This window comes from Pseudomonas sp. 2hn, from assembly GCF_019646095.1.
Classification (GTDB): domain Bacteria; phylum Pseudomonadota; class Gammaproteobacteria; order Pseudomonadales; family Pseudomonadaceae; genus Aquipseudomonas; species Aquipseudomonas peradeniyensis.
Genome location: NZ_CP081016.1, coordinates 57,672 through 112,322, shown reverse-complemented (window position 1 = coordinate 112,322; position 54,651 = coordinate 57,672). Strand labels below are relative to the sequence as shown.

The window sequence follows — 54,651 nt, the reverse complement described above, 5'->3', positions numbered from 1 at the left end:
CTGTCCTCGCCGATCTCGACGTCGCCGATGACCACCGCCGAGCGGTCGACGAAGGCCCGTGCTCCCACTTTCGGCGTGTGTTGCTGGAAGGTCCGGAGGGCCATGATAGTGTTCCTCTGCAATGCCGATAGGCAGGCTGCCTGCTGCGGTCGGCGTCGATTGTAATTAAGATGGTCCCGTGTTTCTCCTGCCAAGGTACCCGAACCGTGAGTGCGAACAACCCGCTGCTGCAGTCCCATGATCTGCCGCCCTTCTCGGCAATCCGCGCCGAGCATGTGCTGCCGGCGATCGAGCAGATCCTCGCCGACAACCGCAAGGCCATCGCCGAGATCCTCGAAAAGCAGGGCAAGAACCCGACCTGGGCCGGCCTGGTGCTGGCGATGGACGAACTCAACGACCGCCTGGGCGCCGCCTGGAGCCCGGTCAGCCACCTCAATGCGGTGTGCAACAGCCAGGAACTGCGCGAGGCCTACGAGTCATGCCTGCCGGCCCTGAGCGCCTATTCCACCGAACTGGGCCAGAACCGTGCCCTGTTCGAAGCCTATGAAGCCCTGGCCGCCAGCCCCGAAGCCGCCGGCTTCGACGTGGCGCAAAAGACCATCATCGACCACGCCCTGCGCGACTTCCGCCTGTCGGGCATCGACCTGCCGACCGACAAGCAGCAGCGCTACGCCGAAGTGCAGAGCAAGCTCAGCGAGCTGGGCAGCCGCTTCTCCAACCAGTTGCTCGACGCCACCCAGGCCTGGACCAAGCACGTCACCGACGAGGCCGCCCTCGCCGGCCTGACCGATTCGGCCAAGGCGCAGATGGCCGCCGCCGCCCAGGCCAAGGGCCTCGACGGCTGGCTGATCACCCTGGAATTCCCCAGCTACTACGCGGTGATGACCTACGCCGACGACCGCGCCCTGCGCGAAGAGCTGTACGCCGCCTACTGCACCCGCGCCTCCGACCAGGGCCCGAACGCCGGCCAGTTCGACAACGGCCCGGTGATGGAAGAAATCCTCGACCTGCGCCAGGAGCTCGCCGAGCTGCTGGGCTACCCGAACTTCGCCGAGCTGAGCCTGGCCACCAAGATGGCCGAGTCCAGCGACCAGGTGCTGAGCTTCCTGCGTGACCTGGCCAAGCGTTCCAAGCCGTTCGCCGCCCAGGATCTGGAGCAGCTTAAAGCTTATGCCGCCGAGCAGGGCACCCCGGAGCTGGCCAGCTGGGACGCCGGCTACTTCGGCGAGAAGCTGCGCGAACAGCGCTACAGTGTGTCGCAGGAAGCCCTGCGCGCCTATTTCCCGATCGACAAGGTACTGTCCGGCCTGTTCGCCATCGTCCAGCGCCTGTACGGCATCGAGATCGCCGAGCTCAAGGGCTTCGACAGCTGGCACCCGGACGTGCGCCTGTTCGAGATCAAGGAAAACGGCCAGCACGTCGGCCGCTTCTTCTTCGACCTCTATGCCCGCGCCAACAAGCGTGGCGGCGCCTGGATGGACGGTGCCCGCGATCACCGCCGCACCGCAGCAGGCTCGCTGCAGAGCCCGGTGGCCAACCTGGTGTGCAACTTCACCCCGGCCACGCCCGGCAAGCCTGCGCTGCTGACCCACGACGAAGTCACCACCCTGTTCCACGAGTTCGGCCATGGCCTGCACCACCTGCTGACCCGCATCGAGCATGCCGGCGTGTCCGGCATCAACGGCGTGGCCTGGGACGCGGTGGAGCTGCCCAGCCAGTTCATGGAAAACTGGTGCTGGGAGCCCGAGGGCCTGGCGCTGATTTCCGGCCACTACGAGACCGGCGAGCCGCTGCCGCAAGACCTGCTGGACAAGATGCTGGCGGCGAAGAACTTCCAGTCCGGCATGATGATGGTGCGCCAGCTGGAGTTCTCGCTGTTCGACTTCGAGCTGCACGCCACCCACGGCGACGGCCGCGGCGTGCTGCAGGTGCTCGAAGGCGTGCGCGACGAGGTCTCGGTGATGCGTCCGCCGGCCTACAACCGCTTCCCCAACAGCTTCGCGCACATCTTCGCCGGCGGCTACGCGGCGGGTTACTACAGCTACAAGTGGGCCGAAGTGCTGTCGGCCGATGCCTTCTCGCGCTTCGAGGAAGAAGGTGTGTTGAACGCCGAGACCGGCCGTGCCTTCCGCGAAGCCATCCTGGCCCGTGGCGGCTCCCGCGAGCCGATGGTGCTGTTCGTCGACTTCCGCGGCCGTGAGCCTTCCATCGATGCACTGTTGCGCCACAGCGGCCTCACCGAGGACGCGGCGTGAGTGAGGTAGCCGTGAGCAAGAGCAAGCGACGTTTCATCGCCGGGGCGGTATGCCCGGCGTGCAGCGAGATGGACAAGCTGATGATGTGGAACGAGGACGGCGTGCCGCACCGCGAGTGCGTGGCCTGCGGGTTCACCGACACCCTGAACGAACAGGGCCTGTCGGTACCCTCGGAGCTAGGCACACGGGTCAACCACCTGGCGCCCAAGGCGGCGCCGGCCAAGGTGCAGACCGTGCAGTTCTTCCCCAATCCGAAGCTGAAGAAGCCGCAGGATTGAAGGTGGATCACGCGGCATGCGTGGGAGCGGGCTTGCCCCGCGATAATCGGTTGTAGCTATCCAGTCGAACCCGGATTACTGTATATAAATACAGTAATCCGGGTTCTCATCATGAAACCAGCCCCCATTCGTGGCCGCGGCACCGCCGACAACCCCCACAACCGCTTCGCCCCGAGCGTTTCAGTGGTCGAGGACGATGGCTGGTACCAGGAAGTCCCACTCACCCAGGGCACCGAGGTGCGGATCGAGACGGCCAAGACCATCATCGCCCGCAACACCTCCCCCGACCTGCCCTTCGACCGCTCCATCAACCCCTACCGCGGTTGCGAACACGGCTGCATCTACTGCTATGCCCGCCCCAGCCACGCCTACTGGGACCTCTCTCCCGGTCTCGATTTCGAAACCAGGCTGATCGCCAAGACCAATGCCGCCGAGGTACTTGAACAGCAATTGAGCAAGCCCGGTTACGTCTGTGCGCCAATCAACCTGGGTTCCAACACCGACCCCTACCAACCCATCGAGCGTGAGCACCAGCTCACCCGACGCCTGCTCGAAGTGCTGCTGCGCTACCGCCACCCGGTGACCATCGTCACCAAGGGCTCGCTGATACTGCGCGACCTTGATCTGATCAGCGAACTGGCCAGCCAGCGCCTGGTGCGGGTAATGATCAGCCTCACCACCCTCGACGATGAGTTAAAGCGCACCCTCGAACCCCGCGCGGCCGCCCCCAAGGCGCGTTTGCGGGCGATCCGCGTGCTGCGCGAGGCCGGCGTTCCGGTGGGCGTGCTGTGTTCGCCGATGATCCCGATGATCAACGACAGCGAGCTGGAGCACCTGCTGGAGGCGGCGAAGGAGGCCGGCGCACAGAGCGCGGCATACATGATGCTGCGCCTGCCGCTGGAGGTGGCGCCGTTGTTCGAGCAATGGCTGCAGGATCACTACCCGCAGCGGGCCGCGCATGTGCTGAGCCTGATCCGCCAGAGCCGGGGGGGTGAGTTGTATGACAGCCGTTTCGGCGCCCGGATGCGCGGCGAGGGAGTGTTCGCCGAGCTGTTGGCCCAGCGCTTTCGCAAGGCAGCCAGGCGGCTGGGGTTCGAGGGGCGTGAGGAACTGCAGCTCGATTGCACCGCCTTCAGCGTCCCGGGCGCACAGATGGCGTTGTTCTAGCAGCGTAATCTCTCGGATCAGGAGCTATAAGTACAACTAAGACAACCCAACAATTTCACTCATGAAGCTTGGCATCTGATGCTTTTTTGCTATTATCCAGCACTCCCCTCGCCCATCTAGAACGCCCGTTCTAGAGCCTGCGCAATTAAGTTTCAGTTAAGTTTCCTACGCTAGCGTGAGTCATGAGTCAGCAGTGACTGTGATTATTTACCCGTGCGCGTCATCTAAATCCCCGCGTCACCCCAATCTTTCCCCGGTAACATGGAATTCACTTTCAAACCGTCAAGAGGATGAATCATGCCCGTCAAGGACCCATCCAAGGTTGTCCCGGCCGCACCCGCCGAAAGCGCCGATGCCGCCCTCAAGCATATCGTCGACGGCTTCCTGCGGTTCCACACCGAAGTCTTCCCCGAGCAGCAAGAGCTGTTCAAGAAACTGGCCACCGCGCAGAAGCCGCGCGCCATGTTCATCACCTGCGCCGACTCGCGCATCGTGCCTGAACTGATCACCCAGAGTTCGCCGGGCGACCTGTTCGTCACCCGTAACGTCGGCAACGTCGTGCCGCCGTATGGCCAGATGAACGGCGGTGTGTCGAGCGCCATCGAATATGCGGTGCTGGCCCTGGGCGTGCATCACATCATCGTCTGCGGCCACTCCGACTGCGGCGCCATGCGCGCGGTGCTCAACCCGCATTCGTTGGACAAGATGCCGACTGTCGCGGCCTGGCTGCGCCACGCCGAGGTGGCGCGTACCGTGGTCGAAGACAATTGCTCCTGCGACACCCCGCACGAAAGCATGCAGTTGGTGACCAAGGAAAACGTCATCGCCCAGCTGCACCACCTGCGCACCCACCCATCGGTGGCCTCGCGCCTGGCTGCGGGCCAGTTGCACATCCATGGCTGGCTGTATGACATCGAGACCAGCCAGATCGAAGCCTACGATGCCGCCAGCGATCGCTTCCTGCCGCTGACCGCAGGTCAGCCGATCCCCTCTGCCACACCGAGAGGCCGCTACTAAGCGACCCGAACACGCTGAACAAGCCTTGATTGCCGGCTGCACCCGATGGGTGCGGCGCGGCCTTCGCCTGCCTTGAATCTCCCTGAATGCCTTGCCGGCAGACCCGCTGGCGGCCCGCGCCTGCGCGTCATTCAGGGTTCCCCGTGCTAGCGGCCAGCGGAATGGCCGTGAATCGACAAAGGAGCTACATGGTGAACATGACACAGATAAAGGCGGCCCTGCCGCGCGAGCTGCTGGCTTCGGTGGTGGTCTTCCTGGTCGCCCTGCCGTTGTGCATGGGCATTGCCATTGCCTCGGGCATGCCGCCGGCCAAAGGACTGATCACCGGCATCATCGGCGGTATCGTGGTGGGTTTTCTCGCCGGCTCGCCTTTGCAGGTCAGCGGCCCGGCGGCGGGGCTGGCGGTGCTGGTGTTCGAGCTGGTGCGCCAGCATGGCATGGCCATGCTCGGGCCGATCCTGTTGCTGGCCGGTCTGCTGCAACTGCTGGCCGGGCGCCTGCGCCTGGGCTGTTGGTTCCGGGTCACGGCGCCGGCGGTGGTGTACGGCATGCTCGCCGGGATCGGCGTGCTGATCGTGCTGTCCCAGGTGCATGTGATGTTCGACACGGCGCCACAGCCTTCGGGCGTGGACAACCTGCTGGGCTTCCCGGCGACGCTGGCTTCGGCCCTGCCGCTGGAAAGCGCGGGCAACGGCTGGCAGGCCGGCGCGCTAGGGCTGGGCACGATCGCCATCATGTGGGGCTGGGAGCGTCTGCGCCCGCAACGCCTGCGCTTCATTCCCGGAGCCCTGCTCGGGGTGGCGGCGATGACCGCTGTCAGCCTGTGGTTGGCGCTGCCGGTCAACCGCGTTCAGGTGCCGGCCGATCTGTCCGAAGCCATCGACTGGCTGCGTCCGGATGACCTGCTCAAGTTGGCCGACCCGACCCTGCTGGTGGCGGCTTTCGCCCTGGCCTTCATCGCCAGTGCCGAAACCTTGCTGTCCGCCGCCGCCGTCGACCGCATGCACAGCGGCCAGCGTTCGGACTTCGACCGTGAGCTGTCGGCGCAGGGCATCGGCAACATGCTCTGCGGGGTGCTCGGTGCGCTGCCGATGACCGGGGTGATCGTGCGCAGTTCGGCCAACGTCCAGGCCGGCGCGCAGACCCGGGCCTCGGCGATATTCCATGGGCTCTGGCTGCTGGCCTTCGTGGTGGCGCTGAGCAGCGTGCTGCAGCAGATCCCAGTGGCCAGCCTGGCCGGGGTGTTGGTCTATACCGGGGTCAAGCTGGTGGACTTCAAGGCGTTCCGTGGGCTGGGCCGTTATGGGCGGATGCCGATGTTCACCTATGCGGCGACTGCATTGGCGATCATCTTCACCGACCTGTTGACCGGCGTATTGCTGGGCTTTGCCCTGACCCTGCTGAAGCTGGCGCTGAAGGCGGCGCGGTTGAAGATCAACCTGGTGGCGTTGGGTACGCCGGGGCACATGGAGTTGCGCCTGAGCGGTGCGGCGACCTTTCTCAAGGTACCGGCGTTGACCCAGGTGCTGGATACGGTGCCGGAGGGGACCACGTTGCATGTGCCGTTGGGCAACCTGAGCTATATCGACCATTCCTGCCTGGAACTTCTGGAGGATTGGGGACGCAGTGGCGCGGCCAAGGGCTCGCGGTTGGTGCTGGAGCAGCGGCGTTTGAAGCGGCGGGTCGAGGGACGGTTGCGGACTACGGCAGGGGTTGGGGCTTAGCCTGGGAGATCGCTGAGGCCGCTTTGCGGCCCTTTCGCGGCACAAGGCCGCTCCTACAAGGGAACGCGATTTCTTGTAGGAGCGGCCTTGTGCCGCGAAAGGGCTGCGCAGCAGCCCCGGCGATTTCGAATGTTACTCAGGCCGATTGGCCCAGCTCGACCCCAAGCTGGCGCGACAGGCACGGCCAGCGCTTCCACGCAGCACCAGTTGCCGGGCTCGACAGCTTGTCGCGGTAGGCTTCCACCGACTCGGCGGCGAAACTCTCGTCATCAAGCATCTCATCCACCGAATGGTGCACCACCTCATCCAGCTGGTTGGCAAACGTCTCGCCGATCAGCTGATGGGCGATCAGGTTGGCGACCGTGGTATCCACCGGGATCAGCGGCTGCTGGAAATGGCGGATATACAGGTCGTTGACCTCCTCGACCAGGCGATGCGCCAGGTAGGCCTCGTCCAGCAGGCAATCCAGCCCGACCTGCCCCGCCATCACGCTCGGCGGTTGCAGGAAGTAGGCCTCGGCAATCTTCAGTACCGGCTTGATCTGCGTCTCGATGCCGGCTTCGAGCGCCACGTTGTGCGCGGCCTCGAGCAGTTCCGGAACCTCGTTGATGTAGGCGCCGACAAAGCGCGCCAAGGTACCCTGGGCATCCTGCTGGGGTAGTTGGATCGATGGATGCAGGTGTGGCAGTTGCAGTTCGAGGCGGGCTTTCAGTTGGCCTGTGCGGCGCTCATGTTGATGGGCATTTTCGATCTGCTCGCGTACAGCAGCGATGTTCATGACAACTCCAGGGACAAGGCGTTACAAACGGAAGACACTAAGTTAGCTTGCTTACGAGAATCGCTAAGACGCATTTGTTATATCGCTGAGATACGTGTAGGAAATTGGCTATATCAAAGTGCCATTATTGTGCCCCGGCCCAGTATCCATGCGGCTTTCAGCGCAAACGTTTGGTTGCGTGAAGATCATTTCAAGCCCTGCGTTGCGCCCCATTGGTCGGTGTCTATACTCCGGGTGAAACGTGATTCGTTGATGAGGCCCGACTGCCTTAAGCAGGGGGCTCGGTCGTCGAAGCCAGGCAGTCTTGGCCACCGTTCCCCCCTTTGTCGTAGCAGGTCGTCCACGCCTCCGGGACTACAAGAACGATAAGGGGAACCCGCAATGATGCGACATCCACATGTCTGGATGGGCCTGTTGCTGTGGTCGGTTTTCGGTCAGGCACAGGCAGCATGGACGGTGAACATGGCGCCCGGGGCGACGGATGTCTCCCACGCAGTGTTCGACCTGCACATGACCATCTTCTGGATCTGCGTGATCATCGGCATCGTGGTGTTCGGCGCGATGTTCTGGTCGATGGTCATCCACCGCCGCTCGACCGGGCAGCAGGCCGCGCACTTCCACGAGCACACCTGGGTCGAGATCCTCTGGACCGTCGTGCCCTTCCTGATCCTCGTGGCCATGGCCATTCCGGCCACCAAGACCCTGATCGACATCTACGACGCCAGCGACTCGGACATCGATATCCAGGTCACCGGCTACCAGTGGAAGTGGCACTACAAGTACCTGGGCCAGGACGTCGAGTTCTTCAGCAACCTGGCCACTCCCGCCGAGCAGATCCACAACAAGTCGCCGAAGGACGAGCACTACCTGCTCGAGGTCGACCAGCCGCTGGTGCTGCCGGTGGGCGCCAAGGTGCGCTTCCTGGTGACCGCCGCCGACGTCATCCATTCCTGGTGGGTGCCGGCCTTCGCGGTCAAGCGCGACGCCATCCCCGGCTTCGTCAACGAGGCCTGGACCCGGGTCGAGAAGCCGGGCATCTACCGTGGCCAGTGCACCGAGCTGTGCGGCAAGGACCACGGCTTCATGCCGGTGGTGGTGGAGGTGAAGTCCAAGGCCGACTACGACACCTGGCTTGGCGAGCGCAAGGCCGAGGCGGCCAAGCTCAAGGAGCTGACCAGCAAGGAATGGACCCTCGAAGAGCTGGTCGCGCGCGGCGACAAGGTCTACCACACCACCTGCGTGGCCTGTCACCAGGCCGAAGGCCAGGGCCTGCCGCCGATGTTCCCGGCGCTCAAGGGCTCGAAGATCGCCACCGGGCCCAAGGAAGCCCACCTGGGCATCGTCTTCCACGGCAAGCCCGGCACCGCCATGGCGGCGTTCGGCAAGCAGCTCTCGGAAGTCGACATCGCCGCCGTGGTCACCTACGAGCGCAACGCCTGGGGCAACAACAAGGGTGACATGGTCACGCCGAAGGACGTGCTGGCGCTCAAGCAGGCGGAAAGCAAATGAACCGGTGCCTTAGGGTTGCAGGAGACAGGACATGAGTGCAGTGATCGACGACCACGCCCACGGTCATGAACACGCCCACGGCCCGGCCAAGGGTCTGATGCGCTGGGTGCTGACCACCAACCACAAGGACATCGGCACGATGTACCTGTGGTTCGCCTTCAGCATGTTCCTGCTCGGCGGCTCGTTCGCCATGGTGATCCGCGCCGAGCTGTTCCAGCCCGGCCTGCAGATCGTCGAGCCGGCGTTCTTCAACCAGATGACCACCATGCACGGGCTGATCATGGTATTCGGCGCGGTGATGCCGGCCTTCGTCGGCCTGGCCAACTGGATGATCCCGCTGATGATCGGCGCGCCGGACATGGCCCTGCCGCGGATGAACAACTTCAGCTTCTGGCTGCTGCCGGCGGCGTTCCTGCTGCTGGTCTCGACCCTGTTCAGCCCCGGCGGCGGGCCGAACTTCGGCTGGACCTTCTACGCCCCGCTGTCGACCACCTACGCCCCGGCCAGCGTGACCTTCTTCATCTTCGCCATCCACCTGATGGGCATCAGCTCGATCATGGGCGCGATCAACGTGATCGCCACCATCCTCAACCTGCGCGCCCCGGGCATGACCCTGATGAAGATGCCGCTGTTCGTCTGGACCTGGCTGATCACCGCGTTCCTGCTGATCGCGGTGATGCCGGTGCTGGCCGGCGTGGTGACCATGATGCTGATGGACATCCACTTCGGCACCAGCTTCTTCAGCGCCGCCGGCGGTGGCGACCCGGTCTTGTTCCAGCACGTGTTCTGGTTCTTCGGTCACCCCGAGGTGTACATCATGATCCTGCCGGCCTTCGGCGCGGTCAGCTCGATCATCCCGGCGTTCTCGCGCAAGCCGCTGTTCGGCTACACCTCGATGGTCTATGCCACCGGCGCGATTGCCTTCCTGTCGTTCATTGTCTGGGCCCACCACATGTTCGTGGTCGGCATCCCGGTGGTGGGCGAGCTGTTCTTCATGTACGCGACCATGCTGATCGCCGTACCCACCGGGGTGAAGGTGTTCAACTGGGTCAGCACCATGTGGGAAGGCTCGTTGACCTTCGAGACACCGATGCTGTTCGCCATCGCCTTCGTCATCCTGTTCACCATCGGCGGCTTCTCCGGCTTGATGCTGGCCATCGCGCCTGCGGACTTCCAGTACCACGACACCTACTTCGTGGTCGCCCACTTCCACTATGTGCTGGTGCCCGGGGCGATCTTCGGCATCTTCGCCTCGGCCTACTACTGGCTGCCGAAGTGGACCGGCCACATGTATGACGAAACCCTCGGCAAGCTGCATTTCTGGCTGTCGTTCGTCGGCATGAACCTGGCCTTCTTCCCCATGCACTTCGTCGGCCTGGCCGGCATGCCGCGCCGGATCCCGGACTACAACCTGCAGTTCGCCGACTTCAACATGGTCTCGTCGGTGGGCGCGTTCATGTTCGGCGCCACGCAGATCTTCTTCCTGTTCATCGTCATCAAGTGCATACGCGGCGGCGCGCCGGCAGCAGCCAAGCCCTGGGACGGTGCAGAAGGCCTGGAGTGGTCGGTCCCGTCGCCGGCGCCCTACCACACCTTCCAGACCCCGCCGGAAGTGAAGTAGGAGCCTGCCCATGGACGGCCTGTCGCTCAAACGCCTGGTCAGCCGCCTGCTGATGCTGACCGTGGTGATGTTCGCCTTCGGTTTCGCCCTGGTGCCGATCTACGACGTGATGTGCAAGGCCTTCGGCATCAATGGCAAGACCGGTGGGCAATACGCGGGCACCCAGGTGAGCGACCCGTCGCGTTCGGTGCGGGTGCAGTTCATGTCCACCAACGCCGGTGACATGAGTTGGGAATTCCATTCCACCGCCGACCAGATCGAGGTCAACCCGGGGGCGGTGAACCAGATGATCTTCATCGCCCGCAACCCGACCAACCAGCCGATGAGTGCCCAGGCCATTCCCAGCATCACCCCGGCCGAGGCCGCGGCGTACTTCCACAAGACCGAGTGCTTCTGCTTCACCCAGCAGGTGCTGCAGCCGGGCGAGCGCATCGAGATGCCGGTGCGCTTCATCGTCGACCGCGACCTGCCGGAGTCGGTGAAGCACCTGACCCTGGCCTACACCCTGTTCGACATCACCGCTCGCCACCCGCCGGTCGCCCATGCCGCGACCGAGGCCGCCCGTTGAGGGAAGGAGATCAAGCATGGCAAGCCACGAGCACTACTACGTCCCGGCGCAGAGCAAGTGGCCGATCATCGCCACGATCGGCATGTTCATCACCGTGTTCGGCCTGGGCACCTGGTTCAACGACCTCAAGGCCGGCCACCCGGAATCCCATGGGCCACTGATCTTCTTCGTCGGTGGGCTGTTCCTGGCGTACATGCTGTTCGGCTGGTTCGGCGCGGTGATCAAGGAGAGCCATGCCGGGCTGTACAGCGCGCAGATGGATCGCTCGTTCCGCTGGGGCATGAGCTGGTTCATCTTCTCCGAGGTGATGTTCTTCCTGGCCTTCTTCGGCGCGCTGTTCTACGTGCGGGTGCTGGCCGGGCCGTGGCTGGGGGGCGATGGAGCCAAGGGCGTGGCGCACATGCTCTGGCCCAACTTCGAGTTCGTCTGGCCGCTGCTGCACACGCCGGACCCGAAACTGTTCCCGCCACCGAAGGAAGTCATCGACCCGTGGCACCTGCCGCTGATCAACACCATCCTGCTGGTGAGCTCCAGCGTGACCGTGACCATTGCCCACCATGCCCTGCGCAAGGGCCATCGCGGTCCGCTGAAACTGTGGTTGGGGTTGACCATCCTGCTGGGGCTTGGGTTTCTCGCGCTGCAGGCCTACGAGTACCACGAGGCCTACAACAAGCTGGGGTTGACCCTGGGCTCGGGGATCTATGGCGCGACGTTCTTCATGCTTACGGGCTTCCACGGCGCCCACGTGACGCTGGGGACATTGATCCTGTTCGTGATGTTCTGCCGGGTGATGCGCGGGCACTTCGAGCCGGACAAGCACTTCGGCTTCGAGGCGGCGAGCTGGTACTGGCACTTCGTGGATGTGGTGTGGGTTGGGTTGTTCATTTTCGTGTATGTGCTCTGAACGGCGGCACGGCCCACTGTTGTAGGAGCGGCCTTGTGCCGCGAAAGGGCTGCGAAGCAGCCCCGGCGATTCTGCATGATGCCGAGATTCTGGGGCCGCTGCGCAGCCCCTTCGCGGCACAAGGCCGCTCCTACAGGAATCGAGGTAATTCAGAAGGGTGCGTGGGAGACCAACTGCCCGCTGATCAGCCCCCAGGCCACCAGCGCGATGGTCAGGGTGGCGAGGGCGACACGCACGGTAAGGGCCTTGAGCAGGCGGGTCGACTGGTCGTCGTCCTTGACCAGGAACACCAGGCCACTGAACAGGCTGGCGATGGTGGCCAGCAGCATCAGGACTATCGCGGCCTTGAGCATGGCGTAACTCCGGGGGATGCGGTGATGAATACAAGTATAGCGCTCGACCTGACGAGGCCCTGGTGAAGCCGTTTCGCCCCGGCCTGCTGCCGACCCTGGTGGTGCTCGCGCTGCTGCCGGGTCTGATCGCGCTCGGCTGCTGGCAGTTGCGCCGCGCCGACGAGAAGCGCGACGTGCTTGCCGCGTACACCGAGCGCCAGATCGAGGCGCCGGTCGCTGTCGATCAACTGCGCCAGCTGCCGGACCCGGCGTTCTACCCCGTACACCTGTATGGTCGCTTCGACGCCGCGCACAGCCTGTTGCTGGACAACCAGATGCGCGACGGCAAGGCCGGCGTCGAGCTGCTGCAACCCTTCCACGACCAGGCCAGCGGGCTGTGGCTGCTGGTCAACCGCGGCTGGCTGCCTTGGCCCGATCGCCGGGTGCCGGTGCGTTTCGACACCCCGGACCAGCCCCTGGCGCTGGGCGCCACCGTCTACGTGGCGCCGGGCAAGACCTTCCAGCTGCACCCGGACAACCCGGACGGACGCTGGCCGCAACTGCTGACGGCAATCGACCCGGCCGGGCTCTGGCAGCAGTTGGGCCGCGAAGGCTTCGCCCAGGAACTGCGCCTGCAGCCCGGCCCGGCCGCCTACCGCCTGGACTGGCCGGTGGTCGCCATGGGCCCGGAAAAGCACCAGGGCTACGCCGTGCAGTGGTTCGCCCTGGCCACCACGCTGGTGCTGCTCTACCTGTATTTCGGCTGGCATCACAACGACAAGGAGAACCGCCATGGCCGCCGCCACGAGTCCACTGGACGTGCCTGACCGCCGCAAGCCGCGGGGTCGTCTGCAACTGTTGCTGATCCTGTTCGTCGTGCTCGGGCCGATGATCCTCGCCACCTTCATGTACAAGCTCAAGTTCTGGGTGCCGGAGGGGCGCAGCTATCACGGCGTGATGATCGGCAACGGCGAGGGCCGCGCGGACATCGGCATCGATGCCCGGGACGAGCGCTGGCAGCTGCTGGTCAGCGCCCCCGAGGCCTGCGCCGAGGAGTGCCGGCAACTGGTGTACCTGGCCCGGCAGATCCAGGTCGGCCTGGGCCGCGACGCCAGCCGTGCCAGCCATGCCCTGGCGGCGGCCCAGCCGCTGGCCGCCGACTACCAGGCGCTGCTGGGCCGTGAATACCCGCAGTTGCAGCGCTACCCGCTGGACGCTCAGCGCTATGTGCAGAAAGTCGGCGAAGTAGGCCCGCAGCTGTGGATCGTCGACCCTCACGGCAACCTGGTGCTGCGCTACGACGCCAAGGTCAACGGCAAGCATGTGCTGGACGACCTGCGCCACCTGCTCAAGCTGTCCAACATCGGCTAGGAGGCCGCCATGGCCAGACCCGGATTCCGTCTCGCTGCGTTCGCCACCCTGCTGGCGCTGCTGGTGGTGCTGCTCGGCGCCTATACCCGGCTGACCCATGCCGGTCTCGGCTGCCCCGACTGGCCGGGGTGCTACGGCTTCATCAGCGTGCCCAAGACCGATGCCCAGCTGGCCCATGCCGAGCTGCACTTCCCCGAGCACCCGGTGGAAGAAGCCAAGGGCTGGGCCGAGATGGTCCATCGCTATTTCGCCGGCACCCTGGCGCTGGTGATTGCCCTGCTCGCCTTCCAGGCCGTGCGCCGGCATGCCCGCGAGGGCCAGCCCTACCGCCTGCCGGTATTGCTGCTGGCAGTGGTACTGGCCCAGGCGGCGTTCGGCATGTGGACGGTTACCTTGAAGCTTTGGCCCCAGGTAGTCACCGCGCACCTGCTCGGCGGGTTCACCACGGTGAGCCTGCTTTTCCTGCTGTCCCTGCGTCTATCCCGGGCCTTTGCGCCATTGCCGAAATTGCCGCTGAGCCTGCGCCGGATCGCCGCGCTGGCGCTGTTGGTGGTCATCGGCCAGATCGCCCTGGGGGGCTGGGTCAGCGCCAACTACGCGGCGGTGGCCTGCATCGACCTGCCCACCTGCCACGGCCAGTGGTGGCCGGCGGCGGACTTCAGCAACGGCTTCCACCTGACCCAGCACGTCGGCCCCAATTACCTCGGCGGGCAACTGGACAGTGACGCGCGCACCGCGATTCATATCAGCCATCGCCTGGGCGCGCTGCTGGTCATGCTGGTGTTGCTGACCTTGAGCTGGAAGCTGCACCGCCACGGTCTCGGTGGCCTGGCCCGCCTGGTGTTGCTGGCGCTGGCGCTGCAACTGGGCCTGGGCATCAGCAACGTGCTGTTCCACCTGCCCCTGGGCGTGGCCGTCGCGCACAACGCCGGCGGCGCCCTGCTGCTGCTGTGCATGGTGCTGGTCAACTACCGCATCCGCGTGGTCGACAAGGTCCGTGTGGGCCACGGCTGGCGCCTGACGCCAGTGACCGGCGTGCACCTTTCCCATCACATGAGGAACGATTCGTGGCGACGCTTCTGAGCACGGAACGCCAGCGCGCCGGATGGCGCGACTACATGGAGCTGACCAAACCGAAGGTGGTGGTGCTGATGCTGATCACCTCGCTGGTGGGCATGTTTCTCGCCACCCGCGCGGGGGTGGCCTGGAGCGTCCTGCTGTTCGGCAACCTGGGGATAGGCTTGTGCGCGGGGGCCGCGGCGGCGGTCAACCACGTGGTCGACCGCCGCGTCGATGCGCTGATGGCCCGCACCCACAAGCGCCCGCTGGCTCAGGGCCGGGTGGCGCCCCTGCCGACACTGCTGTTTGCCTTGCTGCTGGCCGTGGCGGGGATGGCCCTGCTGCTGGCGTTCACCAACCCCCTCACCGCCTGGCTCACCCTGGCCTCGCTGCTCGGTTACGCGGTGCTCTATACCGGCTTTCTCAAGCGTGCCACGCCGCAGAACATCGTGATCGGCGGCCTGGCAGGAGCGGCCCCGCCGTTGCTGGGCTGGGTGGCGGTCAGCGGGCACCTGGGCGCAGAACCGCTGCTGCTGGTGCTGATCATCTTCGCCTGGACGCCGCCGCACTTCTGGGCCCTGGCGATTCATCGCAAGGAGGAGTACGCAAAAGCTGATATTCCCATGCTCCCCGTTACCCACGGCGAGCGCTACACGGCCCTGCATATCCTGCTCTACACCTTGATATTGCTGGCGGTGAGCCTGTTGCCCTATGCCATCCACATGAGCGGGCCGCTGTACCTTGCCTGTGCCCTGGGGCTGGGCCTGCGCTTCCTGCATTGGTCCTGGGTGTTGTACCGTGGCACCCGGCCGCACGCGGCGATCAAGACGTTCAAGTACTCTATCGGCTACCTGTTCGCCCTGTTCATCGCGTTGCTCGTAGACCACTATCTGTTGCTGAACCTATGACCCGAACCCAGAAAACCGTCTTCATCCTCGTTGCCCTGGTCGCGCTGATCATGGGCCTGACCGTCAACAAGGTGCTCAACGACCGTGGTCAGTTGAACCCCACCGAGCTGATCGACGCCGGCATCATCCTGCTGCCGCAGAGCCGCACCGTGCCCGACGTGACCATGACCGACCAGAACGGCCAGCCGCTGGTGCTGGACCAGCTCAAGGGCAAGTGGTCGTTGCTGTTCTTCGGCTATACCTACTGCCCGGACATCTGCCCGACCACCCTGGCCCAGCTGCGCCAGGTGAAGAGCGAGCTGCCCAAGGAGGCGCTGGAGCGTTTGCAGGTGGTGCTGGTGAGCGTCGACCCGAACCGCGACACGCCGAACCAGCTCAAGCAGTACCTGGGTTACTTCGACAAGGATTTCGTCGGGGTGGCGGGGTCGATCGAGGACACCCAAAAGCTGGCCAATGCCTTGAGCATTCCGTTCATCCCAGCTGATACCAGCAAGCCGGGCTATACCGTGGATCACAGCGGCAACCTGGCGGTGGTCGGCCCGGACGGGCGCCAGCGTGGGTTCATCCGTGCGCCGTTCAACAACCAGAAGCTGGTGGCGCAGTTGCCGGGGCTTGTGAAGCGCGACTGACCGTTGAAATGAATCGCGGGGCCAGCCCGCTCCCACGCCAGAACGCAATCTGGCGTGGGAGCGGGCTGGCCCCGCGATGGGTGTTCGTTCCTCGGGCCTGCTGCGCAGGCCATCGCGGCACAAGGCCGCTCCTACAGAGGAATGCAATCTCCTGTAGGAGCGGCCTTGTGCCGCGATGGGCCGCAAAGCGGCCCCGGGGACATCAGCTTAGAACGCCGGAATCACCGCGCCCTTGTACTTCTCGGTGATGAACTGCTTCACCTCAGGCGAATGCAGGGCCGCAGCCAGCTTCTTCATGGCATCGGCGTCCTTGTTGTCCGGACGGGCCACCAGGATGTTCACGTAAGGCGAATCGCTGCCTTCGATCACCAGGGCGTCCTTCTCCGGATTCAGCTTGGCTTCCAGCGCATAGTTGGTGTTGATCAGCGCCAGGTCGACCTGGGTCAGCACGCGCGGGATGGTGGCCGCTTCCAGCTCGCGGAATTTCAGCTTCTTGTCGTTGCCGGTGATGTCCTTCACGGTCGACAGGATGTTCTTGCTGTCCTTGAGCTTGATCACGCCAGCCTTGTCCAGCAGCAGCAGGGCACGGCCGCCGTTGGTGGCGTCGTTGGGGATGACCACGGTGGCGCCGGATGGCAGTTCGTCGAGCTTCTTGTACTTGCTCGAGTAGGCGCCCAGCGGCTCCAGGTGCACGCCGGCAACGCTGACCAGCTGGGTGCCCTTGGCCTTGTTGAACTCATCCAGGTACGGCTGGTGCTGGAAGAAGTTGGCGTCCAGGCGTTTTTCTGCGACCTGCACGTTCGGCTGGATGTAATCGGTGAATTCCTTGACCTTCAGCTCCACGCCCTCTTTGGCCAGCTGTGGCTGGACGAACTTGAGGATCTCGGCGTGCGGCACCGGGGTGGCGGCGACGGTCAGGGTCTCGGCGTGGGCCGAGAAGGCCGCGACGGCGGCGACAACAGCAAGCAGCTTCTTCATTGATCACTCCTTGTGAGGGCCGCGACGGCCCCCGAACGGGTCGGCCAGGCCGACCCCATTGGGGTTACTTACGGGAAAAGTGCACGACCAGCTTGTCGCCGACGCTTTGCAGCACCTGCACCAGGATCAGCAGCAGGACCACGGTGACCACCATCACGTCGGTCTGGAAACGCTGGTAGCCGAAGCGGATGGCCAGGTCGCCCAGGCCGCCCGCGCCCACCACGCCGGCCATGGCGGTGTACGAGACCAGGGTGATGGCGGTGACGGTGATCGCCGCGAAGATGCCCGGACGGGCCTCCGGCAGCAAGGCGTTGGTGATGATCTGGCGGGTGGTGGCGCCCATCGACTGGGTGGCTTCGATGATGCCGCGATCCACCTCGCGCAGGGCAGTTTCCACCAGGCGCGCGAAGAACGGCGTGGCCCCCACCACCAGCGGAGGAATGGCCCCCGCGACACCCAGCGAGGTGCCGGTGATCAGGACCGTGATCGGGATCATCACGATCAGCAGGATGATGAACGGAAGCGAGCGCAGGATGTTCACCACCAGCGACAGCAGCGCGTAGACGCCCTTCTGCTCGAACATCTGCCGCGGCCCGCAGAGGAACAGCAGCACGCCAAGCGGCAGGCCCAGCAGCACGGTGAAGAACAGCGAGCCGAACAGCATGATCATGGTGTCGATGCTGGCCAGCCAGATTTCGGCCCAGTCGACGTTGGCGAAGAAATTCAGGGCGTCCATCAACGCAGTACCTCCATATGTACGTCAGCTGCAGTGAAGCGGGCGAATGCCGCGTCCATGTCTCCGCCGATCAGGGCGAGGGTCAGCTGGCCATAGGGAATGTCCTTGATGCGGTCGATGCGTCCGGCCAGGATGCTGTAGTCGACACCGGTTTCGCGGGCCACGGTGCCCAGCAGCGGCGCGTAGGTGGCGCAGCCCTGGAACGTCAGGCGCACGATGCGGCCCGGCACATGGGCGAAGTCGTCGCGTTGCTCGTTCTCGTCGACCTGCTCGTCCTCCTGGACGAAGCGTCGGGTGGTGGCGTGCTGCGGGTGCAGGAACACGTCGGCCACCGGGCCTTGCTCGACGATCTGCCCGGCGTCCATCACTGCCACGCGGTCGCAGACCCGGCGGATCACGTCCATCTCGTGGGTGATCAGCACGATGGTCAGCTTCAGTTCGCGGTTGATCTCGGCCAGCAGTTGCAGCACCGAGGCAGTGGTCTGCGGGTCGAGGGCGCTGGTGGCCTCGTCGCACAGCAGGATCTTCGGGTTGGTGGACAGGGCGCGGGCGATGCCGACGCGCTGCTTCTGTCCGCCCGACAGCTGCGCGGGGTACTTCTTGGCGTGCTCGGACAGGCCGACGCGGGCCAGCAGTTCGGTGACGCGCTTGTCGATCTCGCCTCGCGGCAACTCCCCGGCCAGCACCAGCGGCAGGGCGACGTTGTCGGCGACGGTCTTGGACGCCAGCAGGTTGAAGTGCTGGAAGATCATCCCGACCTGCTGGCGGAAGCGGCGCAGCTGGTTGGCGTCGAAGGCGGTGACGTCCTCGCCGTCGACCACGATCTTGCCGCCGGATGGCTCCTCGAGGCGGTTGATCAGACGCAGCATGGTGCTCTTGCCGGCACCGGAGTGGCCGATCAGGCCGAACACCTGGCCATCTTCGATGGTCAGGCTGGTCGGGTTCAGGGCCGGGATATCCCTACCGGCGACGCGGTAGGTCTTGTGGACATTTTGAAACTCGATCACTGAGCGAACCTTGTGGGGCGCATGGAATTTGGGTCAGCGGTTAGCCGGGGTCGCGCATTTTAGCCTTTTCCCCTGCCTGTTCTTAGCATTAATTTCGCAATGCTCCAATCCAATCGGCATATCGCGACGGTCGGCAATCCGATTGAACGCATCCGACGGCGGCCCAGTCACTAATTGAACAAGCCCGAATGGGCAGACTGATGACTGATGAGGAGAGCCGAAGATGCCCAGCAAGACGCCCCAGGCGCCACAGCCCAGCCCTGTCGCCGGCACCGACACCCCGGACAAGGCCAACACCAACGCCAAGCTGCAGAGTCTGGAGGCGTTTCGCAGCGACGCCAGCGGCCAGGCGCTGCGCACCAACCAGGGGGTGAAGGTCGCCGACAACCAGAACAGCCTCAAGGCCGGCGCCCGCGGGCCTTCGCTGCTCGAAGACTTCATCATGCGCGAGAAGATCACCCACTTCGACCATGAGCGCATACCCGAGCGTATCGTCCATGCCCGCGGGACCGGCGCCCATGGATACTTCCAGAGCTACGGCTGCCATGCCGAACTGACCAAGGCCGGTTTCCTGCAAGATCCCGAGAAAATAACCCCGGTGTTTGTGCGTTTTTCCACCGTGCAGGGGCCACGTGGCTCGGGTGACACAGTGCGCGACGTGCGCGGCTTTGCGGTGAAGTTCTACACCGACGAGGGCAATTTCGACCTGGTCGGCAACAACATGCCGGTGTTCTTCATCCAGGACGCGATCAAGTTTCCCGACTTCGTCCACGCGGTCAAACCCGAACCGCACAACGAGATACCCACCGGTGGCTCTGCCCACGATACCTTCTGGGACTTCGTATCGCTGGTGCCGGAATCCGCGCACATGGTCATGTGGGCGATGTCCGACCGCGCCATCCCGCGCAGCCTGCGCATGATGGAAGGCTTTGGCGTGCATACCTTCCGGTTGATCAATGCCCAAGGCGTGGCCAGCTTCGTCAAGTTCCACTGGAAGCCGCGCCAGGGCGTGCACTCGGTGTTGTGGGACGAGGCGCAGAAGCTTGCCGGCAAGGACACCGACTACCACCGCCGCGACCTGTGGGAGGCGATCGAGACCGGGCATTATCCGGAATGGGAACTGGGCGTGCAGATCGTGCCGGAGGCCGACGAGCACAAGTTCGATTTCGACCTGCTCGACCCGACCAAGATCATCCCCGAGGAGCTGGTGCCGGTGACGCCGCTGGGCAAGATGGTGCTCGACCGCAACCCGGACAACTTCTTCGCCGAAGTGGAGCAGATCGCCTTCTGCCCAGGGCATATCGTCCCGGGCATCGATTTCAGCAATGATCCCTTGCTGCAGGGCCGGTTGTTCTCGTACACCGACACCCAGATAAGCCGCCTGGGCGGACCGAACTTCCACGAGATCCCGATCAACCGCCCCATCGCGCCCAATCACAGCAGCCAGCGCGACGCCATGCACCGCATGACCATCGACAAGGGACGGGCCTCTTATGAGCCCAACTCGATCGATGGCGGTTGGCCGAAGGAAACGCCGCCCGCCGCGCAGGATGGTGGTTTCGAGAGTTACCAGGAACGTATCGATGCGCACAAGATCCGCCAGCGCAGCGAGTCGTTCGGCGACCATTTCTCCCAGGCGCGGCTGTTCTTCCAGAGCATGAGCCCCACCGAGCAGCAGCACATCATCAAGGCCTACAGCTTTGAACTGGGCAAGGTCGAGCGCGAGGCGATCCGGGCGCGGGAGGTGAACGAGATCCTGGCCAACATCGATCTCAAGTTGGCGGCAGCGGTCGCCGCCAACCTCGGGCTGCCGGCGCCGAAGGCCGGCACGGTCAAGGTCAAAAGCAGCAAGCCGGAGCAGTCAAAGGCCTTGAGCCAGATGAACCACCCCGGGGATATCGGCATCCGTGGGCGCAAGATTGCCATCCTGGTGGCTGATGGCGTGGATGACGCGAGTGTCGACAAGGTGGTCAAGGCGCTGGAGGCGCAAAGTGCGCGCCCCATGCTGCTTGGGCCGACTTCGGCACCAGCTAAGACTGCCGATGGCAAACAGCTGCCGGTGGATGCGTCGATGGAGGGCATGCCGTCGGTGATGTTCGACGGCGTGTGGGTGCCGGCGGGCAAGGCTTCGCTGGAAGCGTTGGAAAACAGTGGCGTGGCCAAGCATTTCCTGCTCGAGGCCTACAAGCATCTCAAGCCCATGGGCGTAGTCAGTGAGGGCAAGCTACTGCTGAACAAACTGGGGCTCAAGGAAGATACGGGGCTGTTGCTGGGCGATGATCAGAAGGCGTTTGAGGCCTTCTTCACGGCAATCGAGGGACACCGGGTGTGGGCGCGGGAGGCGGCTGCCGAGGCGATACCTGCGTAAGAATGCATCGCGGGGCAAGTCGGACCGCCGTACCGCCGCTCCGACTTGCCCCGCGATTGATCACTGCTGATGAGGGATCAGCACCACCTGCGCCGGCATCGAGCGCTGGATCTCATGTTTCTGCTCAAGCTCGAAACCACTGTCGAGCTTGCGCACGCGCTTCTCCAGCAGGGTCTTGAGCCACGGCGCATCCTGGGTGCGCGGCACCTGGAACACCACCTCGCACTGGTAATTCACCACGTCGGCGGCAATGTCATCCAGCTGTCGGCGCATCGCCCGGCTGTCGGTGGTCTTCAACGCCACCACGCTGCTGGGCGCGGTCGGGTCGATGACCCGGGCCTTGGGCTTGGACTCGGCCGCCTTCAGCGCCGCCTCGGCTTTTTCCAGCTCGGCTTTGCGCGCCTGGGCCATGGCATCGCCGCCAGTCAGGGCCGGGGCCTGGGGCATCAGCGCCCGGGCGCGGGCCAGCGCGGTGGCGGCGGCATTCACATCGCCCTTTTGCAGGACGATGCGGCTGCGTTGCAGGTAGGCCTCGGCCAACTGGCGCTGGTGCGGCTCGAGGCGCGCATCGCCCGGCGCCTGGGCCTGCAGCGCGGCCAGTTGGTCCTCGGCGGTGGCCAGTTCGTTGCTGGCGATGCTCTGTTCCAGCTGCTGCCAGGCATCCGGCTGGGCAGGCGCGACCGGCTGCTCGGCCGGCTTGCTGGAGCAGGCGGCCAGGAACAGGGAAAACGCGGCAACAAGCAGATAACGTGAGGCGAACGGCTTCATTCCTGCGACTCTCTATTTGCGCAAAAAGCGAGCAAGTCTACACCCAGGTGCGCACGCTCGAAAACTGGTCTTGTCAGACCTGCAAGCGATGAAAAGGTTGCAGGGCGCGTCAGCAGGCGCCCTGGAATCTCAGCGTTTCGGCAACGCCAGGCTCAGCAAGAATAGCACCGCCGCACAGACCACGATCGAAGGCCCGGCCGGGGTGTCCTTGAACCAGGACAGCGCCAGGCCGCCGCAGACCGCGGTAACCCCCAGCAGGCTGGCGCCCACGGCCATCTGTTCCGGCGAGCGGGCGTGACGCTGTGCCGCGGCGGCCGGGATGATCAGCAGCGAGGTGATCAGCAGCACGCCGACGATCTTCATCGCCACCGCGATCACCACGGCGATCAGCAGCATCAGCGCCAGGCGCAGGCCGGCCACTGGCAGGCCTTCGACCATCGCCAGCTCTTCGTGCACGGTGACCGCCAGCAGCGGCCGCCAGAACATCGCCAGCAGCACCAGCACCAGCGCGCTGCCGCCGAGGATCCAGGCCAGGTCGGTGGTGCTGATCGCCAGCAGGTCGCCGAACAGGTAGGCCATCAGGTCGATGCGCACATCGTGCATGAAGCTCAGCACCACCAGGCCCAGCGACAGGGTGCTGGGGGCGAGGATGCCGAGCAGGGTGTCCGAGGCCAGTGGCTGGCGCTGTTGCAGGGTCACCAGCAGGATCGCCAGCAACAGGCAGCCGACGGTCACCGCCAGCGCCGGGCTGACGTCCAGGGCAAAGCCCAGCGCCACGCCGAGCAGCGCGGCGTGGGACAGGGTGTCGCCGAAGTAGGCCATGCGTCGCCAGACCACGAAGGAGCCCAGCGGGCCGGCGACGAGCGCCAGCGACAGGCCGGCAAGCAGGGCGTAGAGAAGAAAATCAGCCATGCTTGCAGTGCTCTCCGTGGACATGGGCGCCGGGGGCGATCACCGAGCCGTGCAGGTCGTGGCTGTGATCGTGATGGTGGTGGTAGATGGCCAGGCTCGGCGCGTTCTGGCCGAACAGCTCGACGAAGGCCGGGTCGTTGCTGACCTGCTCCGGGTGGCCCGAGCAGCACACATGGCGGTTGAGGCAGACCACCTGGTCGGTGGCGCTCATCACCAGGTGCAGGTCGTGGGAGACCATCAGCACGCCGCAGCCATGGCGGTCGCGCAGGCGGGTGATCAGGTTGTACAGCTCGGTCTGGCCGACCACGTCGACGCCTTGCACCGGTTCGTCCAGCACCAGCAGTTCGGGTTCGCGCAGCAGGGCGCGGGCCAGCAGCACGCGCTGCATTTCGCCGCCGGAGATGGTCTGGATCGGGCTGTCGATCACCTGCTCGGCGCCGACTTCCTGCAGCGCCGCCAAGGCTGCCGCGCGGTCTACCCCGGGCACCAGGCGCAGGAAGCGCAGCACCGACAGCGGCAGCGTGGCGTCTACCTGGATCTTCTGCGGCATGTAGCCGATACGCAGTTTCGGCTTGCGCCACACCTTGCCGCGGTGCGGCTTGAGCAGGCCGAGCACGGCGCGCACCAGGGTGGTCTTGCCGGCGCCGTTGGGGCCGATCAGGGTGACGATCTGCCCGGGCGCGACGGCCAGGTCGATGCTGTCGAGCACCGCCTCGCCACCGAAGCTGACGCCGACCTGCTCGAGTCGGATCAGGGCGTCGCTCATGCCTTGCCCCGGCAGTTGCCGCACAGGCCGACCACTTCGACCGTCTGCGTCTCGACGGCGAAGCCCACGGCCTTGGCGCTGCTGACGATGGCGTCGCTGATGCTGTTCTGCTCGAGCTCGATGGCCACATGGCATTCGCGGCAGATCAGGAACTGGCCCTGGTGCGCATGCTCGGGATGACTGCAGCCGATGAAGGCATTGAGGGAGGCGATGCGGTGCACCAAGCCGTTCTCCAGCAGGAAGTCCAGCGCCCGATAGACGGTGGGCGGCGCGGCGCGGCGGCCGTCCTGCTCGCTGAGCACGGCGAGGATGTCGTAGGCGCCCAGCGGCTTGTGGCTCTGCCACACCAGCTCCAGCACGCGGCGGCGCAGGGCGGTCAGGCGCAGGCCCTGACGGTTGCACAGCGCGTCGGCCTCGGCCAGCGCGCTGTGGACGCAGTGGGAATGATCGTGGGGACGGTGGGCCAGCGGCGTGATGGACATGGGCAGCGACGGTTCAGGATGGAGACGTTATTATGTTACCTGTTTCTGACGACCCGAGTATCCACCGTGTCCCGATTCCTTGCCCTCTTTGTCGCTTTCATCGCTTTTTCGGCCCACGCCGACGTGCGCGTGCTGACCAGCATCAAGCCCCTGCAGCAGATTGCCGCCGCCGTCCAGGACGGTGTCGGCAGCCCCGATGTGCTGCTGCCGCCGGGTGCTTCCCCGCACAACTACGCGCTGCGCCCCTCCGACGTGCGCAAGGTCGCCGATGCCGACCTGCTGTACTGGATCGGTCCGGACATGGAAGGCTTCCTGCCCCGCGTGTTGAAGAGCCGCGCCAAGCCGACCGTGGCCGTGCAGTCGCTGTCAGGCCTGCAGCTGCGCCACTTCGGCGAGGACAGCCACTCCCACGACGAGGAAGACCACGACGATCACGACCATGACCACCGTCCGGGCAGCCTCGATGCGCACCTGTGGTTGTCGTCGGTGAATGCCCGGGTGATCGCGACGAAGATGGCCGGTGACCTGGCGGCAGCGGATCCGGCCAATGCGCCGCGCTACCAGGCCAACCTCAAGCTGTTCGTCGAGCGCATGGATGCCCTGGATGGGCGGATCAAGCAGCGGGTGGCGGGGATCGCCGGCAAGCCGTACTTCGTGTTCCACGAAGCCTTCGACTACTTCGAGGCCGCTTATGGCCTGAAGCACGCCGGTGTGTTCAGCGTCGCCTCGGAAGTGCAGCCGGGCGCGCAGCACGTCGCCGCGATGCGCAAGCGCCTGCAGGCGGTGGGCAAGACCTGTGTGTTCAGCGAGCCGCCGCTGCGCCCGCGCCTGGCCGAGACGTTGACCGCTGGTTTGCCAGTGCGCCTGGCGGAGCTGGATGCGCTGGGGGGCAGCGATGCGGTGGATGCCAGGGGCTATGAGCGTTTGCTGGAAAAGTTGGGCAACGACCTGACCGGTTGCCTGGAACCGCTCTGAGCCGGTGTGCAGTCGCGAAAAGCCTGATTGCCACCCTGCCAATCACTCATGGCTTCACGCTGAGCCGAAGCTGAGTTTTGATTGAACAAGTATGGCAATCAGGATTTATGAGTTTTATATGTAATAAAACTGATCGTTCATGACTCATATAGTTGGAGTCGGCGTGTTTTTCCCATTGCCGGTAACTGCAGAGCTGCACATTCGACTAGCGAATTTGGCGGTTATCAGAGGCTGGCACTCCTGCTGGAATACTGAAGATTCTGATGCCATCAAGGCTAGGTGTGGCACATTGGAATTCGTATTTTACAATTGGTGATGCTACGTCAAATGGATTGTACCACCCGCCACCCGCCAATTGTGGGCGAATGGTTACCGTTCGGTGTTCTTCAGGGACATTATCTGTCTCGAAGCTAATTTTCAGGGTGAATTCTGCTCCCCTGGCAACTGCACCTTCAGGGACTTCATAGAAAAATTCTCCAGGTTGATAACCTTCACCTCCATCTTGGGGTAAAACATTTGTCCACAACTGCGGGCGCCCCAAGGTAATTTCCAGGCCGGTATTATTTCTAAATGTAATACTTGTAGTAAACGTGGTAGCGGATTTCACCAAGAATTGATCTGTCGAAACTGCAGTGGGGCGTCCATTCCAGAAATAGGAGTAGTCAAGCAAAGTGGGGCAGGATACTTTTGAGTCAGACATGTCAGATCTCCGAATAAGGCTCATGGTTCGCTTGAAACATTTCATGCGCTTTATATATGACATCTGACTCGGGAATCTTACAACTGACAAAATCAATAGTTGACAATTAATTTCGGGCGGTGGTTTGCATACAAAGCCAATCACTGTCCATTAAGGTTTGGCGGCGTAAAAACGTACAGCAAGTCTTATCAGATCCGCCAGATACAACAAGCAGAAAACCGCGCCACTGGCTGGTGCATTGCGCTGGCGATGATGACGTACCAGCGCGGCACTCAGAATTACTCGTGATTAAGTAGCTAAAATTCAAAGCGCGAACGGCAGCTTCAGCGCCACCTGCTGGCGCTGCGCCAGGCGCACTTCGAACTCGCTCGGGTCATGGATCATCACGTCCATCCCGGCGAACGCCTGCGCCGCGATCAGGCGCGACAGCCAGAAGCGCACGCAAGCCACCCGCAGCATCACCTGCCACAGCTCGGCCTCGGCGGCGGTGAACGGCCGCAGCGCCGCATAGGCGCCCAGCAGGGCCTGGGCACGTGGCAGGTCGATGCCGCCCTGATCGTCCAGGCACCAATCGTTCACGGTGATGGCGATGTCATACAGCATCGGCCCGGAGCAGGCGTTGTAGAAGTCGATGAGTCCGGTCAGGTGGGTGCCTTCGAACATCACGTTGTCGCGGAACAGGTCGGCGTGCAGGTTGGCCTTGGGCAGGGCGAGGATCTGCGCCTTGTGCGCGGTGATTTCCGCCAGTGCCGGCTGCAGCAGCCCGGCCTGTTCCCGGTTCAGGCCCGGCAGCAGCTCGGCGCCCGATTCCAGCATCCAGTCCAGGCCACGGTCGGTGCGGCGCTCGATGATGCGCTCGCGGGTGGCCAGGTGGATATGCGCCAACAGCTCGCCGACCTGGGCGCAGTGCTGGTTGTTCGGCGCCTTGATGTGCTTGCCCGACAGCCGTGGCTGCAGCAGCGCCGGCTTGCCGCACAGCTCGCGCAGGCCGTTGCCGTCGCGGTCGCGCAGTGCGTAGGGCACCGGCATGTCGGCAGCGTGCAGCACGTCGAGCAGCTCGATGAAGAACGGCATGTCTTCAGCCGGCCCGCGCTCGATCAGTGTGAGGACGAACTCCCCCTTTTCCAGGCTGACGAAGAAATTGCTGTTCTCGGTACCGGCGGCGATGCCCTGGAAGTCGAGCAGGCGACCCAGCTCGTACGGCGCCAGAAAGGTTTCCAGCTCAGGCCGGGACACAGGGGTGAAGACTGACATGTTGAAGAATTGCCCATGCGGGCACTTCCGCCGGAAGTGCCTGGTTGATAAGAACGATACGCGTTACTAGCTTACCACTCGAAGATCTTCCAGGACGGAATCAGCATGTCCGGCTGGTCGGAACGAATGAAATTGCCTTCGGAGCCATCGGCGCGTACCAGGAAATAAGGCTTGCCGTTCTTCGGCGTGACCTTGATCGCATACAGGAAGCCGTTTTGACGGTACTCCTGGATGGTCTTGTCGCCTTCCGTGCGAATGGTTACATCGGGATCGGCCGATGGGGCTTCGTCCGCCGCCAGGGTGACGACCGGCATGGTGGCCAGCAGACCGAGCAGTAACAGGCGAATGGGTGTGCGCATGATAACCTAGTCCTTTTGTCGTCATTGATCCGGCTATTCTAGCGCCGGACCCGTCGAAAAGGTTGATTCTCCTCATGAGCCAAGCGCCCCTCGTCCTGGTGGACGGTTCGTCCTACCTCTACCGCGCCTTTCACGCACTGCCGCCGCTGACCACCTCCAAGGGCATGCCCACCGGCGCGGTCAAGGGCGTGCTGAACATGCTCAAGAGCCTGCGCAAGCAGTACCCGGACAGCCTGTTCGCGGTGGTTTTCGACGCCAAGGGCGGGACCTTCCGTGACGCCATGTTCGCCGAGTACAAGGCCAACCGCCCAAGCATGCCCGACGACCTGCGGGTGCAGGTCGAGCCGCTGCACGCCAGCGTCCGCGCCCTCGGCTACCCGCTGTTGTGCGTCGAAGGCGTGGAAGCCGACGACGTCATCGGCACCCTGGCGCGCAGCAGCGCCGCCGCCGGCCGTCCGGTGATCATCTCGACCGGCGACAAGGACATGGCCCAGCTGGTGGACGGCCACGTCACTCTGGTCAACACCATGACCGGCAGCGTGCTGGACATCGCCGGCGTGCACGAGAAGTTCGGCGTAGGTCCCGAGCAAATCATCGATTTTCTCGCCCTGATGGGCGACAAGGTCGACAACATCCCTGGCGTGCCGGGCGTTGGCGAGAAGACCGCGGTCGGCCTGCTGACCGGCATCGGCGGTGGCCTGCGCGACCTGTACGACAACCTCGACAAGGTGCCGGCCCTGGCCATCCGTGGCGCCAAGACCCTGCCGGCCAAGCTCGAGGAGCACCGCGACGCGGCCTTCCTGTCCTACGAGCTGGCGACCATCAAGTGCGATGTCGAACTGGATGTCGAAGTGGACGCCCTGGTCTGCGGCGAGCCGGACCGCGAGGCGCTGCTGGCGCTGTACACCGAGATGGAGTTCAAGAGCTGGGTGGCCGAGGTCCAGCGCAGCGCGCCCAAGGCCGGTGGCAGCGTTGCTGCCGACGTTGAACCTGTGGCCGAGAAGGTCGAGCCGAAGTACGAGACCATCCTCGACCAGGCGCGTTTCGACGCCTGGCTGGAGAAACTGCGCCAGGCGCCGCTGTTCGCCTTCGACACCGAGACCACCGGCCTAGACGCACAGCAGGCGCAACTGGTCGGCCTGTCGTTCGCCGTCGAGCCCCACGAGGCCGCCTATGTACCGCTGGCCCACGATTACGAAGGCGCCCCCGCCCAGCTCGACCGTGACGCCGTGCTGCTGGCCCTCAAGCCCCTGCTGGAAGACCCGGCCAAGGGCAAGATCGGCCAGAACGCCAAGTACGACATCAACATCCTGGCCAACGGCAGCCCGGCCATCCTGATGCGCGGCGTGGCCTACGACACCATGCTCGAGTCCTATGTGCTCGACTCCACCGCCACCCGTCACGACATGGACAGCCTGGCGCAGAAGTACCTGGACCACACCACCATCGGTTTCGAGGACATCGCCGGCAAGGGCGCCAAGCAACTGACCTTCAACCAGATCCCCCTGGAGAAGGCCGGCCCCTACGCGGCCGAGGACGCCGACATCACCCTGCGCCTGCACCACGCGTTGCAGGCGCGCCTGGCCAAGACACCGAGCGTGCTGCCGGTGCTGATGGACATCGAGATGCCGCTGGTGCCAGTGCTGGCGAAGATCGAGCGCCAGGGCGCGCTGGTCGACGCCGCGCTGCTCGGCGTACAGAGCGGCGAGCTGGGGGCGAAGCTGGTCGAGCTGGAGCGTGAGGCATACGCCCTGGCCGGCGAGGAATTCAACCTGGGCTCGCCCAAGCAGCTGGGCGCGATCCTCTACGACAAGCTGGGCATGCCGGTGCTGAGCAAGACCGCCAAGGGCCAGCCGTCCACCGCCGAGGCGGTCCTGGATGACCTGGCCGAGCAAGGCTACCCGCTGCCCAAAGTACTGATGCAGTACCGCAGCCTGAGCAAGCTCAAGAGCACCTACACCGACAAGCTGCCGGGGCAGATCAACCCGCGCACCGGGCGGATCCACACCTCCTACCAGCAGGCCGTGGCCGCCACCGGCCGGCTGTCTTCCAGCGACCCGAACCTGCAGAACATCCCGGTGCGCACTGCCGAAGGCCGGCGTATTCGCCAGGCCTTCGTCGCCAGCCCCGGCTACAGGCTGCTGGCGGCGGACTATTCGCAGATCGAGCTGCGCATCATGGCCCACCTGGCCAAGGACGAAGGCCTGCTGCATGCCTTCCGCAACGACCTGGACGTGCACCGCGCCACCGCCGCCGAAGTGTTCGGCGTGGCCCTGGCGGACGTCACCATTGACCAACGCCGCAGCGCCAAGGCGATCAACTTCGGCCTGATCTACGGCATGAGCGCGTTCGGCCTGGCCAAGCAGATCGGCGTCGACCGCAAGCAGTCCCAGGACTACATCGACCGCTACTTCGCCCGTTACCCCGGCGTGCTGGCCTACATGGAGCGCACCCGCGCCCAGGCTGCCGAGCAGGGCTTCGTCGAGACCCTGTTCGGCCGTCGCCTGTACCTGCCGGACATCAACGCCAAGAACCCGGCCCTGCGCAAAGGCGCCGAGCGCACCGCGATCAACGCCCCGATGCAGGGCACCGCGGCGGACATCATCAAGCGTGCCATGGTGGCGGTGGATAACTGGCTGACCGACAGCAAGCTGGATGCGCGAGTGATCCTGCAGGTGCACGACGAACTGGTGCTCGAGGTGCGCGAGGACCTGGTCGAGCAGGTGAAAGATGAAATTCGTGGCTACATGAGCGGTGCCGCGGAACTCGATGTGCCGCTGCTGGTTGAAGTGGGCGTTGGCTCGAATTGGGACGAAGCTCACTAAACGCCGTGTGAAAGCTGTGTAGGATCTGCGGCGTAGTGTCGCGGATCCGGTGCTGGCCTCGGGCCTTAGATCGTGAGTTTCATGAAACTATCGCAAATAGTTTCGAGGGGCTCGGAACTAAACCGGTGAACCGCCACTCAGAGGTACTGAATGGCTGGTGAAGCCTTTCGATGCTCCTATGTTGTGTTAAGTGTTGGCAGATATCTGGACCCCGCCCTAGCGGTCCGGACTTGGACCCCGAACTTCCCCCTCCCCATACGAAGTCCGGGGTTTTTTTTGCCCGGAATTCGGCCTGAAGCCTGGGAAATCCGTGGGAGCGGGCTTGCCCCGCGATCAGCCGATCGCGGGGCAAGCCCGCTCCCACGAAAGTACCCCTTGGCCTTCAGGCCGCCGGCTTGTCTTCCAGCTCCATCCAGTCCGCCAGCACCCGGTAGGCCTCCTCCAACCCCTGGCGCTTGGGCGCCGAGAACAGCTGGATGGTCGCCGCATCGCCCCAGCCCTTGCGGATTTCCGCCTGCACCTTGAGCAGGGTGTTCTTGCCGGCGCCATGGGTCAGCTTGTCGGCCTTGGTCAGCAGGATGTGCATGGGCATGCCGCTGGCCTTGGCCCAGTCGAGCATCATCTTGTCGAAGTCGGTCATCGGGTGGCGGGTGTCCATCATCAGGATCACCCCGCGCAGGCACTCGCGGCTGCCCAGGTAGGCTTCCAGGTGTTTCTGCCAGTGCTGCTTGAGCGGAATCGGCACTTTTGCATAACCGTAGCCCGGCAGGTCGACCAAACGCCGTTCATCGTCCAGACTGAAGAAATTCAGCAGCTGGGTGCGCCCGGGGGTCTTCGAGGTGCGCGCCAGGCTGGCGTGGGTCAGGGTGTTGAGGGCGCTGGATTTACCGGCGTTGGAACGGCCGGCGAAAGCCACCTCGTAACCCTGGTCTTCGGGGCATTGTTCGACCTTGGCGGCGCTGAGGGCGAATTTGGCTTTCTGGCAGAGGCCGAGGATGGGGTTCTTGACTTGCATGGGATTTCCGATGTGGGTGTTGCCCAGCGCTGGAGGCGTAGGACCAGGCCTGGCAAGCGGTGTCGTTTCCGTTTGGCTGGCGGAAGTATATAATGCCCCAGTTTTTGTGTGCTCATTCGCCCAGCGAAGGCAATTGAGCATGGGGTGTCGAACAATAGCTCGCGCAACAGAACGCAGCGCGGCCCCCAACCCTGTCAGGTCGTTTCGCATGGCGAAATGGCTGCTTGCTGTCGGTATGTTCCTGCCGTTTTTCAGCGCACAGGCTACACAGGATCCCGAGGCGTTGTACAACCGCACGTGCGCGGCCTGTCACGCCGGACAACTGCCCCAGGCACCCAAAAGCGGTGACCGGGCGGCCTGGGAGCCAAGGCTGGCGCGAGGCATGGAGCAACTGGTGGTGCATGTTACACAGGGTTTCAAGGCTATGCCGCCGCGTGGATTGTGCATGGACTGCAGTGCCGAGGACTACCGTTTGGTCATCCTTTGGATGAGCGGCAGTCCCGATACATAACATTTCACCCTTAGCCGTGTTGGATTAGCTGATGAACAAACTATTCGTGAGTCTGCTGTTGACCATGGGGGTCGCAGGTGCGGCAACTGCTGCGGGACCCATCAAAGGCGATGCTGCTGCCGGTCAGGCCAAAACAGCTGTCTGCGGGGCCTGCCACAACCCTGACGGCAACAGCCTGGCACCGAACTTCCCGAAACTCGCCGGCCAAGGTGAGCCCTACCTGAACAAGCAGCTGCATGACATCAAGGACGGCAAGCGTACCGTGCTGGAGATGACCGGCATGCTGGCCAACTTCAACGACCAGGACCTGGCCGATATCGCCGCCTATTTCGCCAGCCAGAAAGGCAGCGTGGGCGCCGCCGACCCGAAACTGGTCGAGCGTGGCCGTGCCCTGTTCAATGGCGGCAACCTCGAGAAAGGCATGCCCGCCTGCACCGGCTGCCACTCGCCCAACGGCGCGGGCATCGCCCTGGCGAAATTCCCGCACCTGAGCGGCCAGCACGCGCAGTACGTCAGCAAGCAGCTGACCGACTTCCGCGAAGGCAACCGCACCAACGACGGCGACGCCATGACCATGCGCACCATCGCCGGCAAGCTGAGCAACAAGGACATCGAAGCGCTGTCCAGCTACATCCAGGGCCTGCACTGATCCGGTTGCCCTGGGATAGAGGATTGCGTGGGAGCGGGCTTGCCCCGCGATGGGGCCTGCTTGATCACTGCATTATCCCGCGTTAACACTCGGTTAATGCACCAGCGCTAAAGATGAAAAGGGCAGCCCAGGCTGCCCTTTTTTCTGTCCATAGCCGTTACACTACAGAACTCGAGCCCTTCCCGGCCTGTCCTACACGGGTCGCGTCGAGGCGACCAAAGACTGCTCAGGAGTAAAGCATGCGTAAACTGATTCTCAGCGCCGCGCTGGTCGCCGCCAGCGTATTCGGTATGGCCGCCGTGCAGGCCGCGGAGCCTGCCACCGCCGGCAAGGAATATATCGAGCTGAGCAACCCGGTCCCGGTTTCGGTACCCGGAAAGATCGAAGTCGTCGAGCTGTTCTGGTATGGCTGCCCGCACTGCTACCACTTCGAGCCGGTCATCAACCCTTGGGTCGACAAGCTGCCCAAGGACGTCAACTTCAAGCGCGTACCGGCCATGTTCGGTGGTCCATGGGATGCCCACGGCCAGATGTTCCTGACCCTGGAAGCCATGGGTGTGGAGCACAACGTCCACAACGCGGTATTCGATGCCATCCAGAACAAGCGCATGCGCTTGACCAAGCCTGAGGAAATGGCCGACTTCCTGGCCACCCAGGGCGTGGACAAGGACAAGTTCCTCGCCACCTTCAACTCCTTCGCCATCAAGGGGCAGGTCAACCAGGCCAAGGAACTGGCCAAGAAGTACGAGATCACCGGCGTCCCGAGCATGGTCGTCAACGGCAAGTACCGCTTCGACCTGGGCACCGCCCAAGGTCCGGAAGGCGTGCTGAACGTCGCTGACCAACTGATCGCCAAGGAGCGCGCCGCTAAGTAAGCGGCGACCGCCATGCGCTTGCGTGCCACGCGAGGCATTGGCCTGCCCCAGCCGCAGGTCAACGAGCATCACCTGCGGGCCACCGGCCTGCCGGAAGATGGTCGCCTGCGGCTGCTCAGCTTCAACATCCAGGTCGGTATCAGCACCGAGCGTTATCGGCACTATGTCACCCGCAGCTGGCAGCACCTGCTGCCGCACAACGGGCGCGCCGGCAACCTGCAGAAGATCGGCGACCTGCTCGGCGACTTCGACCTGGTGGCCCTGCAGGAAGCCGATGGCGGCAGCCTGCGTTCCGGCTTCGTCAACCAGGTCGAGCACCTGGCCCATCTGGGTGCCTTCCCCTACTGGTACCAGCAGCTCAACCGCAACCTCGGGCGTTTTGCCCAGCACAGCAACGGTGTGCTCAGCCGTCTCAAGCCCCAGCACCTGGAAGACCATCCCCTGCCCGGCCCATCCGGCCGCGGGGCGATACTGGTGCGCTTCGGCGAGGGCGAGGATGCGCTGATCGTGGTGATGATGCACCTGGCCCTCGGCGCCAAGACCCGCGCCCGTCAGCTGGCCTACATCCGCGAGCTGATCGGTGGCTATCGCCACCAGATCCTCATGGGCGACATGAACACCCATGCCAACGACCTGATCGACCACTCGCCACTGCGTGACCTGGGCCTGATCGCGCCCCAGGTCGAGGCCACCTTCCCCAGTTGGCGCCCCCAGCGCTGCCTGGACCATATCCTGCTCAGCCCAAGCCTGACGCTCGAACGTGTCGAGGTGCTGGCGCAGCCTATTTCCGACCACCTTCCGGTTGCCGTCGAGATCCGATTGCCTGATGCCCTGACAGTGGATACGCTGCCGGTCCTGAGTTAGTCCTGCCTGGGCGAATCCTGCACTCAAGTGTTGGGCTTTTCCGCCGAAATCCAGTGATTGCAGGACTAGATGCCACTACCCGTTGCGGATCCAGGCATGACCGAAGAAGCCGAGCGCTGGAAAGAAAAATACCTCAAGAGCATCGAGCAGCAGGAAAAGCTCGAGCGGCGCTGGGAAGCCCGCCTCGACCTGCTGCGCCGTGGCCTGGTGCGCAGCACCCTGGCGGCTGAAGGTAGCGACAAGACCGTTGACCAGTGCATGAAGGAAATGCGCGAGGTCATCCGCAGCGACAATATGGACGCCGGCCTCGCCGGGCTGATTCCCCGCCTGGAAAAAGCCGTGCTCGACTCCGAGCAGCGTCGTGAGACCCGCATGAACCAGGTCAGCGAGGCGCTGACCGCGCTGGTCACCCAGCTGCAGACCCTGCCGCTGCCGGGCGAGGTGTCGCGGCCGCTGAAAAAGCTGGCGAAGAAGCTCGACGGTGGGGTCAGCCAGTCCCGCGAACTGCCGCCCTTGCTGGGTGAGCTCAGCGGCTTGCAGGGGCGCGCCCTGAGCGCGGTGCAAAAGCCCGAGGAAGAGGCCCGCCCGGGCTTTCTGCAGCGCCTGTTCGGTGGCCGTGACGAGGCCCCGGGCGAGATGGTGCCTGCGCCTGTGGCCGTCGAAGTACCTGTGCCTGCGGCGCAGGAGTCTCCCGTCATCGCGCCTGAGGCGCAGGCCAGGGATGCCGATGAACTGCATGCTCTTGCACCTGTGCCGCCTGTCGCGCCTGAGCCTGCGCAGGAGCACACTGCGCCAGCCGAATTGCCCGAACCGGAACCCGAGCCGGAAACTGAACTGCCCGGTCCAGCGTTGGTTGAAACCACGCCAGTGCCCGTTGTCGAACCGAAAGCCGAACCTCAAGCCGAGGTGGAGCCCGTTGACGTAGCGGTTGCTGAGCCCGTGGCGCTTGTCGAGGACGTGCAACCCGTACCGGATGAGCTGGAACCTGCGACAGATGAGGTTATCGGCGAAGACGGCCCTTATGCTCTCCCCGACGCGGTCGAGCCACCGTACAGCCAGGTCGCCGCCCATATCGAGCAGACCCTGATCGGCCTGCTCGATGACCTCAGCCTGCCGGAGCGCCACAAGGCCCAGGCCCTGGAGATGCGCGAGCGGGTTTCACGGGGGCTGAACTGGTACGAGCTGATTCCGGTCCTGGATGACCTGGCCGTGCTCATGCTGGCGATCACCGACAGTGGCCAGCATGAGTTCGAAGCCTACCTGCAACAGCTCAACGAGCGCCTGGAGACTTTCCAGAGCCATCTGCACGAAGCCAGCGCCGGCCATGCCGACAACAGCTCCGCCGCCCGCGAGCTGGACAGCCAGCTGCGCGAGCAGGTCGATGGCCTGCAAAGCAGCGTGCAGGGCGCCGTCGATGTCGACAGCCTCAAGCACATCCTGGAGAACCGCCTCGAGGGCCTGCTGGTGACCATGGACGATCACCAGCACGAGCGCGACCGTCGCGAGCACGAGCTGGCCAGCCGCCTGCAAGGCCTGGCCGAGCGCGTGGCGAGCATGGAGCAGGAGGCCCTCGGTTACCGCGAGCACCTGGAGGAGCAGCGCCAGAAAGCCATGATCGATCCGCTTACCGGCCTGCCCAACCGTGCGGCCTGGAGCGAGCAGGTCGAGCGCGAGGTGCTCGACTGGCAGGAAAACGGCGGCCACCTGGCCATGGCCATCCTCGACCTCGACCATTTCAAGCGCATCAACGACGGCTATGGTCACCTGGCGGGCGACAAAGTGCTGAAGATCGTTGCCGACCAGCTACGCAAGCGCCTGCGCGGGCGCGACTTCATCGCCCGTTTCGGTGGCGAGGAATTTGTCCTGCTGTTGCCGCAGACATCGCCGCCGGCTGCGGCTCAGGTGGCCGAAACGCTGCGGGCGGCCATCGAGGCCTGCCCGTTCCACTTCAAGGGCGAGCGAGTGGTCATCACCACTTCCATCGGCATCAGCGCCTTCCGTTCCGGCGAGCGTGGCGACCAGGTGCTCAAGCGTGCCGACGAGGCGTTATACCGGGCCAAGGAGCTGGGGCGCAATCGGGTGGAACAGGGTTAGTCGGGTTCAGGGTGAGCAATCGTGGCGGGCACGTTATACTGTAGCATTGTCGCCGCTGACTCCATCACGTGCCCCCTGCAATGAAAAGACTCTTCACCGCCCTGCTCCTGCTGGCCCTGGCAGGTTGTTCCAGTGGCCTGCGCATCGACCGCAGCCATCCTTCGGCCAACCAGGACAGCCGTATCCAGTTCGTCGTGCTGCATTACACCAATGCCTCGCTGGAGCGTTCACTCGCCCTGTTGACCCATGGCGAAGTCAGCAGCCACTACCTGATCGGTGACGGCCCGGCCACGGTGTATCAGCTGGTGGACGAGAACCGCCGCGCCTGGCATGCCGGGGACAGCCAGTGGCAGGGTCGCACCTGGCTCAACTCCAGCTCCATCGGCATCGAGATCGTCAACGAGGGGTATACCGACACGCCGACCGGGCGGGTCTGGCACCCGTACAGCGAAGCGCAGGTGCAGGCGCTGATCGCGTTGCTCAAGGACATCGTCAAGCGCAACAACATCGACCCGCGCCACATCATCGGCCACAGCGACATCGCGCCGTTGCGCAAGCTCGACCCCGGCCCGCTGTTCCCCTGGAAGCGCCTGGCCGACGCCGGTCTGGGCATCTGGCCGGACGCTGCCTCGGTGGCACGCCAGCAGGCCTATTTCGAGGTCAATCCGCCGAGCGTCACCTGGTACCAGCAGCAGCTGGCGCGCTTTGGCTACGCCATCGACCAGACCGGCGAGCTGGATGTGTCCACCCGCCATGTGATCGCTGCGTTCCAGATGCGCTTCCGCCCGCAGCGCTTCGACGGTGTGCCGGATGCGCAGACCGCGGCGATGTTGCAGGTGCTCAACCGCAAGCGCTAATACGGTTTTTTGAATGTTCAGCGTGGGAGCGGGCTTGCCCCGCGATGCGGTGCATGGCACCGGCTTCGCCGGTGATCGCGGGGCAAGCCCGCTCCCACGCTGGTAGAGCCTGCACCTTTTCTTCCTGTGTAACAGCGCACCATAAATCGCTGGGCGATCCTCGATAGGACCGCTCCACACGCCCAGCGGCCACGCCAAGCATCGATTCAGTTGCTATACCTTTGGTATTCAACTGGATGCCACGCATGTTTGACCTCCTCGCTTCGGTGCGTCAATTTTTCCACCGACCCTGGCTGTTGGCCGCGCTCGCGGCGTTGGCCAGTGCCGTGCTGTTGCTGGCGATCAGCGTCAACGTTGCCTTGCAGCAGATGAAGCAGAGCGAAAGCGCGCAGATGAATGCCCAGGGCGAGCGTTTCCTGGAGCGCCTGGAGCAGGTCTTCGGTCAGTTGCGCGAGGGCGTGGACCAGCTTCAGGCGCAGCCCCTGCGCGGCTGCGACCCGCAGATGCTGGCGCAACTGCAGCAGGTGGCGCTGAAGTCGCGGTTCATCTACGAGGCGTCCTATGTGGAAGGCACGCTGGCCTGTTCGAACCGCGGCGGCGAGCGGACCATCGAACCCTTGCGCAGCCCTGATATCCAGGGCCCGACCTACAGCTACTGGCTCAACACCACCACCGAGCCCAACGAGAACCTCGCGGCGCTGATGCTGGGCCGGGGACGCTTCGTGGTGTCGACCTCCCGTGGCCACCTTACCGACGTGGTCGACCTGCCCCCGGGCGGCAGCCTGCTGGTGGTGCTGGACCGGGGCACGCGGGCCATCCCGGTGCTGGGGCCGGCGCAACCCTGGCCACCGATCGCCGATTGGCCGCCGCCGCAGGGCAAGTCGCTGATCGAGCTGCCCGACCGGCTGGTCTATCGCATGTCCACCAAGTCGCCGGACTACCAGCTGGTGCTGATCGCCCCCCGCGCCAGCCTGCCCCTGAAGCTCAACGGCCTGCTCTGGTTGCTGTTCCCCGGCAGCCTGGTGCTGGCTGCGTGCATCGGCTGGCTGGTGCTGCAACTGATCCTGCAACGTCGCTCGATGAGCTCGGAGCTACAGCAGGCCTTGCGCCGGGGCGAGCTTCAGGTGCTGTACCAGCCGATCTTCGAGCTGGACAGCCGCCGCTGCGTCGGGGCCGAGGCGCTGGTGCGCTGGCGCCGTCCGGACGGCAGCCTGACCAGCCCGGAGCTGTTCATTCCCCTGGCGGAGAACACCGGGCAGATTCGCCAGATCACCGACTTCGTCCTGCAGCGGGTACTGGAGCAGCTGGGGCAGTTGCTGCGGGCCAACCGCCAGCTGTACATCTCGGTGAACCTGGCGGCCTGCGATGTCATGGCGCCGCGTATCGGCCGGGTGGCGGCGCGGCTGCTGGCCCATCATCGGGTGGCGCCCAGGCAGATCGCCTTCGAGGTGACCGAACGCGGGCTGATCGACGTGGTGGTGGCGCGGGACAACCTGCAGGCCTTGCGCGCCGTGGGTCACCAGGTGTTGATCGATGACTTCGGCACCGGCTACTGCAGCCTGGCCTACTTGCAGACGTTGCCGGTGGACTGCCTGAAGATCGACAAGTCGTTCATCGACGCCCTCGGCCATGACGCCGCCAGCAGCGGCGTGGCGCCGCACATCATCCGCATGGCCCACGACCTGCACCTGCGGGTGATCGCCGAGGGCATCGAGTCAGAGGACCAGGCGGAGCTGCTCAACAGCGAGGGAGTCAACTATGGGCAGGGCTGGTTGTTCGCCCATCCGTTGAACGCGCGCCAATTTGCCGAGCTGATTACCCGGGGGCGGCGGGTGGCGGGGCGGCGGATCGATGATGAGCCTTGAGGCTAGGTTGCCTGGGCCGCCCTCATCGCGGGGCAAGTCGCATCGGCGCGCCGCCGCTTCCACCAAGAAGCGATGTCAGACCGGTAAGGCCATGTAGAACTGCGTGCCCTGCCCTGGTCGCGAGAACACCCCCATCCGCCCGCCATGCAGCTGGACGATCTCCTTGCACAGCGCCAGGCCCAGGCCGGCCCCGCCCTTCTTGCGCCCGACCTGCACGAACGGCTCGAAGATCCGCCCTTGCTGGCCGTAGGCGATGCCTTCGCCGTTGTCCTCGACGCTGATGATCACCCGCTCGGCGTGACGCCGTGCGTGCAGGCGGATGCGCCCGCCGCTGCCGGTGTGGCGGATGGCGTTGTGCAGCAGGTTGTCGAGCACCCGGTCGAGTTGCGCGACGTCGGCCTGGATGCGCGGCAACGGCGGTTCCAGCTCGCGTATCAGCTCGATCTGCTTGCCCGAGGCCTGTTCGGCAAAGCGTGCCTGGGCGCGCTCGAACAGTTCGTCGAGGGCACAGGGGGCCAGTTCCAGCTTCTGCAGGCCGCTTTGATAACGGGAGAAGTTGAGCAGGTCGTTGATCAGTTGGGTGAGGCGCTGCATCTCCTCGGCGATGGTCTCGAGCAGGTCGTTCTCGCGCGCTTCTGGCGGGAAACTGACCCGCTCGCGCAGCAGGCCGAACGCCATGTGCATGCCGGTGACCGGCGTGCGCAACTCGTGGGAGGCGCGCAGCACGAATTCGCTGCGCACCCGCTCGAAGGCGCGTTGCTCGGTGACGTCGTGCAGCACCATCACCGCGCCGAGGATCGGCCCCTCGGGGTGGCTGACCGGGGTCAGGCTGTAGGTCAGCAGACGGGTTTCCTCATCCACCTCCAGGCTCAGGTCGTCCGGCGGGCGGTCCAGGCTGCCGCCGCGCAGCACCTGGCGCAGTTGCTTTTCCAGCTCCGGGCGCTGCAGGGCCTCGGCCAGGCTTGCGCCGAGCCGGCTAGGGTCCCAGCCGAGCTGGCGCTGGGCCACCGGGTTGAGGTGTTCAAGGCGGCCCTGGCGATCGATGATCAGCAGGCCGTCATCGATGCTGTCAAGCACCGCCTGCAAGCGTTGCTGGCCGGCCTGCAGTTCGTCGATGTTGGTGGCCTGGTGCTTGCGCAGGGCATCGGCCATCAGGCCGAAGCGGCGGGTCAGCTGGTTGAGCTCGGTGGCCTGGGTCACCGGCAGGGTGACGTCGAAATTGCCCTGGCCGACCTGGTCGGCGGCCTTGGCCAGCGCCTCGATCGGCTGGCCGAAGCGGCGGGCGATGTTGTGCGCGGTAATGAAACCGAGCACCAGCACGGTGAGGCCCATCAGCCCGAGCAAGCCGCTGATCAGCAGGGCGCGGTCGCGTGATTTCTCCTCGCTGCGGGCGATGTGCTCCAGGGCCTGGCGGTGGGAGTCCAGCAGGTCGGTACGGACCTGGTTGAAGGCGGCGCCGAGGGGTTGGTCCACGCCCATGCTGCGGGCGGGTGTGGGACTCTGCCGGTAGGCCTGGACGAATGCCTGGTAGTTGCTGGCGGCCTTGCTGAAACCCGTGCGCTCGCCGCCCTGCTCCAGCCCCTGCTTGAGCAGGGCCTGGAATTGGTCCTGCAAGGTCACCAGGCTGGCCGGGGCGGTGTCCTCGTCGAGGATCAGGTTCAACTGCTCACCCAGGTTTTGCCGCAGCTTCAGGCCCAGCTCCAGGGTGTGGGTGGTGTCCTGCACCACGCGCTGCTGCAGGGCTGCCATCTGCAGCACGCTGAACAGCCCCAGCATCAGGCCCAGCAGGGCTACCGTGACCAACGCCGAGATGCTGAGGAACAGCCGCGTGCGCAGCTTCATCGGCCATTTCATAGGTTGTACTGCTTGCGCTTGCGGTACAGGGTGGAGGCGTCGATACCCAGGGTCTTGGCCGCCTGGTCAAGGGTGTCGCTGGTGGCCAGCACCGCGCCGATATGGGCGCGCTCCAGTTCATCCAGACTCAGCGCCGCGCCGACCCTGGGCGCGTTGCTGGCGGGTTGCTCGGCCATGCCCAGGTGGGCGATCTCCACCCGCTCCTGCGGGCAGATGATGCTGGCCCGTTCGATCACGTTGCGCAGTTCGCGGATATTGCCCGGCCAGCGGTAGTTGAGCAGCGCGGCCCGGGCTTCGTCGCTGAAGCCGCGAGCCGGGCGCGAGTACTCCTTGACGAAGCGGGCCAGGAAGCGGTCGGCCAGGGTCAGGATGTCCTCGCTGCGCTCGCGCAGCGGCGGCAGGTGCAGGGTGATGACGTTCAACCGATACAGCAGGTCTTCACGGAAGCGGTTCTCGCGGACCATCTCGTCGAGGTTGAGGTTGGTGGCCGCGAGGATCCGCACGTCCGCCCGGCGAGTGACCGGGTCACCGACCCGCTCGTACTCCTTGTCCTGAATGAAACGCAGCAGTTTTGGCTGCAGGGTCAGCGGAAAATCGCCGATCTCGTCGAGAAACAGCGTGCCGCCATCGGCCTGGTTGACCCGCCCCAGCGTGCTCTCGCTGGCGCCGGTGAAGGCGCCGCGGGTGTGGCCGAACAGCTCGCTTTCCATCAGCTCGGCATTCAACGAGGGGCAGTTGATGGTCACGCAGGCCTTGCGCGCCCGCTTGCTCCAGCCATGGATGGCGCGGGCCAACTCGCCCTTGCCGGTGCCCGACTCGCCGAGGATGAGGATGTTGGCGTCGGTGGTCGCCACCTGGCGCGCGGTTTCCAGCACCGCCATCATCGCCGGGCTATGGGAGTCGAGGCCGTCCTTGGGTTTGCGCACCTCGCCTTCGAGGGCCTCCAGGCGCGCCGACAGTTGCCGCACTTCCAGCTGCTTGGCGGTGGCCAGGCGCAGCTGGTCGGGGCTGCAGGGCTTGACCAGGTAGTCGGCGGCGCCGGCCTGGATGGCATCCACCGCAGTGTCGATGGCCGAATGGGCGGTGACGATCACCACCCGCATCCACGGCGCCTGGATACGCATCTGAGCCAGAACGTCCAGGCCATTGTCCTCGCCCAGGCGCAGGTCGAGGAAACACAGGTCGAACACCTGGCGCTGCAACAGGGCCTCGGCCTGGGCGGCGCTGTTGGCGGTGGCCACGCTGTAGCCCTCGTCCTCGAGGCAATAGCGGAACGTGCGCAGGATGGCGGACTCGTCGTCCACCAGCAGAATGCGGCCTTGGTTGTCCTGGGCTGATTCCATTTCCTGCGCTCCTTTGGGATTGATCTCAATTAGTGTCGGAAAAATCGGGCAAGTTGCATGGTCGATTCTGATTGATTCCGCTACATGCATGCTAGCCGTATGCCTGCATGATGACTAACTAACTGATAAATCTGAAGTTACCTATTGGCAATTGGCCGGCATGACGTTTGCGAGCGTCTGGGGCTGAGGTATGCGAAAGGAGGTTCCATGATGACCATTTACGCTCGAATAGCCGTGCTGGCGGCTTGTGCACTGGCGACGATTGTCCCGGCCCAGGCCGACCCAATTCAGGATGCGCGTCTTGAAGGTGCACTGCAGACGGCCCTTTCTCTGAATCCCATGCTTAATCCCTTCTCTATAAAAGTAGTGGTTGATGACCAGCGCGTGCGGCTGTCGGGTGCGGTGGAGAATCCGGTCGAACGATCCTTGGCCGAACAGGTAGCGCTGGCCACGCGCGGGATCGAGCAGGTAGACAATCAGCTGCAAGTGGAGCCTGGGTTGGTGGACAGGCCGCTGGAGCCACGTGCCTACGCGCAGCGTCTGGAGGATGCCACCTTGGCGGCTGTGGTTCGCGCACGGTTGCTGTGGAGTCGTGTAACGGAAAAAGCTGCCATCGAGGTGGAAAGTCGCGAGGGTGTCGTGACCTTGCGAGGCAAGGTCGACAGCCCTGAGGCCAAGGACCTCGCTGGAGTGCTCGCGCGAACGACCGACGGTGTGCACATGGTCAGCAATCTGGTCAGCCTGGACAGCACGGCCCTGGCCAAGGCCAGGGAGAAACCTGTTGATGCCCCAGACGGCCCGCAGCCTGGCGACAGTTGGATCGTCGACAAGATCCAGGCCAGCTATCGCTTCAGCCGAAACCTCGACGGTTTGAATATCAAGGTGTCCAGCGACAAAGGAATCGTCAGGCTATCGGGTGAAGTGGTCAGTAGCGAGCAGAAGACCATAGCCGTGGAGGTCGCGAGGCAGATCGTTGGTGTGCGGGGGGTGGATGGCGATCTGCTGAAGGTCGCGACCAAGGTAGAGGGTTGATCGTGCAAATCGCACGACCCGTTATCGGGGCATCGTGCAGGATACGTCCCTGATTTACATCGTGAAATTGGTTAACTATATGATTTAAAAGAATATTTTTTTCTTGTTAAGGCTGGCATGCAGGCTGCAACGACCTTTGCAGAATGGATAACAAGCACAGCAGGAGGAGCCGGCATGAATCGCCCCCAAGACAATCGTACGCAGAGCGCTGTAGTCCCCCTGCACCAGCTGTTGTTCCTCGGCATGGCCCTGCTGCTCACCCTGGCGGCGGGCCTCTTCTACCACAGCTGGCAGACCGCCCGTCTGGCCGAGCAGGTGGCGGTGCAGACCGCGCTGTTGACGCAAATGCGGGCAACCCATGCCACCACTCTGGTCAAGGCCGCCGAGCCGCTGCCCAGTGCCGACAATGCGCCTGCCGTGCTCGAGCGCGTCCAGCCCGAGGAGCGTTGGGTGTTCTGACGCCATCGACCGATTTCGCACAAGAAAAGGAGAAACATCATGCTTAGTTGGGCAATCACCTTCCTGATCATCGCCATCATCGCCGCGGTTTTGGGCTTTGGCGGCATCGCTGGCGCCGCGACCGGTATCGCGAAGATCCTGTTCATTGTCTTCCTGGTGCTGTTCGTCGCCTCCTTCTTCTTCGGCCGCGGCAGAGGTTGATGACCATGAGCAGGATGCTCCCCAAGGCCCTGGTCGTCGCGTTGCTGCTGGGCAGTGGCGCGACGGCGCTGGCGGCCAATGACGGCCAGGTTCGGGCCAACCAGCTGCTGGGCTCGGATCCCGAGTACCGGGAAACCTGGCAAAAGACCATCAAGCACGAAGAGCGCCTGCCCGAGTGGGTGATCAACCTGAGCGGCAGTTCGGCGCAGCAGATGTCGGCAGTGACCGAGGACGGCGACCAGTATCTGGTCGGCCCGTTGTGCGAGTCCGAAGGCAAGTGCACCTACAAGCGCCTGATCGTGGCCTTCAGCTGGGACAAGGAGGACGCCTACGGCATGCTCGTGGAAGTGCCCGAAGGGCTGCCTGCCGACAAGTCACCCACCCGTCATGCCGACTACCGTTGGCTGGGCAAGCCGGATGACGGGATGAAGGCTCTGCTGCAGGAGCAGCTCAAGCGCGACCCGAACTGGTACTGACCAGCGGTCGCGGACTGTAATGCTATAGAAGCTGAACCTTTTTATCTTTCAGGCTTCTATGATGCGCCGCCCCGAGGAGGGGCGGCGCATGACCAGGGGGCCGGGCCGCTCTGACTGTTGCAGGGTCGCAGTGGCCTAGGGGTACAGGGAGTGCCTCCGTCATGGGCCGGGTCAGGAGAGGGTGGCATCGGAAGTTGCAGGTCGGTTGGGTCCGAACAGGACGAAGTGACCGATCTGGCTTCCGAAGCGCCTGTAAGACTCCTTCCTTTAATACGAGCGACTTTTTACTTCAGACACATTTTGTCGCTACCGTATATCGAAATTTTTTTTGTTGTCCGACAGGTCAGTTCGCGTGGCATTTCAGCCATTCGGATTGTCGAACACGCCACTTCACACCTTTCTGTCCCACCGTCAAATCGGCCTAAAACTGGCACTTTGGTCTTGTTCGGAAATCCGAACGTTGAAAATCAAGGGCTTGGCGATGCCCGATTTTGGATTCTAGTCTCATGCCGATTCGGCATAGGGTAGTCGTTTCCGGCATTAGACTGCCCCTCCCCACGTCGCAATAGTTGCCGCCTTTTTCCTCGGCCCGAGCGCCAGCAATGTTCGCTCGCGGTGTCCTTACAGTGGGACGCCGGACTGACCAGGCGCAACCGGAATGGCTTTCAGCCGCTCTGGCATGCGTCTTTTCGGCCGGTGCCCGTGACCACTACAACAAAGGGTAATGACATGAAGAAGGCAAAACTGAGCCTCGCCTGGCAGATCGTGATTGGTCTGTTGCTGGGCGTTGCAGTCGGCGCGCTGCTGAATCATTTCAGTGCAGAAAAGGCATGGTGGATCAGCAACGTCCTCCAGCCGGCCGGCGACATCTTCATTCGCCTGATCAAGATGATCGTCGTCCCGATCGTGATTTCGTCGCTGATCGTGGGCATCGCCGGGGTTGGCGACGCGAAGAAACTGGGCAGCATCGGCCTGAAGACCATCATCTACTTCGAGGTGGTGACCACCATCGCCATCGTCGTCGGCCTGGTCCTGGCCAATGTGTTCCACCCGGGCGCCGGCATCGACATGAGCACCCTGGGCACCGTCGACATCTCCAAGTACCAGGCCACCGCGGCCGAGGTGCAGCATGAGCACGCGTTCATCGAGACCCTGCTCAACCTGATCCCGTCGAATATCTTCGCGGCGCTGATGCGTGGCGAGATGCTGCCGATCATCTTCTTCTCGGTGATGTTCGGCATGGGCCTTTCGAGCCTCAACGCCGACCTGCGCGAGCCGCTGGTGCGTACCTTCCAGGGCGTGTCGGAGACCATGTTCAAGGTCACCCACATGATCATGAACTACGCCCCGATCGGCGTGTTCGCCCTGATCGCCGCGACCGTCGCCAACTTCGGCTTCGCTTCCCTGCTGCCGCTGGCCAAGCTGGTGCTGCTGGTGTACTTCGCCATCGCCTTCTTCGCCTTCATGGTGCTGGGCCTGGTGGCGCGCGTGTTCGGCTTCTCGATCATCAAGATCATGCGCATCATGAAGGACGAGCTGATCCTCGCCTACTCCACCTCCAGCTCCGAGACCGTGCTGCCGCGCGTGATCGAGAAGATGGAGAAGTACGGCGCGCCGAAGTCGATCTGCTCGTTCGTGGTGCCGACCGGCTACTCGTTCAACCTCGACGGTTCGACCCTGTACCAGAGCATCGCGGCGATCTTCATCGCCCAGCTGTACGGCATCGACCTGTCCTGGAGCCAGCAACTGCTGCTGGTGCTGACCCTGATGGTCACCTCCAAGGGTATCGCCGGCGTGCCGGGCGTGTCCTTCGTGGTACTGCTGGCCACCCTGGGCAGCGTGGGCATTCCGCTGGAAGGCCTGGCCTTCATCGCCGGTGTCGACCGCATCATGGACATGGCCCGTACCGCGCTGAACGTGGTGGGCAACGCCCTGGCCGCGGTGGTCATCGCCAAGTGGCAGGGCATGTACGACGCCGAGAAAGGCGCGGCGTACTACCAGTCGCTGGTGCTGGAAAAAGGCAAGAAAGAGGCTGTGGTGGCGGGCAAGACCGTCAACCAGTAAGCCACTGAGCTGAGCGAAGAGCCCCGACTTGTCGGGGCTTTTTGCATTCATTCGTGGAGCATCGGGTCCTGTGGGAGCGGGTTTACCCGCGAAGCAGGCAACTCGGTGGCTGGCACCGGCTTCGCCGGTGTTCGCGGGTAAACCCGCTCCCACAGAGGGCGCGGCGATTGCGCTATCATTCGGGCATTTTTCACGGGGGAACACACGGATGCTCAACGGCCTCTGGCTCGGCTTTTTCCTGGTGGCGGCCATTTCCGCCCTGGCCCAATGGCTGGTGGGCGGCAACGCCGGCATCTTCGCCGCGATGGTCGAGAGCATCTTTGCCATGGCCAAGCTGTCGGTGGAGGTCATGGTCCTGCTGTTCGGCACCCTGACCCTGTGGCTGGGTTTCCTCAAGATCGCCGAGAAGGCCGGTATCGTCGAATGGCTGGCCAAGGTCCTCGGCCCGCTGTTCGCCCGGCTGATGCCGGAAGTGCCGCCCGGCCACCCTGCCCTGGGCCTGATCACCATGAACTTCGCCGCAAACGGCCTGGGCCTGGACAACGCCGCCACGCCCATCGGCCTGAAGGCCATGCGCTCGCTGCAGGAGCTCAACCCCAGCAGCACCACGGCGAGCAACGCGCAGATCCTGTTCCTGGTACTAAACGCCTCGTCGCTGACCCTGCTGCCGGTGACCATCTTCATGTACCGCGCCCAGCAAGGCGCGCCCGATCCGACCATGGTGTTCCTGCCGATCCTGCTGGCCACCAGCTGCTCGACCCTGGTCGGCCTGCTGTCGGTGGCGGTGATGCAGCGCCTGCGCCTATGGGACCCGGTGGTGCTTGCCTACCTGATCCCCGGTGCCCTGCTGCTGGGCGGCTTCATGGCCTTCCTCGGCACGCTGTCGGCGGCCGCGCTGGCCAGCCTGTCGTCGATCCTTGGCAACCTGACGCTGTTCGGCGTGATCATGCTGTTCCTGGTGATCGGCGCGTTACGACGGGTGCAGGTGTACGAGGCCTTCGTCGAGGGCGCCAAGGAAGGTTTCGACGTGGCCAAGGGGCTGCTGCCCTACCTGGTGGCGATGCTGGTGGCGGTCGGTGTGCTGCGCGCTTCGGGCGCCTTGGAACTGGCCTTGGACGGCATCCGCCACGCGGTGACCTGGATGGGCCTGGACACCCGCTTCGTCGAGGGCCTGCCCACCGCGCTGGTCAAGCCGTTCTCCGGCAGCGCGGCGCGGGCCATGCTGATCGAGACCATGCAGACCCAGGGCGTGGACAGCTTCCCGGCGCTGGTGGCGGCGACCATCCAGGGCAGCACCGAGACCACCTTCTACGTCCTGGCGGTGTACTTCGGCGCGGTGGGCATCCAGCGCGTGCGCCACGCCGTCGGTTGCGCCCTGCTGGCCGAGCTGTCCGGGGTGATCGCGGCGATCTTCGTCTGCTACTGGTTCTTCGCCTGAGCCTGGCTGACGGTCCAGTCGATCACCTGGCGCGCCAGCTGATCGCTGGCCGCGCCGAAGCCGGCGACCACCGCAGGCACCTGCTGTTCGCCCAGCGCCTGGCGCACCTCGAAGCGTTTGCTCGCGAGGATGCGCTGGCTGCGGCCCTGCACCAGCCGCGCGTCGTAGCGGATCACCACCTCCACCGCCCCACCCGGGCGGTATTCGCTCTGGAAGGCCTGTAGCTCGCCGCCCAGCTCGTAGTCAGCCTGCAGGTTGCTGTCATCGGCGCTCAGGCGCTGCACCCGGCCATCGCGCTGGAAACCGTCGAGCAGGCGGTTGCGCACCAGCATCGGCGTCGGGTCGCTCCAGCGTGCGCCCTTGTAACTGCTGATCACGTCACCCTGGGGGATCACCGCGATGCGCGGCCCGGCCAGGGCTTCGCTGGCCAGCGGCTTGTTCAGGCGCAGCGACCAGTCCAGCGGCGCGGCGGCGCGGGCCGCCTGGTTCACCGGCAGGCGGTAGATATCCACAGGCTCGCTCTGCGGCAGGATCGAACAGGCCGAAACCAGGCTCAGCGTGGCGGCGGCGAAGGCCAGGCGCAGCGACGGGATCATGGCTGGAACTCCTTGTTGTTGTCGCGGCCCAGCAGGTAGCCGCTGGGGTCGGCTTCCAGGCGCCGGGAGATGCCCTTGAGCGAGTTGAGGGTCTCACGCAGTTCGCGGATCGCCGGGGCGATCTGGTTCAGGCCCTGGGCACCGTCGTCCAGGGACTGGCGGTTGTCCTGCAGCAGGCTGTTGATGGTGGCGGTGCTTTCGGCCAGCGACTGCATGGCCTGTTCGGCACTGCCGATGGCCTGCTTGCCCTGGGTGCCGAGCAGGCCGTTGGCATTGCGCATCAGCGCCTGGGTCTCGGCCAGGGTGGCGTTGGCCTGCTTGCCGACCTGGGCCAGTTGCTCGATGGCGTCGGCGATGCCGCCCTTCTGGCTGGCAAAGGCGCCGGTGGTCTGCTCCAGGTTGGCCAGGGTGTTGCTCAGGCGCTCGATGTTGCTTTCGGAGAACATCAGGTTGGCGTTGTGCAGCAGCAGGTTGATGTTGGTCACCAGGTCGCTGCTGTCGTTGAGCAGGCGTGAGATCGGCGACGGCGAGGCGACGATCACCGGCAGCTTGCCGTCCCTGCCCTTGAGTTCGGGGCTCTGCGGGGTGCCGCCGCTGAGCTGGATGAATGAGTTGCCGGTCACCCCGGCCAGGGTCAGCTTGGCCTGGGTGTCTTCCTTGACCGGCGTGTCGCCGCTCAGGCGCACTCGGGCCAGCACACGGCGCGGATCCTTCGGGTCCAGGCGCAGGCTGCTGACGTCACCGACCTTGATGCCGTTGTACTGCACCGGGCTGCCGCGGGACAGGCCTGAGACCGCCTCGTTGAACACCACTTCGTAGTCCTTGAAGGCGTCGTCGACGCTGGACTTGGTCAGCCACAGGCCGAACAGCATGGCGCCGGCCACCACCAGCACGGTGACCAGGCCGATCAGGACATGATGAGCTCGGGTTTCCATCGTTCAGCGCTCCTGGCGGGCGCGCAGGGCGGCGTCTTCGGCCGCCCGGCCACGCGGGCCGTGAAAGTATTCGTGAATCCATGGGTCGTCGGTCTGCTCGACCTCGGCCAGGGGCCCTGCCACCAGCACCCTCTTCTGCGACAGCACCGCCACCCGGTCGGTAATGGTGTAGAGGGTGTCCAGGTCGTGGGTGATGAGGAACACCGACAGCCCCAGGGCGTCGCGCAGGGTCAGGATCAACTGGTCGAAGGCGGCGGCGCCGATCGGGTCGAGGCCGGCGGTGGGCTCGTCGAGGAACAGGATGTCCGGGTCCAGGGCCAGGGCACGGGCCAGGGCGGCGCGCTTGATCATGCCGCCGGACAGCGACGCCGGGTACTTGTCGGCGGCGCTGATCGGCAGCCCGGCCAGGGCCAGCTTGACCCCGGCCAGGTGCTCGGCATCGGCCCGTGACAGCCCGGCATGCTCGATCAGCGGCAGGGCGACGTTCTCGGTGACGGTCAGCGAGGAGAACAGCGCGCCCTTCTGGAACAGCACGCCGAAGCGGCGTTCGACCAGCGAGCGCTGGGTTTCGTCGAGGGTGGCCAGGTCCTGGCCGAACACCTTGACCGTGCCTTCGTTGGGCCGGCGCAGGCCGACGATGCTGCGCAACAGCACCGACTTGCCGCTGCCCGAGCCACCGACCACGGCGAGGATCTCGCCGCGGTACAGGTCCAGGTCGAGGTTCTCGTGCACGCTCTGGCTGCCGAAGCGATTGCACAGGCCCCGGGCTTCGATCACCGCTTCAGTCACCAGCCCATCTCCATGAAGAACAGCGCGGCCACCGCGTCCAGCACGATCACCACGAAGATCGATTGCACCACGGCAGACGTGGTATGAGCGCCCACCGACTCGGCGCTGCCGCTGACCTTGAAGCCTTCCAGGCAACCGATGGCGGCGATCAGGAAGGCGAAGAACGGCGCCTTGGCCAGGCCCACCAGGAAGTGCTGCACGCCGATGTCGCTTTGCAGCAGCGAGAGGAACATGGCCGGCGAGATGTCCAGGGTCAGGGCGCAGACCACCGCGCCGCCGATCATGCCGCAGAGCATGGCGACGAAGGTCAGCAGCGGCAGCGCGATCAGCAGCGCCAGCACCCGCGGCACCACCAGCAGTTCGATGGGGTTCAGGCCCAGGGTACGGATGGCGTCGATCTCTTCGTTGGCCTTCATCGAGCCGATCTGTGCAGTGAACGCGCTGGCGGTGCGGCCGGCCATGAGGATGGCGGTCAGCAGCACGGCGAATTCACGCAAGAAGGAGAACGCCACTAGGTCGACGGTGAAGATGGTCGCGCCGAAGTCGGCCAGCACCGTGGCGCCGAGGAAGGCCACCACCGCGCCCACCAGGAAGGTCAGCAAGGCGACGATGGGCGCGGCGTCCAGGCCGGTCTGCTCGAGGTGCGCGACCACCGGCGTGACGCGCCAGCGGTGCGGCTGGAACAGGCGCAGGAACAGGGTCTGCAGGATCAGGCCGATGAAGCCCAGTACCTGGTTGGTATCCTGCCACAGCTGGTCGACGGCGCGGCCGATGCGTGCCAGCAGCAGGAGCAGCACCGGTTGCTCCGGCTCCTTGACCGGGATGCAGTAGTCCTGCACCGAGCAGTAGACGTTCTTCAGCAGCGCGCGGCTGGCATCGGGGAGTTCGTCGGTGCAGCGCGACAGGCGTTCGGAGCCAAGCAGCTCGGCCAGCAGCGAGGCGCCGGCGGTGTCCAGGCGGCCCAGCTGGCTGAGATCGACCTGGGTGTCATCGCCGTACTGGCTGCCCAGGCGCTCGCATTCTCGCTTGAGGCTGGCGTAGTGGGCCAGGGTCCAGTCGCCGACGATGCGCAGGCGCGAAGGCTGCTCGGTGGTGTCCAGGGTGGCGCTCGGGACGGTCATAGGCTCCATGCGTCTGACTGAGGGCATAGAGGCTGATCATAGCGCAGCGGGGCGCATTCCTGTAGGAGCGGCCTTGTGCCGCGAAAGGGCCGCACAGCGGCCCCGGCAATTTCTGCCTTGAGGCTGAAATCCCGGGGCTGCTTCGCAGCCCTTTCCGGCCGGTCCGACGCCTCGGCAAGGCCGCTCCTACAGGTTTTTCAGCGGGCGGTGTCGTCCACCACCTTGAACCGCAACACCCCGATCACCTGCCCGTCCTCGGTCAGCACCCTCACCTGCCACTTGCCCACCGGATTGGCCGGGAAGTTCTGCTTGTGGGTCCAGGCCCGGTAGCCTTCCTTGCGCCCACCGTGGATATCCAGGGCGATACGGTCCACTTCCTTACCGTCCAGCTGCCATACATGGTAGATGCGCTCGTTCAGGCCACGGGGCGCGTTGATGGCGGTATAGGCGTACAGCCCACCGCTGCGGATGCGGCTGGCGGCCACTTCGTCCAGCGAGGCGCCCGGCTGGCGGTTGAGCACTTCGGTGCTGATCGCCACGTCGGTCATCCACAGCGTGGCCGGCGGCACCCAGGAGCGCAGCAGCCAGCCGCCGCCGCCGACCGCCAGGGTCACCAGCACCAGGGCCACGCCGCGGCGCCAGTTGTTGATCGGGAAGCTGCTGGCCAGGCTCGGGAACGACAGCACCATGGCGGCGATCAGCGCCAGCTTGAAGCTCTGCGCGGTGGTCAGGTGCAGGATGATCGGCAGCGCCGTGAGCATCGCGGCGAACAGCGTCAGGGTGTGCAGCGCGAGGAACAGCCAGCGGCGTGGCGCCAGCCACTTGTGGTACAGCGGGTCGATGATCGAGATCAGACCGGCGGCGCCGAGCAGGCCGGTAAAGATCAGCTGGCCGCTGTTCCAGGTAGTGGTGATGAAGAAGAACGGCAGGACGAAGAACAGGCTTTCCTGGTGGATCATTTGCGTCGCGAAGCGCAGCAGCGGCTGCGGGATCTCGCGCTTGAAGGTGCGGGCGAACAGCTCGGTGAGGGTGTTCTCCAGCATCAGCCAGATCCAGCTGACCAGCATGACGATGGCGATCCAGCTGGCCAGCCCGGCCTGGCGGTCGACCAGGATGAAGCTGCCGATCCCCGAGAGGAAACCGTAGAGCGCGATGATGCCGGGATAGCGTTTGAGCAGCTCGATGATGCGCAGGATGAAGCTGGGGATCGGGGGCATGGGTTTACAACAGGAAAGGGCGTGTTCGAGGCGTCGTGGGAGCGGACGCTGTTGGCCGACAGGATACCGCCGAATCACGGCTCCCGTGTAGCACCACTGGGGCGATTGGCCACCACGCGGCGCCGGCGGATCAGCCCCGCGGCCAGGATCAGCCCCAGCACCAGTGCCACCAGCCCATACAGTTCGTCATACCCCAGCAACGGCTTCTCGATGCGCAGGTACCCCGGTTCCTTGAGCAGTTCGCGCAGCGCCGCGTCGGCCTGCTTGAGGCTGACCTGACGCAGTTGCCGCACCGTATCAGTGAAATGCCCGTCCTCGTAGGCGTTGAGCGCCCCCCAGTAATAGTCGGCGAGCGCCGCGTTGCCCTGGGTGGTCCAGCTTTCCCGGGCAATTGCCGCCTCCTTGATCCGGGCGAAGGTGTCCGGGTCCAGGCCGTGCTTGCGCAGGTGGTCGAACAGCTCCCCGAGCACCTTCAGCGCCTCGTCGAGGTCCTGGCGCTCAAGGTCGGCATTGAGGCTGAGCATCCCGCTGTCGCCGAAGCTCTCGCGTTGCACCGACGGGCCATAGGACAGGCCGTGACGCAGGCGCAACTGGTCGTACAGCGCCCAGTCCAGGTAACGCGAGAGCAGCTCGAGGGTCTGGTCGTGGCCCTCCTCCAGCGTCGGCTCGATGAACAGCCAGTGCAGCTTGATGTTGTCGCCCAGCCAGCCGCGGGTCAGGTCGCGGCGCTGCTCGGCCTGCTGGCTGATGCTCTCCAGGTTGCGGCGCTCCCCGGGTTCGGTGGCCGGCAGCTCGCCGAAGGTGCGTTCCAGGTAGGCCGGAAGCAGGCGGTCGAGGCCGCCGACGACGATCAGCGACATGTTGTTGGCCACGTACCAGTGCTCACGCAGTTGCCGGACTTGCTCCAGGGTCATGTCGTCGAGGCTGGAGCGCTCGGGGCACTTCAGGCCCAGCTCGGTGGCCAGCTGGTCGCTGGCCGGGTGGCCGATGTCCTGGCGGTCGAGCCAGCGCTGCAGGCGGCCGTAGTGGCCGCCATCCTCGCGTTCGATGATCTTCTTCGCCGTGGCCAGCGCCTTTTCGTCGATGCGGGTGTCGCGAATGATCGCCAACAGCAGGTCGAGCACCTTGCGCTGGTTACGCGCCGGGGCCTCGATGACGAAGGTGGTGTCGGCGCTGCTGGTGAAGGCGTTCCACTCCCCGCCCAGGGCCTGCATGCGCTCTTCCAGGCCGCCCTCGCCCGTCTCGTCGATCCCGCTGAACAGCAGGTGCTCGAGCAGGTGCGGCAGCTCGCGCTGGTCGCAGTCGAAGTCGTCCAGGCCCACGCCAACCACCAGGCGGATCGACACATGGTCGCGCTCGTAGCCGGACTTGAGGATCACTTGCAGGCCGTTGGGCAGCAGGTAGCCCTCGACCCGCGAGCGGTCGAGGGCGAGCGTGGGCAGGCTGAGGATCAGCAGGCAGGCGAACAACAGGCAACGCATAAGCGAGCTTCGGTCTCCGGGGTGTCTGGGCTCAAGGCTGGCGGGCTTCGTCCGGCACGCTGTCGAGCATCAGCCCGCCGGTGTCGGTGCCGCCCAGTACCACATAGGCACTGCTGCAGAACAAAGAGTTCAAACGCTTCATGTCGGCAATCAGCTCCAAGTGTAGCGAACTGGTCTCGATACTCTGCACCACTTTACGTTGCAGGCGGCTGACATGGGCATGGGCCAGGCGCCGTTCCTGGGCGCGGAAGCGGCGTTTCTCGCGTAGCAGCTGGTGCGCGCTCTGCGGGTCGGCGCTGAGGAACACCGACAGGCCCAGGCGCAGGTTGGCCAGCAGCTGCTCCTGCAGGCCGGTCAGTTCCTCCAGGCCGACCTGGGAGAACTCCCGGCGCTGCGAGGTCTTCTGCTGCTGGACCTTGCGCAGCATGCGCTCGATCAGGTCGCTGGCCAGCTTGAGGTTGATCGCCAGCTCGATGATCTCCGCCCAGCGCCGGTTGTCCTGCTCGCCAAGATCCTCGCGGGGCATCTGCGCCAGGTACAGCTTGATGGCGTTGTACAGGGCCTCGGCGTCCTCGCCCAGGGCCCGCACCTGCTGCGGCATGGCGGTCTGGGTGCCGCGCAGGGCGCCGAGCATGGCTTCGAGCAGGCTGTCGACGATATCGCCC

54 protein-coding genes (2 of these 54 running past the window's edge) are annotated in these 54,651 nt (G+C 64.7%); 30 read left to right on the top strand and 24 right to left on the bottom strand.

Annotated features, from left to right (window positions below):
* Positions 1-104, bottom strand: partial view of a gamma carbonic anhydrase family protein gene (locus K2O50_RS00510; RefSeq protein WP_050703175.1) — the beginning only. It extends 445 nt beyond the left edge of the window; 104 of the gene's 549 nt are visible here — the first part of the coding sequence; its start codon is at positions 102-104; the stop codon falls past the left edge of the window.
* A 66-nt stretch (positions 105-170) separates the two neighbouring features.
* On the opposite strand from K2O50_RS00510, the gene prlC reads away from it, so the two are divergent.
* The 5 genes from prlC to K2O50_RS00485 all read left to right on the top strand — a co-directional run bounded on the left by prlC (position 171) and on the right by K2O50_RS00485 (position 6,441).
* Complete coding sequence (gene prlC, locus K2O50_RS00505; RefSeq protein WP_082337594.1) at positions 171-2,255, top strand: oligopeptidase A; 2,085 nt, start codon at positions 171-173, stop codon at positions 2,253-2,255.
* Positions 2,256-2,323: 68 nt separating this feature from the next.
* Positions 2,324-2,533, top strand: coding sequence for a YheV family putative metal-binding protein (locus K2O50_RS00500; protein ID WP_225933342.1), 210 nt, complete (start codon positions 2,324-2,326; stop codon positions 2,531-2,533).
* A gap of 111 nt (positions 2,534-2,644) precedes the next feature.
* Positions 2,645-3,700, top strand: a complete 1,056-nt coding sequence (locus K2O50_RS00495) for a PA0069 family radical SAM protein (RefSeq protein WP_276554471.1) — start codon at positions 2,645-2,647, stop codon at positions 3,698-3,700.
* 297 nt (positions 3,701-3,997) lie between these two features.
* Positions 3,998-4,717, top strand: coding sequence for a carbonic anhydrase (locus tag K2O50_RS00490; RefSeq protein WP_050703179.1), 720 nt, complete (start codon positions 3,998-4,000; stop codon positions 4,715-4,717).
* A 188-nt stretch (positions 4,718-4,905) separates the two neighbouring features.
* Positions 4,906-6,441 carry a SulP family inorganic anion transporter gene (locus K2O50_RS00485; protein WP_276554470.1) on the top strand — a complete coding sequence of 512 codons (1,536 nt, stop codon included), beginning with the start codon at positions 4,906-4,908 and terminating at the stop codon, positions 6,439-6,441.
* A 136-nt stretch (positions 6,442-6,577) separates the two neighbouring features.
* Here K2O50_RS00485 and K2O50_RS00480 read toward each other — a convergent pair whose 3' ends face one another.
* Positions 6,578-7,219 (bottom strand): hypothetical protein, encoded by a 642-nt coding sequence (locus K2O50_RS00480; protein WP_050703180.1) that lies wholly within the window; start codon positions 7,217-7,219, stop codon positions 6,578-6,580.
* A gap of 381 nt (positions 7,220-7,600) precedes the next feature.
* Here K2O50_RS00480 and coxB point away from each other — a divergent pair, with 381 nt between their 5' ends.
* From coxB to K2O50_RS00460, 4 genes are read left to right on the top strand one after another with little or no spacing between them, the layout of a single operon-like run.
* A complete protein-coding gene (coxB, locus tag K2O50_RS00475) occupies positions 7,601-8,728 on the top strand; it encodes a cytochrome c oxidase subunit II (protein ID WP_050703181.1) in 1,128 nt (375 codons plus the stop codon).
* A 31-nt stretch (positions 8,729-8,759) separates the two neighbouring features.
* On the top strand, positions 8,760-10,349 hold the full coding sequence (gene ctaD, locus K2O50_RS00470; protein WP_050703182.1) for a cytochrome c oxidase subunit I: 1,590 nt from the start codon (positions 8,760-8,762) through the stop codon (positions 10,347-10,349).
* A gap of 10 nt (positions 10,350-10,359) precedes the next feature.
* Positions 10,360-10,917: a cytochrome c oxidase assembly protein gene (locus tag K2O50_RS00465; RefSeq protein WP_050703183.1), complete on the top strand. Its 558-nt coding sequence runs from the start codon at positions 10,360-10,362 to the stop codon at positions 10,915-10,917.
* A gap of 16 nt (positions 10,918-10,933) precedes the next feature.
* Entirely contained in the window at positions 10,934-11,821 is an 888-nt protein-coding gene (locus K2O50_RS00460; protein ID WP_050703184.1) for a cytochrome c oxidase subunit 3, read from the top strand.
* Between the two features lie 149 nt (positions 11,822-11,970).
* Here the strand turns inward: K2O50_RS00460 and K2O50_RS00455 are convergent, their stop codons facing one another.
* Positions 11,971-12,174 (bottom strand): twin transmembrane helix small protein, encoded by a 204-nt coding sequence (locus tag K2O50_RS00455; RefSeq protein ID WP_023628968.1) that lies wholly within the window; start codon positions 12,172-12,174, stop codon positions 11,971-11,973.
* A 62-nt stretch (positions 12,175-12,236) separates the two neighbouring features.
* Here K2O50_RS00455 and K2O50_RS00450 point away from each other — a divergent pair, with 62 nt between their 5' ends.
* From K2O50_RS00450 to K2O50_RS00430, 5 genes are read left to right on the top strand one after another with little or no spacing between them, the layout of a single operon-like run.
* Positions 12,237-12,980 (top strand): SURF1 family protein, encoded by a 744-nt coding sequence (locus tag K2O50_RS00450; protein ID WP_050703185.1) that lies wholly within the window; start codon positions 12,237-12,239, stop codon positions 12,978-12,980.
* Entirely contained in the window at positions 12,946-13,524 is a 579-nt protein-coding gene (locus tag K2O50_RS00445) for a hypothetical protein (protein WP_050703186.1), read from the top strand. The genes K2O50_RS00450 and K2O50_RS00445 overlap by 35 nt, the downstream gene beginning before the upstream one ends.
* Positions 13,525-13,533: 9 nt before the next feature.
* Positions 13,534-14,607, top strand: coding sequence for a heme A synthase (locus tag K2O50_RS00440; RefSeq protein WP_050703187.1), 1,074 nt, complete (start codon positions 13,534-13,536; stop codon positions 14,605-14,607).
* Positions 14,608-14,642: 35 nt separating this feature from the next.
* Positions 14,643-15,491 (top strand): heme o synthase, encoded by an 849-nt coding sequence (gene cyoE, locus K2O50_RS00435; RefSeq protein ID WP_409077838.1) that lies wholly within the window; start codon positions 14,643-14,645, stop codon positions 15,489-15,491.
* Positions 15,488-16,120 carry an SCO family protein gene (locus tag K2O50_RS00430; RefSeq protein ID WP_028688687.1) on the top strand — a complete coding sequence of 211 codons (633 nt, stop codon included), beginning with the start codon at positions 15,488-15,490 and terminating at the stop codon, positions 16,118-16,120. Before cyoE ends, K2O50_RS00430 begins: the two co-directional genes overlap by 4 nt.
* Before the next feature lie 207 nt (positions 16,121-16,327).
* On the opposite strand, the gene K2O50_RS00425 is transcribed toward K2O50_RS00430, so the two are convergent.
* The 3 genes from K2O50_RS00425 to K2O50_RS00415 form a co-directional block, all read right to left on the bottom strand.
* A complete protein-coding gene (locus K2O50_RS00425; protein WP_050703189.1) occupies positions 16,328-17,098 on the bottom strand; it encodes a MetQ/NlpA family ABC transporter substrate-binding protein in 771 nt (256 codons plus the stop codon).
* Between the two features lie 64 nt (positions 17,099-17,162).
* Positions 17,163-17,834 carry a methionine ABC transporter permease gene (locus K2O50_RS00420; protein ID WP_050703190.1) on the bottom strand — a complete coding sequence of 224 codons (672 nt, stop codon included), beginning with the start codon at positions 17,832-17,834 and terminating at the stop codon, positions 17,163-17,165.
* The gene (locus K2O50_RS00415) at positions 17,834-18,841 is read right to left on the bottom strand and encodes a methionine ABC transporter ATP-binding protein (RefSeq protein WP_050703191.1); all 1,008 of its coding nucleotides are present in this window, start codon (positions 18,839-18,841) and stop codon (positions 17,834-17,836) included. The genes K2O50_RS00420 and K2O50_RS00415 overlap by 1 nt, the downstream gene beginning before the upstream one ends.
* A 223-nt stretch (positions 18,842-19,064) precedes the next feature.
* Here K2O50_RS00415 and katE point away from each other — a divergent pair, with 223 nt between their 5' ends.
* Positions 19,065-21,209 (top strand): catalase HPII, encoded by a 2,145-nt coding sequence (gene katE, locus K2O50_RS00410; protein WP_050703192.1) that lies wholly within the window; start codon positions 19,065-19,067, stop codon positions 21,207-21,209.
* A gap of 60 nt (positions 21,210-21,269) precedes the next feature.
* Here the strand turns inward: katE and K2O50_RS00405 are convergent, their stop codons facing one another.
* The 4 genes from K2O50_RS00405 to zur all read right to left on the bottom strand — a co-directional run bounded on the left by K2O50_RS00405 (position 21,270) and on the right by zur (position 24,137).
* Positions 21,270-21,977, bottom strand: a complete 708-nt coding sequence (locus K2O50_RS00405) for a PA5502 family lipoprotein (RefSeq protein ID WP_050703193.1) — start codon at positions 21,975-21,977, stop codon at positions 21,270-21,272.
* 129 nt (positions 21,978-22,106) lie between these two features.
* Positions 22,107-22,889 carry a zinc ABC transporter permease subunit ZnuB gene (gene znuB, locus K2O50_RS00400; protein WP_050703194.1) on the bottom strand — a complete coding sequence of 261 codons (783 nt, stop codon included), beginning with the start codon at positions 22,887-22,889 and terminating at the stop codon, positions 22,107-22,109.
* The gene (znuC, locus tag K2O50_RS00395; protein ID WP_050703195.1) at positions 22,882-23,655 is read right to left on the bottom strand and encodes a zinc ABC transporter ATP-binding protein ZnuC; all 774 of its coding nucleotides are present in this window, start codon (positions 23,653-23,655) and stop codon (positions 22,882-22,884) included. The genes znuB and znuC overlap by 8 nt, the downstream gene beginning before the upstream one ends.
* Positions 23,652-24,137 carry a zinc uptake transcriptional repressor Zur gene (gene zur, locus K2O50_RS00390; protein WP_050703196.1) on the bottom strand — a complete coding sequence of 162 codons (486 nt, stop codon included), beginning with the start codon at positions 24,135-24,137 and terminating at the stop codon, positions 23,652-23,654. The genes znuC and zur overlap by 4 nt, the downstream gene beginning before the upstream one ends.
* A gap of 18 nt (positions 24,138-24,155) precedes the next feature.
* Between zur and K2O50_RS00385 the strand changes: the two genes are divergently transcribed.
* Complete coding sequence (locus tag K2O50_RS00385) at positions 24,156-25,112, top strand: zinc ABC transporter substrate-binding protein (protein ID WP_050703197.1); 957 nt, start codon at positions 24,156-24,158, stop codon at positions 25,110-25,112.
* A gap of 205 nt (positions 25,113-25,317) precedes the next feature.
* On the opposite strand, the gene K2O50_RS00380 is transcribed toward K2O50_RS00385, so the two are convergent.
* The 3 genes from K2O50_RS00380 to K2O50_RS00370 form a co-directional block, all read right to left on the bottom strand.
* Complete coding sequence (locus tag K2O50_RS00380; protein WP_156329564.1) at positions 25,318-25,812, bottom strand: hypothetical protein; 495 nt, start codon at positions 25,810-25,812, stop codon at positions 25,318-25,320.
* Between the two features lie 303 nt (positions 25,813-26,115).
* A complete protein-coding gene (locus tag K2O50_RS00375) occupies positions 26,116-27,066 on the bottom strand; it encodes a homoserine kinase (protein WP_050703198.1) in 951 nt (316 codons plus the stop codon).
* A 71-nt stretch (positions 27,067-27,137) separates the two neighbouring features.
* Entirely contained in the window at positions 27,138-27,425 is a 288-nt protein-coding gene (locus tag K2O50_RS00370; protein WP_050703199.1) for a DUF2782 domain-containing protein, read from the bottom strand.
* A gap of 74 nt (positions 27,426-27,499) precedes the next feature.
* Here K2O50_RS00370 and polA point away from each other — a divergent pair, with 74 nt between their 5' ends.
* Positions 27,500-30,250 (top strand): DNA polymerase I, encoded by a 2,751-nt coding sequence (gene polA / locus K2O50_RS00365; protein WP_050703200.1) that lies wholly within the window; start codon positions 27,500-27,502, stop codon positions 30,248-30,250.
* A gap of 382 nt (positions 30,251-30,632) precedes the next feature.
* Here the strand turns inward: polA and yihA are convergent, their stop codons facing one another.
* Positions 30,633-31,265 (bottom strand): ribosome biogenesis GTP-binding protein YihA/YsxC, encoded by a 633-nt coding sequence (gene yihA / locus K2O50_RS00360; RefSeq protein WP_050703201.1) that lies wholly within the window; start codon positions 31,263-31,265, stop codon positions 30,633-30,635.
* 208 nt (positions 31,266-31,473) lie between these two features.
* Here yihA and K2O50_RS00355 point away from each other — a divergent pair, with 208 nt between their 5' ends.
* The 6 genes from K2O50_RS00355 (at position 31,474) to K2O50_RS00330 (ending at position 37,115) form a co-directional block, all read left to right on the top strand.
* Positions 31,474-31,776: a cytochrome c5 family protein gene (locus tag K2O50_RS00355; RefSeq protein WP_050703202.1), complete on the top strand. Its 303-nt coding sequence runs from the start codon at positions 31,474-31,476 to the stop codon at positions 31,774-31,776.
* 31 nt (positions 31,777-31,807) lie between these two features.
* The gene (locus K2O50_RS00350) at positions 31,808-32,425 is read left to right on the top strand and encodes a cytochrome c (protein WP_028688672.1); all 618 of its coding nucleotides are present in this window, start codon (positions 31,808-31,810) and stop codon (positions 32,423-32,425) included.
* A 239-nt stretch (positions 32,426-32,664) separates the two neighbouring features.
* Positions 32,665-33,300, top strand: a complete 636-nt coding sequence (gene dsbA, locus K2O50_RS00345; protein ID WP_050703203.1) for a thiol:disulfide interchange protein DsbA — start codon at positions 32,665-32,667, stop codon at positions 33,298-33,300.
* A 12-nt stretch (positions 33,301-33,312) separates the two neighbouring features.
* Complete coding sequence (locus K2O50_RS00340; protein ID WP_050703204.1) at positions 33,313-34,164, top strand: endonuclease/exonuclease/phosphatase family protein; 852 nt, start codon at positions 33,313-33,315, stop codon at positions 34,162-34,164.
* A gap of 96 nt (positions 34,165-34,260) precedes the next feature.
* Positions 34,261-36,258 carry a GGDEF domain-containing protein gene (locus tag K2O50_RS00335; RefSeq protein ID WP_050703205.1) on the top strand — a complete coding sequence of 666 codons (1,998 nt, stop codon included), beginning with the start codon at positions 34,261-34,263 and terminating at the stop codon, positions 36,256-36,258.
* Between the two features lie 80 nt (positions 36,259-36,338).
* Positions 36,339-37,115, top strand: coding sequence for an N-acetylmuramoyl-L-alanine amidase (locus K2O50_RS00330; protein ID WP_050703206.1), 777 nt, complete (start codon positions 36,339-36,341; stop codon positions 37,113-37,115).
* On the opposite strand, the gene K2O50_RS00325 is transcribed toward K2O50_RS00330, so the two are convergent.
* Complete coding sequence (locus K2O50_RS00325) at positions 37,099-37,362, bottom strand: hypothetical protein (RefSeq protein WP_156329565.1); 264 nt, start codon at positions 37,360-37,362, stop codon at positions 37,099-37,101. The genes K2O50_RS00330 and K2O50_RS00325 overlap by 17 nt on opposite strands.
* On the opposite strand from K2O50_RS00325, the gene K2O50_RS00320 reads away from it, so the two are divergent.
* Entirely contained in the window at positions 37,352-38,980 is a 1,629-nt protein-coding gene (locus K2O50_RS00320; protein ID WP_371263114.1) for an EAL domain-containing protein, read from the top strand. The two genes, K2O50_RS00325 and K2O50_RS00320, sit on opposite strands and share 11 nt — an antisense overlap.
* Before the next feature lie 75 nt (positions 38,981-39,055).
* Here K2O50_RS00320 and K2O50_RS00315 read toward each other — a convergent pair whose 3' ends face one another.
* Both K2O50_RS00315 and algB read right to left on the bottom strand, forming a co-directional pair.
* Positions 39,056-40,834 carry a KinB sensor domain-containing domain gene (locus K2O50_RS00315; RefSeq protein WP_220689959.1) on the bottom strand — a complete coding sequence of 593 codons (1,779 nt, stop codon included), beginning with the start codon at positions 40,832-40,834 and terminating at the stop codon, positions 39,056-39,058.
* Positions 40,831-42,177: a sigma-54-dependent response regulator transcription factor AlgB gene (algB, locus tag K2O50_RS00310; protein ID WP_050703210.1), complete on the bottom strand. Its 1,347-nt coding sequence runs from the start codon at positions 42,175-42,177 to the stop codon at positions 40,831-40,833. The genes K2O50_RS00315 and algB overlap by 4 nt, the downstream gene beginning before the upstream one ends.
* A gap of 210 nt (positions 42,178-42,387) precedes the next feature.
* Here algB and K2O50_RS00305 point away from each other — a divergent pair, with 210 nt between their 5' ends.
* The 6 genes from K2O50_RS00305 (at position 42,388) to K2O50_RS00280 (ending at position 47,847) form a co-directional block, all read left to right on the top strand.
* Complete coding sequence (locus K2O50_RS00305) at positions 42,388-43,209, top strand: BON domain-containing protein (RefSeq protein ID WP_050703233.1); 822 nt, start codon at positions 42,388-42,390, stop codon at positions 43,207-43,209.
* A 174-nt stretch (positions 43,210-43,383) separates the two neighbouring features.
* Positions 43,384-43,668 (top strand): hypothetical protein, encoded by a 285-nt coding sequence (locus K2O50_RS00300; protein WP_050703211.1) that lies wholly within the window; start codon positions 43,384-43,386, stop codon positions 43,666-43,668.
* A 39-nt stretch (positions 43,669-43,707) separates the two neighbouring features.
* Entirely contained in the window at positions 43,708-43,869 is a 162-nt protein-coding gene (locus K2O50_RS00295; RefSeq protein WP_008092060.1) for a DUF1328 domain-containing protein, read from the top strand.
* A 5-nt stretch (positions 43,870-43,874) separates the two neighbouring features.
* Positions 43,875-44,345 (top strand): inhibitor of vertebrate lysozyme family protein, encoded by a 471-nt coding sequence (locus K2O50_RS00290; RefSeq protein WP_050703234.1) that lies wholly within the window; start codon positions 43,875-43,877, stop codon positions 44,343-44,345.
* A 729-nt stretch (positions 44,346-45,074) separates the two neighbouring features.
* Positions 45,075-46,409: a glutamate/aspartate:proton symporter GltP gene (gene gltP, locus K2O50_RS00285; RefSeq protein ID WP_050703212.1), complete on the top strand. Its 1,335-nt coding sequence runs from the start codon at positions 45,075-45,077 to the stop codon at positions 46,407-46,409.
* 208 nt (positions 46,410-46,617) lie between these two features.
* Positions 46,618-47,847, top strand: a complete 1,230-nt coding sequence (locus K2O50_RS00280; protein ID WP_050703213.1) for a nucleoside recognition domain-containing protein — start codon at positions 46,618-46,620, stop codon at positions 47,845-47,847.
* On the opposite strand, the gene K2O50_RS00275 is transcribed toward K2O50_RS00280, so the two are convergent.
* The 7 genes from K2O50_RS00275 to K2O50_RS00245 all read right to left on the bottom strand — a co-directional run.
* Positions 47,829-48,443 (bottom strand): ABC-type transport auxiliary lipoprotein family protein, encoded by a 615-nt coding sequence (locus K2O50_RS00275; RefSeq protein WP_050703214.1) that lies wholly within the window; start codon positions 48,441-48,443, stop codon positions 47,829-47,831. The two genes, K2O50_RS00280 and K2O50_RS00275, sit on opposite strands and share 19 nt — an antisense overlap.
* Positions 48,440-49,378: an MlaD family protein gene (locus K2O50_RS00270; protein WP_050703215.1), complete on the bottom strand. Its 939-nt coding sequence runs from the start codon at positions 49,376-49,378 to the stop codon at positions 48,440-48,442. The genes K2O50_RS00275 and K2O50_RS00270 overlap by 4 nt, the downstream gene beginning before the upstream one ends.
* 3 nt (positions 49,379-49,381) lie before the next feature.
* A complete protein-coding gene (locus K2O50_RS00265; RefSeq protein WP_050703216.1) occupies positions 49,382-50,167 on the bottom strand; it encodes an ABC transporter ATP-binding protein in 786 nt (261 codons plus the stop codon).
* Positions 50,164-51,297 (bottom strand): ABC transporter permease, encoded by a 1,134-nt coding sequence (locus K2O50_RS00260; protein ID WP_050703217.1) that lies wholly within the window; start codon positions 51,295-51,297, stop codon positions 50,164-50,166. Before K2O50_RS00260 ends, K2O50_RS00265 begins: the two co-directional genes overlap by 4 nt.
* A gap of 188 nt (positions 51,298-51,485) precedes the next feature.
* On the bottom strand, positions 51,486-52,505 hold the full coding sequence (locus K2O50_RS00255; RefSeq protein WP_050703218.1) for a DUF5924 family protein: 1,020 nt from the start codon (positions 52,503-52,505) through the stop codon (positions 51,486-51,488).
* A gap of 74 nt (positions 52,506-52,579) precedes the next feature.
* On the bottom strand, positions 52,580-53,986 hold the full coding sequence (locus tag K2O50_RS00250) for a pitrilysin family protein (protein WP_050703219.1): 1,407 nt from the start codon (positions 53,984-53,986) through the stop codon (positions 52,580-52,582).
* A 31-nt stretch (positions 53,987-54,017) separates the two neighbouring features.
* A protein-coding gene (locus tag K2O50_RS00245; RefSeq protein WP_050703220.1) for a Na/Pi cotransporter family protein crosses the window boundary here: on the bottom strand, positions 54,018-54,651 show its 3' end. 1,025 nt of this gene lie beyond the right edge of the window; 634 of the gene's 1,659 nt are visible here — the last part of the coding sequence; its start codon lies off the right edge, out of view; its stop codon occupies positions 54,018-54,020.

What these genes read in the sequence shown, in the direction of transcription:
- K2O50_RS00275 (WP_050703214.1), bottom strand. Translation starts at nt 48,443, where the DNA reads ATGATCCCGTCGCTGCGCCTGGCCTTCGCCGCCGCCACGCTGAGCCTG.
- K2O50_RS00480 (WP_050703180.1), bottom strand. Translation starts at nt 7,219, where the DNA reads ATGAACATCGCTGCTGTACGCGAGCAGATCGAAAATGCCCATCAACAT.
- K2O50_RS00440 (WP_050703187.1), top strand. Translation starts at nt 13,534, where the DNA reads ATGGCCAGACCCGGATTCCGTCTCGCTGCGTTCGCCACCCTGCTGGCG.
- K2O50_RS00495 (WP_276554471.1), top strand. Translation starts at nt 2,645, where the DNA reads ATGAAACCAGCCCCCATTCGTGGCCGCGGCACCGCCGACAACCCCCAC.
- K2O50_RS00295 (WP_008092060.1), top strand. Translation starts at nt 43,708, where the DNA reads ATGCTTAGTTGGGCAATCACCTTCCTGATCATCGCCATCATCGCCGCG.
- gltP (WP_050703212.1), top strand. Translation starts at nt 45,075, where the DNA reads ATGAAGAAGGCAAAACTGAGCCTCGCCTGGCAGATCGTGATTGGTCTG.
- K2O50_RS00255 (WP_050703218.1), bottom strand. Translation starts at nt 52,505, where the DNA reads ATGCCCCCGATCCCCAGCTTCATCCTGCGCATCATCGAGCTGCTCAAA.
- K2O50_RS00355 (WP_050703202.1), top strand. Translation starts at nt 31,474, where the DNA reads ATGGCGAAATGGCTGCTTGCTGTCGGTATGTTCCTGCCGTTTTTCAGC.
- K2O50_RS00500 (WP_225933342.1), top strand. Translation starts at nt 2,324, where the DNA reads ATGGACAAGCTGATGATGTGGAACGAGGACGGCGTGCCGCACCGCGAG.
- K2O50_RS00260 (WP_050703217.1), bottom strand. Translation starts at nt 51,297, where the DNA reads ATGGAGCCTATGACCGTCCCGAGCGCCACCCTGGACACCACCGAGCAG.
- K2O50_RS00375 (WP_050703198.1), bottom strand. Translation starts at nt 27,066, where the DNA reads ATGTCAGTCTTCACCCCTGTGTCCCGGCCTGAGCTGGAAACCTTTCTG.
- K2O50_RS00460 (WP_050703184.1), top strand. Translation starts at nt 10,934, where the DNA reads ATGGCAAGCCACGAGCACTACTACGTCCCGGCGCAGAGCAAGTGGCCG.
- K2O50_RS00280 (WP_050703213.1), top strand. Translation starts at nt 46,618, where the DNA reads ATGCTCAACGGCCTCTGGCTCGGCTTTTTCCTGGTGGCGGCCATTTCC.
- K2O50_RS00315 (WP_220689959.1), bottom strand. Translation starts at nt 40,834, where the DNA reads ATGAAATGGCCGATGAAGCTGCGCACGCGGCTGTTCCTCAGCATCTCG.
- prlC (WP_082337594.1), top strand. Translation starts at nt 171, where the DNA reads ATGGTCCCGTGTTTCTCCTGCCAAGGTACCCGAACCGTGAGTGCGAAC.
- K2O50_RS00305 (WP_050703233.1), top strand. Translation starts at nt 42,388, where the DNA reads ATGACCATTTACGCTCGAATAGCCGTGCTGGCGGCTTGTGCACTGGCG.
- K2O50_RS00405 (WP_050703193.1), bottom strand. Translation starts at nt 21,977, where the DNA reads ATGAAGCCGTTCGCCTCACGTTATCTGCTTGTTGCCGCGTTTTCCCTG.
- K2O50_RS00465 (WP_050703183.1), top strand. Translation starts at nt 10,360, where the DNA reads ATGGACGGCCTGTCGCTCAAACGCCTGGTCAGCCGCCTGCTGATGCTG.
- znuB (WP_050703194.1), bottom strand. Translation starts at nt 22,889, where the DNA reads ATGGCTGATTTTCTTCTCTACGCCCTGCTTGCCGGCCTGTCGCTGGCG.
- dsbA (WP_050703203.1), top strand. Translation starts at nt 32,665, where the DNA reads ATGCGTAAACTGATTCTCAGCGCCGCGCTGGTCGCCGCCAGCGTATTC.
- polA (WP_050703200.1), top strand. Translation starts at nt 27,500, where the DNA reads ATGAGCCAAGCGCCCCTCGTCCTGGTGGACGGTTCGTCCTACCTCTAC.
- K2O50_RS00370 (WP_050703199.1), bottom strand. Translation starts at nt 27,425, where the DNA reads ATGCGCACACCCATTCGCCTGTTACTGCTCGGTCTGCTGGCCACCATG.
- K2O50_RS00420 (WP_050703190.1), bottom strand. Translation starts at nt 17,834, where the DNA reads ATGGACGCCCTGAATTTCTTCGCCAACGTCGACTGGGCCGAAATCTGG.
- ctaD (WP_050703182.1), top strand. Translation starts at nt 8,760, where the DNA reads ATGAGTGCAGTGATCGACGACCACGCCCACGGTCATGAACACGCCCAC.
- K2O50_RS00490 (WP_050703179.1), top strand. Translation starts at nt 3,998, where the DNA reads ATGCCCGTCAAGGACCCATCCAAGGTTGTCCCGGCCGCACCCGCCGAA.
- K2O50_RS00350 (WP_028688672.1), top strand. Translation starts at nt 31,808, where the DNA reads ATGAACAAACTATTCGTGAGTCTGCTGTTGACCATGGGGGTCGCAGGT.
- K2O50_RS00325 (WP_156329565.1), bottom strand. Translation starts at nt 37,362, where the DNA reads ATGCGTGGCATCCAGTTGAATACCAAAGGTATAGCAACTGAATCGATG.
- K2O50_RS00425 (WP_050703189.1), bottom strand. Translation starts at nt 17,098, where the DNA reads ATGAAGAAGCTGCTTGCTGTTGTCGCCGCCGTCGCGGCCTTCTCGGCC.
- K2O50_RS00455 (WP_023628968.1), bottom strand. Translation starts at nt 12,174, where the DNA reads ATGCTCAAGGCCGCGATAGTCCTGATGCTGCTGGCCACCATCGCCAGC.
- K2O50_RS00290 (WP_050703234.1), top strand. Translation starts at nt 43,875, where the DNA reads ATGAGCAGGATGCTCCCCAAGGCCCTGGTCGTCGCGTTGCTGCTGGGC.
- coxB (WP_050703181.1), top strand. Translation starts at nt 7,601, where the DNA reads ATGATGCGACATCCACATGTCTGGATGGGCCTGTTGCTGTGGTCGGTT.
- K2O50_RS00250 (WP_050703219.1), bottom strand. Translation starts at nt 53,986, where the DNA reads ATGCGTTGCCTGTTGTTCGCCTGCCTGCTGATCCTCAGCCTGCCCACG.
- K2O50_RS00445 (WP_050703186.1), top strand. Translation starts at nt 12,946, where the DNA reads ATGGCCGCCGCCACGAGTCCACTGGACGTGCCTGACCGCCGCAAGCCG.
- cyoE (WP_409077838.1), top strand. Translation starts at nt 14,643, where the DNA reads ATGGAGCTGACCAAACCGAAGGTGGTGGTGCTGATGCTGATCACCTCG.
- K2O50_RS00330 (WP_050703206.1), top strand. Translation starts at nt 36,339, where the DNA reads ATGAAAAGACTCTTCACCGCCCTGCTCCTGCTGGCCCTGGCAGGTTGT.
- K2O50_RS00385 (WP_050703197.1), top strand. Translation starts at nt 24,156, where the DNA reads ATGGAGACGTTATTATGTTACCTGTTTCTGACGACCCGAGTATCCACC.
- yihA (WP_050703201.1), bottom strand. Translation starts at nt 31,265, where the DNA reads ATGCAAGTCAAGAACCCCATCCTCGGCCTCTGCCAGAAAGCCAAATTC.
- znuC (WP_050703195.1), bottom strand. Translation starts at nt 23,655, where the DNA reads ATGAGCGACGCCCTGATCCGACTCGAGCAGGTCGGCGTCAGCTTCGGT.
- K2O50_RS00320 (WP_371263114.1), top strand. Translation starts at nt 37,352, where the DNA reads ATGCCACGCATGTTTGACCTCCTCGCTTCGGTGCGTCAATTTTTCCAC.
- algB (WP_050703210.1), bottom strand. Translation starts at nt 42,177, where the DNA reads ATGGAATCAGCCCAGGACAACCAAGGCCGCATTCTGCTGGTGGACGAC.
- K2O50_RS00485 (WP_276554470.1), top strand. Translation starts at nt 4,906, where the DNA reads ATGGTGAACATGACACAGATAAAGGCGGCCCTGCCGCGCGAGCTGCTG.
- K2O50_RS00335 (WP_050703205.1), top strand. Translation starts at nt 34,261, where the DNA reads ATGACCGAAGAAGCCGAGCGCTGGAAAGAAAAATACCTCAAGAGCATC.
- K2O50_RS00270 (WP_050703215.1), bottom strand. Translation starts at nt 49,378, where the DNA reads ATGGAAACCCGAGCTCATCATGTCCTGATCGGCCTGGTCACCGTGCTG.
- zur (WP_050703196.1), bottom strand. Translation starts at nt 24,137, where the DNA reads ATGTCCATCACGCCGCTGGCCCACCGTCCCCACGATCATTCCCACTGC.
- katE (WP_050703192.1), top strand. Translation starts at nt 19,065, where the DNA reads ATGCCCAGCAAGACGCCCCAGGCGCCACAGCCCAGCCCTGTCGCCGGC.
- K2O50_RS00340 (WP_050703204.1), top strand. Translation starts at nt 33,313, where the DNA reads ATGCGCTTGCGTGCCACGCGAGGCATTGGCCTGCCCCAGCCGCAGGTC.
- K2O50_RS00300 (WP_050703211.1), top strand. Translation starts at nt 43,384, where the DNA reads ATGAATCGCCCCCAAGACAATCGTACGCAGAGCGCTGTAGTCCCCCTG.
- K2O50_RS00380 (WP_156329564.1), bottom strand. Translation starts at nt 25,812, where the DNA reads ATGTCTGACTCAAAAGTATCCTGCCCCACTTTGCTTGACTACTCCTAT.
- K2O50_RS00430 (WP_028688687.1), top strand. Translation starts at nt 15,488, where the DNA reads ATGACCCGAACCCAGAAAACCGTCTTCATCCTCGTTGCCCTGGTCGCG.